This is a genomic window from Nocardia panacis (assembly GCF_003598715.1).
GTDB classification, from domain to species: domain Bacteria; phylum Actinomycetota; class Actinomycetes; order Mycobacteriales; family Mycobacteriaceae; genus Nocardia; species Nocardia panacis.
This window is the reverse complement of the sequence record NZ_QZFU01000041.1, coordinates 228,607-285,732: the sequence shown is the minus strand read 5'-3', so window position 1 is coordinate 285,732 and position 57,126 is coordinate 228,607. Positions and strand designations below refer to the sequence as shown.

At 67.5% G+C, this 57,126-nt stretch carries 56 protein-coding genes and 1 tRNA gene (2 of these 57 cut by a window edge); 23 read left to right on the top strand and 34 right to left on the bottom strand.

The window, feature by feature from the left end:
* Both D5S18_RS29385 and D5S18_RS29380 read left to right on the top strand, forming a co-directional pair.
* Positions 1 to 1,044: the 3' portion of a lipase family protein gene (locus D5S18_RS29385; protein ID WP_120044531.1), read on the top strand. 132 nt of this gene lie to the left of the window's left edge; 1,044 of the gene's 1,176 nt are visible here — the last part of the coding sequence; the start codon falls outside the window, past its left edge; it ends in the stop codon at positions 1,042 to 1,044.
* Positions 1,045 to 1,145: 101 nt separating this feature from the next.
* Positions 1,146 to 2,192 carry an NAD-dependent epimerase/dehydratase family protein gene (locus tag D5S18_RS29380; protein ID WP_120044530.1) on the top strand — a complete coding sequence of 349 codons (1,047 nt, stop codon included), beginning with the start codon at positions 1,146 to 1,148 and terminating at the stop codon, positions 2,190 to 2,192.
* On the opposite strand, the gene D5S18_RS29375 is transcribed toward D5S18_RS29380, so the two are convergent.
* The 3 genes from D5S18_RS29375 to D5S18_RS29365 are packed head-to-tail and all read right to left on the bottom strand — an operon-like array spanning position 2,193 to position 5,203.
* Positions 2,193 to 3,212: a sensor histidine kinase gene (locus D5S18_RS29375; RefSeq protein ID WP_120044349.1), complete on the bottom strand. Its 1,020-nt coding sequence runs from the start codon at positions 3,210 to 3,212 to the stop codon at positions 2,193 to 2,195.
* Between the two features lies 1 nt (position 3,213).
* Complete coding sequence (locus D5S18_RS29370) at positions 3,214 to 3,900, bottom strand: response regulator transcription factor (protein ID WP_120044348.1); 687 nt, start codon at positions 3,898 to 3,900, stop codon at positions 3,214 to 3,216.
* 7 nt (positions 3,901 to 3,907) lie between these two features.
* Positions 3,908 to 5,203: a hypothetical protein gene (locus D5S18_RS29365; RefSeq protein ID WP_439651188.1), complete on the bottom strand. Its 1,296-nt coding sequence runs from the start codon at positions 5,201 to 5,203 to the stop codon at positions 3,908 to 3,910.
* Between the two features lie 149 nt (positions 5,204 to 5,352).
* Between D5S18_RS29365 and D5S18_RS29360 the strand changes: the two genes are divergently transcribed.
* From D5S18_RS29360 to D5S18_RS29350, 3 genes are all read left to right on the top strand, one after another.
* Entirely contained in the window at positions 5,353 to 6,024 is a 672-nt protein-coding gene (locus D5S18_RS29360; protein ID WP_239004072.1) for a glycosyltransferase family 2 protein, read from the top strand.
* Positions 6,021 to 6,689, top strand: coding sequence for a TIGR04282 family arsenosugar biosynthesis glycosyltransferase (locus D5S18_RS29355; RefSeq protein WP_120044347.1), 669 nt, complete (start codon positions 6,021 to 6,023; stop codon positions 6,687 to 6,689). Before D5S18_RS29360 ends, D5S18_RS29355 begins: the two co-directional genes overlap by 4 nt.
* A gap of 147 nt (positions 6,690 to 6,836) precedes the next feature.
* Positions 6,837 to 8,366, top strand: coding sequence for an AMP-binding protein (locus tag D5S18_RS29350; RefSeq protein ID WP_120044346.1), 1,530 nt, complete (start codon positions 6,837 to 6,839; stop codon positions 8,364 to 8,366).
* A gap of 14 nt (positions 8,367 to 8,380) precedes the next feature.
* Here D5S18_RS29350 and D5S18_RS29345 read toward each other — a convergent pair whose 3' ends face one another.
* The 5 genes from D5S18_RS29345 to D5S18_RS29330 form a co-directional block, all read right to left on the bottom strand.
* Positions 8,381 to 8,791: a hypothetical protein gene (locus tag D5S18_RS29345; RefSeq protein WP_120044345.1), complete on the bottom strand. Its 411-nt coding sequence runs from the start codon at positions 8,789 to 8,791 to the stop codon at positions 8,381 to 8,383.
* Between the two features lie 209 nt (positions 8,792 to 9,000).
* On the bottom strand, positions 9,001 to 9,591 hold the full coding sequence (locus D5S18_RS29340; protein WP_147404263.1) for a hypothetical protein: 591 nt from the start codon (positions 9,589 to 9,591) through the stop codon (positions 9,001 to 9,003).
* A 162-nt stretch (positions 9,592 to 9,753) separates the two neighbouring features.
* The gene (locus D5S18_RS29335; protein ID WP_120044343.1) at positions 9,754 to 10,578 is read right to left on the bottom strand and encodes an N-acetylmuramoyl-L-alanine amidase; all 825 of its coding nucleotides are present in this window, start codon (positions 10,576 to 10,578) and stop codon (positions 9,754 to 9,756) included.
* 127 nt (positions 10,579 to 10,705) lie between these two features.
* Positions 10,706 to 10,834 carry a hypothetical protein gene (locus tag D5S18_RS36210; protein WP_282434905.1) on the bottom strand — a complete coding sequence of 43 codons (129 nt, stop codon included), beginning with the start codon at positions 10,832 to 10,834 and terminating at the stop codon, positions 10,706 to 10,708.
* 99 nt (positions 10,835 to 10,933) lie between these two features.
* A complete protein-coding gene (locus tag D5S18_RS29330; protein WP_120044342.1) occupies positions 10,934 to 11,551 on the bottom strand; it encodes a LysE/ArgO family amino acid transporter in 618 nt (205 codons plus the stop codon).
* Positions 11,552 to 11,624: 73 nt separating this feature from the next.
* On the opposite strand from D5S18_RS29330, the gene D5S18_RS29325 reads away from it, so the two are divergent.
* A complete protein-coding gene (locus D5S18_RS29325; protein WP_120044527.1) occupies positions 11,625 to 12,560 on the top strand; it encodes a LysR family transcriptional regulator ArgP in 936 nt (311 codons plus the stop codon).
* A gap of 67 nt (positions 12,561 to 12,627) precedes the next feature.
* Here the strand turns inward: D5S18_RS29325 and D5S18_RS29320 are convergent, their stop codons facing one another.
* Positions 12,628 to 13,485, bottom strand: coding sequence for an NAD(P)H-binding protein (locus D5S18_RS29320; protein ID WP_120044526.1), 858 nt, complete (start codon positions 13,483 to 13,485; stop codon positions 12,628 to 12,630).
* Positions 13,486 to 13,793: 308 nt separating this feature from the next.
* Entirely contained in the window at positions 13,794 to 13,940 is a 147-nt protein-coding gene (locus tag D5S18_RS35095) for a hypothetical protein (RefSeq protein WP_158608020.1), read from the bottom strand.
* A 1,599-nt stretch (positions 13,941 to 15,539) separates the two neighbouring features.
* Here D5S18_RS35095 and D5S18_RS34610 point away from each other — a divergent pair.
* Together D5S18_RS34610 and D5S18_RS35090 are read left to right on the top strand one after the other, a co-directional pair.
* Positions 15,540 to 16,433, top strand: a complete 894-nt coding sequence (locus D5S18_RS34610) for a hypothetical protein (RefSeq protein WP_147404262.1) — start codon at positions 15,540 to 15,542, stop codon at positions 16,431 to 16,433.
* A 148-nt stretch (positions 16,434 to 16,581) separates the two neighbouring features.
* Entirely contained in the window at positions 16,582 to 16,749 is a 168-nt protein-coding gene (locus tag D5S18_RS35090) for a hypothetical protein (RefSeq protein ID WP_158608019.1), read from the top strand.
* Between the two features lie 206 nt (positions 16,750 to 16,955).
* On the opposite strand, the gene D5S18_RS29310 is transcribed toward D5S18_RS35090, so the two are convergent.
* The gene (locus D5S18_RS29310) at positions 16,956 to 18,743 is read right to left on the bottom strand and encodes a helix-turn-helix transcriptional regulator (protein ID WP_120044340.1); all 1,788 of its coding nucleotides are present in this window, start codon (positions 18,741 to 18,743) and stop codon (positions 16,956 to 16,958) included.
* 569 nt (positions 18,744 to 19,312) lie between these two features.
* On the bottom strand, positions 19,313 to 20,287 hold the full coding sequence (locus D5S18_RS29305; protein WP_120044525.1) for a cytochrome c oxidase assembly protein: 975 nt from the start codon (positions 20,285 to 20,287) through the stop codon (positions 19,313 to 19,315).
* 188 nt (positions 20,288 to 20,475) lie between these two features.
* Between D5S18_RS29305 and D5S18_RS29300 the strand changes: the two genes are divergently transcribed.
* Complete coding sequence (locus D5S18_RS29300; RefSeq protein WP_239004071.1) at positions 20,476 to 21,828, top strand: FtsW/RodA/SpoVE family cell cycle protein; 1,353 nt, start codon at positions 20,476 to 20,478, stop codon at positions 21,826 to 21,828.
* A 5-nt stretch (positions 21,829 to 21,833) separates the two neighbouring features.
* Here D5S18_RS29300 and D5S18_RS29295 read toward each other — a convergent pair whose 3' ends face one another.
* From D5S18_RS29295 to D5S18_RS29280, 4 genes are all read right to left on the bottom strand, one after another.
* Complete coding sequence (locus D5S18_RS29295; RefSeq protein WP_147404258.1) at positions 21,834 to 22,793, bottom strand: DUF8176 domain-containing protein; 960 nt, start codon at positions 22,791 to 22,793, stop codon at positions 21,834 to 21,836.
* The gene (locus D5S18_RS29290; RefSeq protein WP_120044337.1) at positions 22,783 to 24,102 is read right to left on the bottom strand and encodes a hypothetical protein; all 1,320 of its coding nucleotides are present in this window, start codon (positions 24,100 to 24,102) and stop codon (positions 22,783 to 22,785) included. The genes D5S18_RS29295 and D5S18_RS29290 overlap by 11 nt, the downstream gene beginning before the upstream one ends.
* On the bottom strand, positions 24,099 to 24,422 hold the full coding sequence (locus D5S18_RS29285; protein WP_120044336.1) for a hypothetical protein: 324 nt from the start codon (positions 24,420 to 24,422) through the stop codon (positions 24,099 to 24,101). Before D5S18_RS29285 ends, D5S18_RS29290 begins: the two co-directional genes overlap by 4 nt.
* A gap of 202 nt (positions 24,423 to 24,624) precedes the next feature.
* Complete coding sequence (locus D5S18_RS29280) at positions 24,625 to 25,311, bottom strand: nitroreductase family protein (protein ID WP_120044335.1); 687 nt, start codon at positions 25,309 to 25,311, stop codon at positions 24,625 to 24,627.
* Between the two features lie 171 nt (positions 25,312 to 25,482).
* Between D5S18_RS29280 and D5S18_RS29275 the strand changes: the two genes are divergently transcribed.
* Positions 25,483 to 25,827, top strand: coding sequence for a histone-like nucleoid-structuring protein Lsr2 (locus tag D5S18_RS29275; RefSeq protein ID WP_120044334.1), 345 nt, complete (start codon positions 25,483 to 25,485; stop codon positions 25,825 to 25,827).
* A 119-nt stretch (positions 25,828 to 25,946) separates the two neighbouring features.
* On the opposite strand, the gene D5S18_RS29270 is transcribed toward D5S18_RS29275, so the two are convergent.
* From D5S18_RS29270 to D5S18_RS29250, 5 genes are all read right to left on the bottom strand, one after another.
* Complete coding sequence (locus D5S18_RS29270) at positions 25,947 to 26,171, bottom strand: SAM-dependent methyltransferase (RefSeq protein ID WP_120044333.1); 225 nt, start codon at positions 26,169 to 26,171, stop codon at positions 25,947 to 25,949.
* A gap of 21 nt (positions 26,172 to 26,192) precedes the next feature.
* On the bottom strand, positions 26,193 to 28,055 hold the full coding sequence (locus D5S18_RS29265) for an APC family permease (protein ID WP_239004087.1): 1,863 nt from the start codon (positions 28,053 to 28,055) through the stop codon (positions 26,193 to 26,195).
* Positions 28,056 to 28,331: 276 nt separating this feature from the next.
* Positions 28,332 to 29,636: a flavin-dependent oxidoreductase gene (locus tag D5S18_RS29260; protein ID WP_120044332.1), complete on the bottom strand. Its 1,305-nt coding sequence runs from the start codon at positions 29,634 to 29,636 to the stop codon at positions 28,332 to 28,334.
* Positions 29,637 to 29,642: 6 nt separating this feature from the next.
* Positions 29,643 to 31,187, bottom strand: coding sequence for a beta-N-acetylhexosaminidase (locus D5S18_RS29255; RefSeq protein WP_239004070.1), 1,545 nt, complete (start codon positions 31,185 to 31,187; stop codon positions 29,643 to 29,645).
* Between the two features lie 486 nt (positions 31,188 to 31,673).
* Positions 31,674 to 32,864, bottom strand: a complete 1,191-nt coding sequence (locus D5S18_RS29250; protein ID WP_120044331.1) for a cytochrome P450 — start codon at positions 32,862 to 32,864, stop codon at positions 31,674 to 31,676.
* A gap of 176 nt (positions 32,865 to 33,040) precedes the next feature.
* On the opposite strand from D5S18_RS29250, the gene D5S18_RS29245 reads away from it, so the two are divergent.
* From D5S18_RS29245 to dnaE, 3 genes are all read left to right on the top strand, one after another.
* Positions 33,041 to 33,763 carry a GbsR/MarR family transcriptional regulator gene (locus D5S18_RS29245; protein ID WP_120044522.1) on the top strand — a complete coding sequence of 241 codons (723 nt, stop codon included), beginning with the start codon at positions 33,041 to 33,043 and terminating at the stop codon, positions 33,761 to 33,763.
* Between the two features lie 402 nt (positions 33,764 to 34,165).
* Positions 34,166 to 35,467, top strand: a complete 1,302-nt coding sequence (locus D5S18_RS29240; protein ID WP_120044330.1) for a sensor domain-containing diguanylate cyclase — start codon at positions 34,166 to 34,168, stop codon at positions 35,465 to 35,467.
* A gap of 421 nt (positions 35,468 to 35,888) precedes the next feature.
* Entirely contained in the window at positions 35,889 to 39,440 is a 3,552-nt protein-coding gene (dnaE, locus tag D5S18_RS29235) for a DNA polymerase III subunit alpha (RefSeq protein WP_120044329.1), read from the top strand.
* A 21-nt stretch (positions 39,441 to 39,461) separates the two neighbouring features.
* On the opposite strand, the gene D5S18_RS29230 is transcribed toward dnaE, so the two are convergent.
* A complete protein-coding gene (locus D5S18_RS29230; RefSeq protein WP_120044521.1) occupies positions 39,462 to 40,346 on the bottom strand; it encodes an NHL repeat-containing protein in 885 nt (294 codons plus the stop codon).
* 151 nt (positions 40,347 to 40,497) lie between these two features.
* On the opposite strand from D5S18_RS29230, the gene D5S18_RS29225 reads away from it, so the two are divergent.
* Positions 40,498 to 41,760, top strand: coding sequence for a cytochrome P450 family protein (locus tag D5S18_RS29225; protein ID WP_120044328.1), 1,263 nt, complete (start codon positions 40,498 to 40,500; stop codon positions 41,758 to 41,760).
* Here D5S18_RS29225 and D5S18_RS29220 read toward each other — a convergent pair.
* The 3 genes from D5S18_RS29220 to D5S18_RS34605 are packed head-to-tail and all read right to left on the bottom strand — an operon-like array spanning position 41,750 to position 42,605.
* Complete coding sequence (locus tag D5S18_RS29220) at positions 41,750 to 41,995, bottom strand: ABC transporter permease (protein ID WP_158608018.1); 246 nt, start codon at positions 41,993 to 41,995, stop codon at positions 41,750 to 41,752. The genes D5S18_RS29225 and D5S18_RS29220 overlap by 11 nt on opposite strands.
* On the bottom strand, positions 41,980 to 42,282 hold the full coding sequence (locus tag D5S18_RS29215; RefSeq protein ID WP_345789820.1) for an ATP-binding cassette domain-containing protein: 303 nt from the start codon (positions 42,280 to 42,282) through the stop codon (positions 41,980 to 41,982). The genes D5S18_RS29220 and D5S18_RS29215 overlap by 16 nt, the downstream gene beginning before the upstream one ends.
* Before the next feature lie 17 nt (positions 42,283 to 42,299).
* Positions 42,300 to 42,605: a hypothetical protein gene (locus D5S18_RS34605; protein WP_147404257.1), complete on the bottom strand. Its 306-nt coding sequence runs from the start codon at positions 42,603 to 42,605 to the stop codon at positions 42,300 to 42,302.
* A gap of 71 nt (positions 42,606 to 42,676) precedes the next feature.
* Between D5S18_RS34605 and D5S18_RS29210 the strand changes: the two genes are divergently transcribed.
* A complete protein-coding gene (locus tag D5S18_RS29210; protein ID WP_120044325.1) occupies positions 42,677 to 43,399 on the top strand; it encodes a TetR/AcrR family transcriptional regulator in 723 nt (240 codons plus the stop codon).
* A gap of 341 nt (positions 43,400 to 43,740) precedes the next feature.
* On the opposite strand, the gene D5S18_RS29205 is transcribed toward D5S18_RS29210, so the two are convergent.
* Positions 43,741 to 43,813 (bottom strand) — tRNA-Asn (locus tag D5S18_RS29205).
* A gap of 208 nt (positions 43,814 to 44,021) precedes the next feature.
* Here D5S18_RS29205 and D5S18_RS29200 point away from each other — a divergent pair.
* Positions 44,022 to 44,267: a hypothetical protein gene (locus D5S18_RS29200; protein WP_120044324.1), complete on the top strand. Its 246-nt coding sequence runs from the start codon at positions 44,022 to 44,024 to the stop codon at positions 44,265 to 44,267.
* Positions 44,268 to 44,473: 206 nt separating this feature from the next.
* Here D5S18_RS29200 and dnaG read toward each other — a convergent pair whose 3' ends face one another.
* From dnaG to D5S18_RS29180, 3 genes are read right to left on the bottom strand one after another with little or no spacing between them, the layout of a single operon-like run.
* A complete protein-coding gene (gene dnaG, locus D5S18_RS29190; protein WP_120044322.1) occupies positions 44,474 to 46,399 on the bottom strand; it encodes a DNA primase in 1,926 nt (641 codons plus the stop codon).
* A 45-nt stretch (positions 46,400 to 46,444) separates the two neighbouring features.
* Complete coding sequence (locus tag D5S18_RS29185; RefSeq protein WP_120044321.1) at positions 46,445 to 47,686, bottom strand: deoxyguanosinetriphosphate triphosphohydrolase; 1,242 nt, start codon at positions 47,684 to 47,686, stop codon at positions 46,445 to 46,447.
* Between the two features lie 6 nt (positions 47,687 to 47,692).
* Positions 47,693 to 48,313: a YdcF family protein gene (locus D5S18_RS29180; RefSeq protein WP_120044520.1), complete on the bottom strand. Its 621-nt coding sequence runs from the start codon at positions 48,311 to 48,313 to the stop codon at positions 47,693 to 47,695.
* A 264-nt stretch (positions 48,314 to 48,577) separates the two neighbouring features.
* Here D5S18_RS29180 and D5S18_RS29175 point away from each other — a divergent pair, with 264 nt between their 5' ends.
* A complete protein-coding gene (locus D5S18_RS29175; RefSeq protein ID WP_120044320.1) occupies positions 48,578 to 49,444 on the top strand; it encodes an NAD(P)-dependent oxidoreductase in 867 nt (288 codons plus the stop codon).
* On the opposite strand, the gene D5S18_RS29170 is transcribed toward D5S18_RS29175, so the two are convergent.
* The gene (locus D5S18_RS29170; protein WP_120044319.1) at positions 49,445 to 50,122 is read right to left on the bottom strand and encodes an MBL fold metallo-hydrolase; all 678 of its coding nucleotides are present in this window, start codon (positions 50,120 to 50,122) and stop codon (positions 49,445 to 49,447) included. It lies immediately after the preceding gene.
* Between the two features lie 100 nt (positions 50,123 to 50,222).
* On the opposite strand from D5S18_RS29170, the gene D5S18_RS29165 reads away from it, so the two are divergent.
* Positions 50,223 to 50,828: a TenA family protein gene (locus D5S18_RS29165; RefSeq protein ID WP_120044519.1), complete on the top strand. Its 606-nt coding sequence runs from the start codon at positions 50,223 to 50,225 to the stop codon at positions 50,826 to 50,828.
* A gap of 75 nt (positions 50,829 to 50,903) precedes the next feature.
* Positions 50,904 to 51,314 carry a DUF1707 SHOCT-like domain-containing protein gene (locus tag D5S18_RS29160; RefSeq protein ID WP_120044318.1) on the top strand — a complete coding sequence of 137 codons (411 nt, stop codon included), beginning with the start codon at positions 50,904 to 50,906 and terminating at the stop codon, positions 51,312 to 51,314.
* A gap of 36 nt (positions 51,315 to 51,350) precedes the next feature.
* Here D5S18_RS29160 and D5S18_RS29155 read toward each other — a convergent pair whose 3' ends face one another.
* Entirely contained in the window at positions 51,351 to 52,742 is a 1,392-nt protein-coding gene (locus D5S18_RS29155; RefSeq protein ID WP_120044317.1) for a glycine--tRNA ligase, read from the bottom strand.
* A gap of 237 nt (positions 52,743 to 52,979) precedes the next feature.
* Here D5S18_RS29155 and D5S18_RS29150 point away from each other — a divergent pair, with 237 nt between their 5' ends.
* Positions 52,980 to 53,327, top strand: coding sequence for an ArsR/SmtB family transcription factor (locus D5S18_RS29150; RefSeq protein ID WP_120044518.1), 348 nt, complete (start codon positions 52,980 to 52,982; stop codon positions 53,325 to 53,327).
* A gap of 3 nt (positions 53,328 to 53,330) precedes the next feature.
* Complete coding sequence (locus D5S18_RS29145; protein WP_120044316.1) at positions 53,331 to 53,759, top strand: Fur family transcriptional regulator; 429 nt, start codon at positions 53,331 to 53,333, stop codon at positions 53,757 to 53,759.
* 57 nt (positions 53,760 to 53,816) lie between these two features.
* Here D5S18_RS29145 and D5S18_RS29140 read toward each other — a convergent pair whose 3' ends face one another.
* Positions 53,817 to 54,218: a Dabb family protein gene (locus D5S18_RS29140; protein WP_120044517.1), complete on the bottom strand. Its 402-nt coding sequence runs from the start codon at positions 54,216 to 54,218 to the stop codon at positions 53,817 to 53,819.
* Positions 54,219 to 54,324: 106 nt separating this feature from the next.
* Between D5S18_RS29140 and D5S18_RS29135 the strand changes: the two genes are divergently transcribed.
* Together D5S18_RS29135 and D5S18_RS29130 are read left to right on the top strand one after the other, a co-directional pair.
* Positions 54,325 to 54,948, top strand: a complete 624-nt coding sequence (locus tag D5S18_RS29135) for a TetR/AcrR family transcriptional regulator (RefSeq protein WP_239004069.1) — start codon at positions 54,325 to 54,327, stop codon at positions 54,946 to 54,948.
* Between the two features lie 311 nt (positions 54,949 to 55,259).
* Complete coding sequence (locus D5S18_RS29130; protein ID WP_120044314.1) at positions 55,260 to 55,859, top strand: TetR/AcrR family transcriptional regulator; 600 nt, start codon at positions 55,260 to 55,262, stop codon at positions 55,857 to 55,859.
* Positions 55,860 to 55,940: 81 nt separating this feature from the next.
* Here the strand turns inward: D5S18_RS29130 and D5S18_RS29125 are convergent, their stop codons facing one another.
* Both D5S18_RS29125 and D5S18_RS29120 read right to left on the bottom strand, forming a co-directional pair.
* Positions 55,941 to 56,546, bottom strand: coding sequence for a response regulator transcription factor (locus D5S18_RS29125; RefSeq protein WP_120044313.1), 606 nt, complete (start codon positions 56,544 to 56,546; stop codon positions 55,941 to 55,943).
* Positions 56,543 to 57,126 carry the 3' portion of a sensor histidine kinase gene (locus D5S18_RS29120; RefSeq protein WP_239004068.1) on the bottom strand. Its footprint extends 574 nt past the window's final position, so 584 of the gene's 1,158 nt are visible here — the last part of the coding sequence; its start codon lies off the right edge, out of view; it ends in the stop codon at positions 56,543 to 56,545. The genes D5S18_RS29125 and D5S18_RS29120 overlap by 4 nt, the downstream gene beginning before the upstream one ends.

Here is a 57,126-nt window from a genome sequence, read left to right as displayed (position 1 = left end):
ATCGCCGTTCGACCCATGCCACCGCTGCTCGCCTTTCCGAGCTCCACGGTCACCATGGTGAAGTTCCGCTCCACCAATTCCACCGGCGAGCCCATTGCCGCGACTACGACGGTGCTCACTCCGAACAATCACGCGCCGGATGGGCCGCTGCTGTCGTATCAGCACATCATCAACGGACTCGGCACCCAGTGCGCGGTATCACGGGTGCTCTACTCCGGCGATCCGAATCTGCAAGTGCGCGAGGCGCCCGCGCTGAACGCGCTGCTGCTGCGCGGCTGGTCGGTCGCGCTACCGGATCATCTCGGCCCGACCAGCGCCTACGGTGCGGCCAAATTGGGCGGCCAGATCACCCTCGACGGCTTGCGCGCGGTCCGTCGCGTCGGCGAACTCGCTCTCGGGAACAGCCGTATGGCCTTGCTCGGGTATTCCGGCGGCGGTATGGCCACTTCCTGGGCGGCGGCCCTGGCACCCGGCTATGCCCCGGAATTGCCGATCGTCGGCGCGGCCGAGGGCGGTGTCCCGATGAATCTGGTGAAAATGGTGGAGGGTCTCGGCTACAGCCGGCATCCGGTATTCGGACTCGCCATGGCCGCCGCTATCGGACTCGAGCGCGAATATCCCAACCAACTCCCGATCAGCGAACACCTCAACGGGCTCGGCATCAAGCTGCGCGATCAGATCGCCAACGGATGCACCAATGAGATTCTGGTCCGCGGAGCCGGACACAGCGTCATGGACGTCGCCAACGAGACCTCGCTGGCGCAGGATCCGCGCGCGCGAGCGGTGCTCGAGGAGAACAGCCTCGAATTGTTCGACGGTGTGCCGAGGGTCCCGATCTACGAATGGCGCTCCCGCGACGACGCTCTCATTCCGACCGACGCCATCGACAACACCGTGCGCCGCTACTGCACGGCGGGCACACCGGTGCAGGCCGACCAGTATCCCAGCCCGGATCATTTGACGACCGCGGTTCTCGGCACACCCATCGCCGTCGCGTGGATCGATGCGCGTTTCCGCGGCGAACCCGCACCCAGCAACTGCTGACGAAAGTGTGACGGCCGGGCCATGACTCGAGATTGCGTAGTGTCGACGAACCAGAATCACCCCATGTGGATTCCTCGAACCGTGCGGATGGACGATCGCTGATGCGGGTACTGCTGACCGGCGCGGCCGGCTTCATCGGGTCCAGCGTGCACCGGGCGTTGTCGGCGGCCGGACACGAGGTGACGGCTCTGGACGCGATGCTGCCCACCGCCCATGGTCCCGACGCGGAACCGCCGATCGGGGTACTGCGCCGCGATATTCGTGATGCCGCCGCCATCGAGCCGCTACTGGACGGCATCGATGTGGTGTGCCATCAGGCGGCGGTGGTCGGAGCCGGGGTGAGTGTGGGCGACGCCCCGGCCTACGCCGGTCACAACGATCTCGGCACCGCCGTGCTACTGGCCGCCATGGATCGGGCGGGTTGCCGCAGGCTGGTGCTGGCCTCGTCGATGGTCGTCTACGGCGAGGGGCGCTACATCGATGTCGGGGGCGCCGCGGTCGAGGTCGGAATCCGGCGCGCGACCGACCTCGCCGCAGGCAATTTCGAGCACCGCTCTCCGGCTACCGACGCACCGCTCGGTTGGGCTCCGGTCACCGAATCGGCCCCGCTGCGTCCACGCAGCCTCTACGCGGCCAGCAAGGTGGCGCAGGAGCACTACGCCGCCGCTTGGGCGGCGGCTACCGGTTCGAGCGTCACCGCGTTGCGCTACCACAATGTGTACGGTCCCGAAATGCCCAGGGATACACCGTATTCCGGCGTGGCCGCCATCTTCCGCTCCGCCCTGGAGCTGGGACGCGCACCCGAGGTCTACGAAGATGGCCGCCAGGCAAGGGATTTCATCCACGTCACCGATATCGCCGCCGCCAATCTCGCGGCGATCGAACGGCCGCTTCCCGGATTCGCGCCTTTGAATATCGCCTCGGGCCAACCCATCACCATCGGGGAGGTCGCTGCCGCGCTGGCGGCGGCACGAGGCGGACCGGAACCGGTGCTGAGCGGGCGACACCGCGCGGGCGACGTCCGGCACATCGTCGCGAGCCCGGACCGGGCGCGCTCGGTCCTCGGATTCGCGGCCCGCGTCTCCCCGACCGCGGGCCTGGCCGAATTCGCCTTCGCACCACTGCGATCGGCCCTCGGGTGCGGATGATCAGTCTGCCAAGGGCAGGCGGATCTCGAAGCGGCAGCCTGTCGGGCGGTTCTCGGCGGTGATGGCGCCGTCGTGGGCGGCGATCAGACCTGCGGCGATCGCCAAGCCCATGCCGCTGCCCGAAGGAAGGCCGTTGGCGGAGATCGGGGAGCGGGCGGCGGTGCCCCGGTAGGCGATCTCGAAGATGCGAGGCAGGTCGAGGATCGGGATGCCGGGGCCGGAGTCGTCCACTGTGGCCCAGGCGTGGGAATCGGTGCGGCCCGCGCAGAGTTCTATGCGACCGGCGGGTGGGGTGTGGGCGATGGCATTGGAGACCAGGTTGGTGAGAACCCGGACCAGGGCGCGGTCGTCGGCGGTGACCATGATTCGGGTGTCGGGTTGCCGGGCGCGCAGGTCGATGCCGGTGCGGGCGGCGGTGGGGCGGTGGGCGGCGAGGACCTCGTCGAGAAGTTCGCGCAGGTCGACCGGTTCCAGGCGCAGACGCAGCGCGCCCGCATTGATCTTCGACATCTCGAACAGGTCATCGACCATATCGGAGAGATGGTCGGTCTCGCTGACGATGCGATCGGCGTAGCGGCCCACATCGCCGCCCACGACCACGCCATCCGAGAGGGCCTCGGCCATGGCCTTGATTCCGGCCAGCGGAGTCCGCAGGTCGTGACTCACCCAGGCGACCAGCTCGCGACGCGACTGTTCGGCAGCGCGCTCCTGTTCGCGGATCTGCTTCTCCCACACGGTCTTCCGTGCCTGCTGCCGCCCGAGCAGCACCGCTGCGGGCAGGGTGACGGCGGCGACCACGGCCAGCACGATCAGCGTGCGCTCGAGTTCGTCGGTGAACATCAGCCCGCCCACCACGATCATCCCGACCAGGGCGGACAGGATCGGAATCAGCACCAGCACCGCCATGCTCAGCACCAGGGACCGATTCCTGGTGGCGCGCAACAGCAGCGCGCCCACAATGACCACCGGCACCGAACCCGCCAGCGTATAGGCGATCAAATCCACTGAGTGCCCGAACATTTCACGAATCCCCGCCGCTGCGGTCCCAGGCATATCGCCGGCCCCAGACGGTCTCGATGCGGTGAAACCCGCCGAGCTTGGCCCGCAGGCGTTTTATATGCACGGTGACCGTCGAAAGGTCGCCGAAATCCCAACCCCACACCTGTGCCAACAATTCCTCGCGACCGAAGACCCGACGCGGATTGCGCAAAAGGAAGGCGAGCAGATCGAATTCGCGCGGCGTCAGCTCGACGGGCCGTCCGTCGAGGAAGGCGAGCCGCTCGACCGGACGCACCTCGACCGGTCCGCACCGCAGCGTGGGCAGCTCGACTTCCTGCGGCCGGACGCGGCGCAGCACCGAGGACACCCGCAGCGCCAGCTCGCGCGGGCTGAACGGTTTGGTGACATAGTCGTCCGCGCCCGCCTCGAGGCCGATGACACGATCGTCCTCATCACCCAGCGCGGTGAGCAGGATGATCGGGGTATCGGGGCGGGGGCCCGAACGCACCGCGCGGCAGAGTTCGACACCGTCCGGGGCGGGCATCATCACATCGAGGATCACCAGTTCGACAGCCGGGCCGAGTGCCGCGAGCGCGGCCGAAGTGGTCGCGCCGTCACCGGTTTCGAGCACGGTGCGACCATCTCGCTCGAGGTAGCGGCGCACCACTTCGCGCACCACGGGATCGTCGTCGGCGATAACAATGGTCATGGGACGCTTACCAATTCGTGAGCAGCAGGTGGACTAGGGCGAGTGCGCCCACCGCCTGGACCGCGAGCCAGGCTCGCGCGGCGCGGCGGGGCAGGAAGCCCGCGGCGACGATAATCCAGACGGTGAAAGGCAGCCAGATCCGTTCGGTCTCCGCCTTGCTCAGGCCGCTGGCATCGGCGACCAGAATGGCGACCAGGCAGCCTGCGACCAGCAGGGCGGCCGGGTCCAACGCGCGCAACATCTTCGGTGACAGTGCGCGCGGCACCCCGCCGATCGCGGCCGCTCCGACCGCGCAGACAGCGGCCGCCAGGTTGCCCCACCACCAATACGAGAACGGGCGCTCGCTGGCGATGCCCTGGTAATACCGCTGCACCACAAGGTGATAGCCGTCGAGCCACCAGAATCCCGCCATGGTGAACACCGCCGCGACCGCCAGCGCGCCCGCGAGCATCGGCAGCAGGGGCCACACCGCCCGACGCGCGCACAGCAGGATCAGCGCCGGAATCGCCATCAGAATCAGACCGTAGTTCAGATAGACGCCGAGCCCGAAAAGCACACCCGCACCCACTGCCGTTGTGCCCCACGCCGATTCGCGGGTCGCACGGGCCAGCAGCGCGAGCGCCCAAGCGGTGACCCCGGCGAAGACGGCATCCGCCGAGACCGCGATCCAGATGGCGGCGGGGGCGAGCACCAGGTAGGGCAGTGCGGCGCGCGCCCGATGCTCGACACCGAGCGCGTGCAATGCCACGAGTATCGCGGGTACGACCGAGCAGCCGAGAAACATACAGGCCGCACCCGCCCACGCTCCGCCACCCGGGCCGACACGATCCAGCAGGACGAAGAACAGGAGCGCACCGGGCGGGTGGCCGGAGACATGGGTGGTCCACGAATCGGGTTGAAAGTCGAGAATCCGCCCGGAGAAACCGCGCAGCATGGCCGGAATGTCGGTGACACCGCCGACCTCGCGCAGATATTCATTGCGATCCAACAGCCGACCGACGAAGCCGCGCTGCCAACCGTCGACCATGGCGAGGGCGAACGTCCACCCGAGCGACGTCACATACGCCAGGCCAGGCAGACGCGACCAAGGTTGTCGCGCCGCGAATTCGGGGCCGTACCGCACGACGAGCACCGCGATCAGGATCGCAGGCCCCGTCCCCCATCCGATATGCGGCAGCCAGATGCCGAAGATCGGCGCGGACCCCGCGTACAGGGTGCGACGGAACTCCTCGCCCGCCAAGCGCGGCACCGCGAAGGCCACCGCGACCAGCACGGCGGCGGAGGCGGCGGCGAGCAGGTCCATGCGGAGCCGGGCCGGGGTTCGGGTGCTGAGCTGCACGAAAGTCACCATAGGCCGGTGCCCGCCGATATCGGCGGCGCTTCGGAGGACGTCAGCGTTTCGTCACCGTTTTTCGAGGTGGATCCGGTCCACCGGGGCCTACGGTCGAACCCGTGACCGATATCGAGAAGCTCCAGCACGGGGTGACGGTGGTGATCCCGTGCCGCGATGAGGCCGAGGCGCTGCCGGGTGTGCTCGCGGCCATTCCCGCCGACTACCGGGCGCTGGTGGTCGACAACGGATCGACGGATGCGACGGCGGCGGTGGCGCGACGCGCGGGCGCCCGCGTGGTCGTCGAGCCGCGGCCCGGCTACGGATCGGCCGTGCAGGCCGGAATAGATGCCGCCGATACCGAATTGGTCGCCGTACTCGATGGCGACGGGTCCATGAACCCGGCCGACCTGCCGGGGCTGGTCGCCTTGGTGCGCGGCGGCGCGGACCTCGCCGTCGGACGACGGCACGCGATCCGACGCGGCGTCTGGCCGTGGCACGCCCGACTCGGCAATCGACTGCTGGCCCGGCGGCTGCGGCGGCGCTACGGGATTCCCGTGCACGATATCGGGGCCATGCGGGTGGCGCGGCGCACGGCGCTGCTGTCCTTGGGACCGATGCACGACCGGTGCGGGTATCCGCTGGAGCTGCTGATTCGCGCGGGCCGGGCACGATGGGACGTCATCGAGCGGGACATCAGCTATGGACCGCGCGCGGGCGGCACATCCAAGGTCTCCGGTTCCTGGCGCGGCTCAGTGCGCGCGGTCCGCGACTTCTGGTCGGTGCTGCGATGACGACCCTGCTGGTGCTGGCCAAGGCCCCGATTCCCGGATTCGCCAAAACTCGGCTGACCCCGCCGCTGTCCCCGAACGAAGCGGCGACAGTGGCGGCGGCGGCACTGCTCGACACCCTGGACGCGGTCCGGCACACCGCCGCCGACCACCGCGTCCTCGCCTGGACCGGTGACCTCGCCGACGCCTGCCGCGCCGACGAATTGTCCAGGTCGCTGGCCGATTTCGCGCTGGTCCCGCAGCGCGGTCGCACCTTCGGCGAGCGCCTGGCCAATGCCCATGCCGACGCCGCCGCCTTCGGCACTCCGGTACTCCAAATCGGCATGGACACTCCGCAACTCACCCCCGAGGACCTGACGACCGCCGCCGACCTGCTGACCGACGCCGCCGATGCCGTCCTCGGCCCCGCCGCCGACGGCGGCTGGTGGGCACTCGGCCTGGCCACCCCACAACCCGCCCGCGCCCTGATCACCGTCCCCATGTCCACCCCGAACACCGGCGCGCTCACCCGAGAAGCCCTCCACACCTGCGGGTTACACATCCATACCCTCCCAACCCACCGCGATGTCGACACCTTCTCCGATGCCGTCCTGGTCGCCGCCCAATCCACCGGCCGCTTCACCACCACCGTCTCGACACTGCGCACCCGACACCTCGCCTTGCGGTGACAACCGCTGGTTCCCGTGCCGCGGACCAACGCCGATGTCCGCGCACCTATGCGCTGCCGCGATCGCACCGCCCCTCGGCAACTCCGCGCCCTGCGCTGACGATTTACCCGGCGCTCCATGGTGGGTCGGACGTGGCAGACTCGGGGCATGGTGGGGTCACCGATGATCGAATGCGCCGGACGGGCGCGCACGCAGGAACTGGCGAAGCGGCGAGCGGGATTGTTGGCGGCGGCGCTCACCGAGGCGGGAGTCGGCAATGGCGAGCGGGTTGCGATCCTGCTGCGCAATGACATCGAGTTCCTGGAGATTTCGCTCGCGGTCGCGGCGTGCGGGGCCAATCCGGTGCCGATCAATACGCGGTGGCAGGTGCCGGAGATCGAGCATGTGTTGCGGGACAGTGGGATCCGCGCGGTATTGACGCATACCGAATTCGTCGACCGGGTCGAGGAGGCGGTGCGGCGAGCCGGGATCGCGGCGCTGATTGTCGAGGTCGCCATGCCGAGTGAGCTTTTGGATGAGGCTCGGTTGCCGCAGTCGCTCGCCGAGCCGACGGGACGCCACCTACTCCTGGAGGAATGGCTTGCGGTGCAACGAGATCCGCTCGGGCACCGGGATGGCGCGGTCGCGGATTCAATGGGGCTGATCTACACCTCCGGCACCACTGGAAGGCCGAAAGGTGTACTGCGCGAACGGATGACGGCCGAGCAGTTGCTGTCCATCGCAGGGGCGACCGCCCAGCGCATGGGCCTGACTCCGGACGCACGGATCCTCGTGGCCGGACCCCTCTACCACACCAGCCCGAATGCCGTTGCGGTGCTTGCCCTTCGGATGGGCGCGGAGATCACCATCATGCCGCGCTGGGATGCCGAGCGCTTCCTTGAACTGGTGCAGCGGCAACGCATCACCCAGGCGAAAGTGGTCCCCACCATGCTTTCGCGGCTGCTCTCACTGCCCGCCGAGGTGCGCGAGCGCTACGACGTGAGCAGCCTGACCCATCTGATCCACTCGGCGGCGCCGTGCCCGCCCGCGATCAAGCGGGCCGCCATCGCCTGGTTCGGCTCGGCGCTGACCGAGTTCTACGGGTGCAGCGAGGCGGGCAGCATCACCTGGATCAGTGCCATGGAGTGGTCGACTCATCCCGGCAGTGTCGGACGCGGCGCCGATGGGTCGGCCGCGGTCGTGGCGAGCGCGGACGGAATCATCTTGCCTGCCGGTACGATCGGCACGGTGTTCGTGCGCGGGGCCGACTATTGGCCGCGTTTCACCTATCTGAACGAGACGGAAAAGCCCAGTCCGATACCGGGATTCATCACCGTCGGCGATACCGGATATCTCGATGCCGACGGATACCTCTATCTGACGGGACGCTGCGGCGAGATCATCATCGCGGGCGGGGTGAATATCTATCCCGCCGAGATCGAGGCCGCCATCGGTGCGCTGGACGAGGTGGAGGATGTCGCCGTCTTCGGGATCCCGCATTCCGGAGATCTCGGGGAAGCCGTTGCCGCGCATATTGTTCTGCGTCCGGGTGCCGAACTGTCCGCCGCCACGATCCGAGCGCGGCTCGGCAGTCTCATCGCCGACTACAAGATTCCCCGCGAGATTCGCCTCGTCGACGAACTCCCCCGCGACGACTCCGGCAAGGTGTACAAACGGCAACTGCGCGATCTGTACTGATGGCAGGGCCTGGATCACGGCAGCGGATCGACATCCGCGCTCGGTAGCAGGCTGATGAGGAATTCGGCGCGGTCGGTGGCGATGGGCCACCCTCGAGATACCCCCTCGATCGCGGCATGCGCCGCCGATAGGTGACCTGCCCGCTGCTCGACCGCGTCGGCCAGCAGCGCACCGCATCGGGCCGCCACCGCCTCATCCAGATCGGCTATCACCGTATTGGGCAGTGACAGCAGGACTTCCAGGATATCCGCGCTCGCCGGGGGCACCCGCGCTCTGGCCTCGTCCAAAACGGCGGCAGGCACCACCAGCACGCCGTGGGTGATCACCGTTCCCCACACCACCGACTCCGGATACGGTCTACGTCTGCACGCGCCGATCAACGCGGCGACATCCAGCACATAACCACCGACGGCGGCGCAGTTCACACGACCTCATCGCGCAACGCATCCGACCCCGGCAACCCCCCGACCGCCACCTTCGCCAACCCGGCCATATCCGCAGCCTATCGCATGTGAAACAAACCGTCCGCCCCATACCCCCGTATGAGTGGCGGACGGATTCGCTTGCCCCTCAAGGCAATCCCACAGCTACCTCCACCCCGAAAAGCGGGGGCCATTCGGACCCCCGCTTCGGTTCACTTGGCGCGCTGCGGCTCCGGGCATTTGCCGGTCTGCTCGCCGATACTGTTGATCTCGGCGTTCGAGCGCGGATCGCCCACGTAGTTGATCTTTTCGGTGCACTTCGCATTGGGCGCCGCGCTGGGCACCGGATTGCGCGGCTCGTCGCCCGCACCGGGCGCCGTCGTGGTCGGACTCGGCGCGGCCGGAGAGGTGGTGATCTGCCCCGGCTGTGCACCGGGATCACCGGGAGCCGTCGTTATCTGACCGGGCTGCGGACCGGGATCGCCGGGGGGCGTGGTGATCTGACCGGGCTGCGGACCGGAATCGCCAGGAGCCGTCGTGATCTGACCGGGCTGCGGGGCATCGACCGGCGCCGGATTCGGCTGCTGGTTACCGGGATTCGGGGCCTGCGCACCGGGATTCGACGTGGCCGTCGCACCGTGGGTCGCTGTCGCGGTGACGGCCACCTTCGCGGTGGTGGTCGGCTTGGTGCCGGAGTCGTTCGAGTCCTGGCATCCGGTCAGCAATGCCACCACCGGTCCCAGGGTCATGATCATCGTTGCCGCCGCCGTACGCAGGCGCGGACGCTCGAGCGTCTTTGTCATCCGGAAAACTCCTCCTTCTAACATCTCTCGCCACTCCGCCACCGGTTGTCACGGAATTCGATGGGGCCGTTACCGATCAACGAGCACCACGAACTATGGCACCGGCTATAGCACCGCTATAGCCGTGAGTGGGAAGGGATTACCGATATTCGGCGCGCGAGGTCAAGCGAGGTAGGCGGTGATTCCCGCCGCGATAGCGGTCGCGAGACGGGTACGCCCCTCCGGTGATTCGAGCAGCGCGGCATCGCCGGAATCGCGCATATTGCCGCATTCGATCAGCGCCGTGGGCCGCTCGGACAGATTCAGCCCCGCCAAGTCCGCGCGCGGATTCAGTCCGCCCGCACCGACATAGGTGGACGGTACGAATCCGGCACCGGACAGCGTGTCACGCAGTGTGCTCGCCAATCTGGTGGACGGTTCGCCTTGGGATTGGTTGAGCGGCGGCGCGGAATAGGCGACATGGAAGCCGTGCGCGCCCGCCGTGTCCGCACCATCGGCGTGGATCGACACCACGGCGGCCGCGACAGCGGCATTCGCGATGGCGGCGCGCTCATCGACGCACGGGCCGATACCCGAGTCATCGGCGCGGGTCAGCACCACGCGCAGGCCGCGCGCGGTGAGCAGATCCCTGACCTGGACCGCGAGCGCCCAGTTGAAAGCGTGCTCGGAATAGCCGTCCCCGGCCGAGGTCCCGGTGGTATTGCACGCCTTGGTTCTTCCGCGACCGTCGGGCACCTGCCGGTTGATCGCCGCCGATCCGCCATTGCCGCCATTGTGTCCCGGATCCAGGACAATGACTCGGCCATCGGCGATCGTCTTGGCGGTCGGGTTGCCATTCACCGGCCCGACCTGTGGCAGGACCGTGCCATTGTTCGACGGCACGGTCGCGGACGACACGCCGGCCCGCGACGAGTCTTCCGCACATCCGCCGAGCAGCAGCGCGCAGCCCGCGAGCGCCGCACCGAACCGCCATCCCGGATGTCCCATCGTTCCACCGTGCCATACCGGACGGCACATTTCATCGCGGCACTTGGTCGGAGTCACCGTGCGCGAGAGTGTGGGCGTTGTCGTGGCGGTCGGGTTCGGCACCGCGGGCGGCGTCGGATCGAAGCCGCTAACGCCCGAGCAGCAGTTCGACGCCGAGAGCACTCGGGTCGAGTTCGGTTGCCGCGCGCCTGCGTATCGCCCAACCGAGCGCAGGCAGCAGCGCTATCCACCCCACTACACCGATCCAACGTTTCACCGCTGCTCCCCCCGCGCCGAAAATTGCTTCTCCCACTGCGATTTCACGCCCGCGAGCATAGTTGCGGCTACCAGCGCCGAATCATGCGACACGCGAACCTCATTGCGCGAACACCAATCCGAATGCCAACGCCACCATGGTCACCGCGATGAGAATGTCCAGAATCCGCCAGGCCATCGGGCGGGCGAACAGCGGCCCGAGCCGCCGCGCCCCGAAGCCGAGACCGGTGAACCACAGCACACTCGAGGCCATGGCGCCGAGGCCGAGGAACCAGCGATCCGCACCCGCATAGGTATTGGCGAAAGATCCGAGCAGCAGCACGGTATCGAGGTAGACGTGCGGATTGAGCCAGGTCAGCGCCAGTGCGGTGGCCACGGTCGCGCCGAGGGCGACGGTGCTGCCGGGTTCGGCGACCAGAGTCGCGCTGCTCAGCGCCCGCCGCGCCGCCAGCAGTCCATAGCAGAACAGGAAGGCCGCTCCGGCGTATCGAATGGCAGTGATCAGAGCGGGTGCGGCGGCCAACGCGGCGCCGAGACCACTGATACCTACGAGGATCAGCACGATATCCGAGATCGCGCACACCGCGACCACCGCGAAAACGTGCTCCCCGCGCAAACCCTGCCGCAGCACGAAGGCGTTCTGCGCGCCGATCGCCACGATCAGCGCGAATCCGAAGCCGAGACCCGACGCGGCCGCGAGCACCGCCGATAACTCCATCGCACCGAGGCTAGGGGCGTAGGTAATCGGCAGACAAACTAAAGATTCTTACCCATCATTAGAGTTGCTTCACATGGACCTGCGCTTCGACCAACTCGGCGCGCTCAATGCGGCGCTCACCGAGGGCACCTTCGAGGCCGCCGCACGACGGCTGCGCATCACACCGTCCGCCATCAGCCAGCGCATCAAGGCATTGGAATCGGCGACGGGCCGCGTCCTGGTGCAGCGCACCAAACCGGTGCGCGCCACCGAATCCGGACGCGCCCTGCTGCGCTTGGCCCGTCAACTCGACCTGCTCACCGCCGACGCCGCGCGCGAACTCGGCGGCGACTACACCGGGGCAGGCACGGTGACGCCGCACGAGTCGCACACACCGACGCCCGTGCGGCTGCCGATCGCGGTCAACGCGGATTCGCTCGATACCTGGGTGCTGCCCGCGCTGGCCGCCGTCCCCGACCGCAACTGCTTCGACCTTTACCGCGAGGACGAGACGCGGACCACCGAACTCCTGCGCGACGGCACGGTCATGGCGGCCATCACCGCGACCGCCGCGCCAGTTCCCGGCTGCCGGGTGACGCGGCTCGGCGTCATGCGCTATCGACCGATGGCGAGCCCCGAATTCGCCGCCACCTGGTTCGCCGACCGACCCGCCACCAAGGCGTTCGCCGTCGCGCCCGTCGTCCAGTTCGATCGCAGCGACGTACTACAGAACCGCCATCTGCGCAGGCGCACACGACATCCGGCGGATCCACCGTGCCACTACGTACCGTCCTCGGCCGGCTTCGCGAGCGCGGTGCGACTCGGACTCGGGTGGGGCATGCTCCCGGATATCCAGGTCGCGGGCGATCCCGGATTCGTCGCCATCGATGGCGACGCGCACATCGATGTGCCGCTGTACTGGCAACAGTGGCGGCTGGACTCTCCCGCGCTGAACGCGGCGGCCGAAGCCATCGCGGCCGCGGCCGCCGCGGCGCTGCCGCCGCCCGCCCGGAGATCACCCACCGAATGACGCGCTCACCACGCCGCCATCGCTATCAGCACTACGAGCTCAGGGGGGGTGACCGCAGCAGCCCAGTTCAGGTGAACGCGGCGAGGTTTCGATCGACCCACTGACCGAAGGTTCTCGGTTTCGTGCCGGTGATGCGGGCGACAGTGTCGCGCACCGCGCTCAGTTCCGCGTTCACGTCGCCACCGGTCACCTCGAGTATCGCGTCGGCGGCCTCGGGCGGCAGGAATTGGAGCATCCCGGCCCGCGCCTCGGCTCGGGTGATCTCGATGATCGGGATGGTGCGGCCGATGGCCTCGGCAATGGTCGAGACCTGGTCGCGGGCGGTGATCGCCGCCGGTCCGGTGAGCGGGTAGATCTGTCCGCGATGTCCGGGCTCGGTCAGCGCCGCGTGCGCGACGGCGGCGATATCGGCGGGATCAATGGTGGGCACCCCGATGTCCGGGAAGGGGAGATGAACGCCCGCTCCGCGAATCTCCTCCGCCCACAGCATCGCGTTGGAGGCGAATTGGGTTGGGCGCAGGATGGTCCAATCCATACCGCTCTCGCGCAAGAGGCTTTCAACAGCGGCGTTCTCCTGTGCGGGTCCGAGGTGTGGGTGGGTTTGCACGGTGATCGAGGAGACCAACACGACGTGCCGGATCCCCGAGCGGCGGGCCAGGTCGAGCAGGTCGGCGTCCGGACCGACCCGTGATACCAGGAACATCGCGTCGACGCCCGCCATGGCGGAAGCCAGAGTTTCCGGACGGCTCAGATCCCCGGCGATCGTGCCGATATTCGGCGGCACGATCGCCGCGTCAGGACGGCGAGTGACGGCACGGACCCGAATATTCGGCGTATCGGCCAACCGGATGACGAGTTGGCCGCCGATATTGCCGGTCGCACCGGTCACCAGGATGGTGCGTTTGACTTGGTTCGCTGTAGACATGGCCGCCACGCTAGAACCTGAATAAATGTTCAGGTCAAGCGCCACCGAACAGGGCTCGAGAAGCGGGCGGCGCGGGCACCCCGCCACGCAACGCCCACGCACACCAGCCGAATCTCGAACCGACCCGAATGCCCCTGGAGTACTTTCGCGTACCGGACACCCACGGTCGCCGCGACCGAATCGGACTCTGCGACTTCGCATTCGCGGCTATGCTCAACTCGCGCCGACCGGCCGGAATGGTAATGCTGGTTGGCGTGCGCGAGCTCGGAGATACGACGATGACGGTGGAACGCCGCCTCCTGCTGACCCTATCCGGACAATTGGATCAACCCGGATTGGATGAGCTGCGCCAACGTCTCGGCCTGCACGGCCTCGGCCAGATCACCGACCCCGCCGACGGCACGCTCGGCTCCAGAGCGGTCCCGGATCTCGGCAGCCCGGAACGCAATATCCACTCCATGTCGCTGAAGCTTTGGCGGCACGGCGAATTCGGCTGGGCCTTCAGCATCGACGTCCCCGCGGGGATGCGCATCGCAGGCACCGAGGTCACCTGGTGGGGCGACCGCGCCGCCTCCGCCGCCGCCGCCGTCGGCTTGAACGTAGTAGCGCGTCGCACTCGCCCCGACACGCTCACAACCGATCCCGCCCCCGAGTCCGCGCTCGCACACCACCGCGCCACCCCCTCGATCGGCAGCGAATCGGCAAACGCACACACCTTCACCGAACCGGCACGCGCACAACCCACCACCCATGCCGAATCCGCACGCTTGCAGGCCGCCCCCAACTCGACCAACCCCAATGTCACCCGCACCCAGCCGGGCGCTGATCCCCTTGCCGATGCCCATGATTCGTCGATGACGGGGCAGGGTGCCACCATCTCTGGGCTCGTTCCGCAGCACACCACCGACCCGAACCCGACCGATTCATCGCTGAATACGCAAATCTGGCATCAGTCCTCGCAAACCGACGCCACCGGCAACCCCGCCGCGCCATGGCCGACTTCCCCGCAGCCAGACCCGACCTATCGATCGCCGAATGCCCAACCCTGGCAACAGGCTTCCGCAATAGATTCGGCTCGCAACCCAGCCGCGCCATGGCCAACAGCCGCGCAACCGGACGCGACCAATTCACCGCTGAATCCCCAACCCTGGCACCAGCCCTCATCAATCGACTCCGCCGGCAGACCAATCGACTCCGCCGGCAGGCCGCGCCGGCCGGGTGCCGCAGAGCGCGAACCAGCCAATCCATCGCCGATTCCACAACCATGGAACCAGTCCTCTCCAACTGGTTCCGCCCACAACCCGGCCGCGTCGCGACGCCAGGGAACAACGCAGCCGGAGCCGACAGATTCAGCGCTGGATCCACATCCCCTGGACCAGCCGTCGCCAACCGATTCCGCTTACATCCCGCCCGCGTCGGAACGACATTGGGCTACCCCGCAGCAGACCACCAACACGGCATCGATGCCCCCGGAGTCCACTTGGGCGGCACTCGCGCCGATCTGGGCGACCCAGCAGCCGACTGAGCCGGAGACGAGTTGGACCCAGCCGAAACCCGCCGGCCCAGAGGTAGAGCCGACCGCACCCACTCCAAACCCGAGTCGGCCGGTCGAATCGACAGTCGCACCGGGATCGCACCTGCCGTCCGTCGACTCGGCCGCATTCGGACAGGATTGGACCGCATTCCGATCGAAGGAACCGGCGCACGAGGTGATCCCGCCGGTCCGGGACGCAATCGCGGCGGATCTCGAGCCGAAATCCACTGGATCCGAGAGAGAATCGCCCCCACCCGCATTGGGTCCGGGATGGGCACCGGAGTCGGGAACGCCGCCACCCATAGACCGGGCAGCCCATGGACGGAGCAACTCTTGGGCCGCATTCCACTCGGCCGAATCGGCGGCGCCCGAAGCGGCGTGGGCCGCACCGGAACCGAACTTCGCGGCCTTCAATCCGACTCAGGCACCTCTGGTGCCGACCTCGACAGAACCCATCCGTCCGCAAGCCGATGCGCGAAGGGACGGATCGACGTGGGCGGCACAGGAATCGGCTCAGAAGTTGCCGGAATCGGAAGCACCCGTTCCGGCCGAGTTCTCCGAGACGACAACACCCTCGGCGGAGCACCGGACAGCAGACCGGTCGAATGGGTCGGGTTGGGCCGACTTCGGACCGCCGATCCTGCCCGAATCGAGATACCCGATAGACCCGAACGAAGCCGAACTATCGACGCCCCTTCCCGATTGGGACACCTTCCACCAGGGGAACTCCGCCGACACACCCGCCTACTCCCGATTCATCTCCGCGACATTCAGTCCGGAACCGGAACAGATCTCTCCCGAAGAGGACGAGGAACTTCCGGTGGCTCGCTCGAGCCGCGAAGCCAGGGTCTTCATGGATATGACGGCCTGCGACTGCGGCGAGACGCGTTTCGAGCGAACCGAAGTGGTGGTGGCGCGCTCGGATGGCAGGCTCGCGCGGCACCACAGCGGCTGCTGTGAATATTGCGGCGAGGACCGGGAGTTCGTTTTTCTGGTGCCTGCGGCGGGCGAGATTCCCGATGACGATCCGAGGTTCGGGGCGGAGCGGGCGTCGGAGTTGATCGATGCGGGTGGGTGGCTGTGGGTTTCGGATGAGTACGCCGAGGCCGCAGGCGAGGATGCGGCGGATCCGGCGCAGGGGGTGGTGTGGTTGACGTGCGCGGCGGCGGCGATCGATGAGGTGGTGAAGTTCATTCCGGCGGGTCGCGGCGCGGTGCCGCCGACCGCGCTGTGGTCGCGGATCGGCCTGGATATGTACGCGCAGGATCCCGACCGCTTCCGTGCGGATCTGCTGGGCGCGCAGCGGGATTCCTACCTCGACCGGCTCAGTGGGCTGCGGCGGACGGATGCGTCGCAGAACTACGGGCCGCTATCGGATGACAACTTGGCCGACGATTCGCGCTTCGCGCTCTGAACGAACCGTACCGATCCCCAGCGCACCGTCGGGTACGGCAACGTACACAATGGCTCGATGACCACGTACGTCACCGCCCCGGCCTGGGCGTCTCGACACCGCACGCGGGCCGCACCTTCAAGGATTTCGCGAACGATATGGCGACGCTGTGCGCGCAAAGGAGTGTCGACGCACCTCTGATGGTCGCCAATTCCAGGGCGCGCCTTTCGCACTGGCCTGCGCACAGGCCGGAGTGGTCGATGCCCTGGCCATGGGCCGCTGGTCGATCGACCTGAGCGCCATCGAAATCCCAGTGGACCTCTGGTACGGCGCGTGAAGATACGACTCACTCCCCCGACCTCGGAATCGGCCTCGCCCAACGCATCCCGAACGCGGAACACCACCTCGTCCCCGATATCGGCGGCGCGATCCTGTGGACCCACCCCGATCAGTTCCTGCGCACCTTGCTCGACCGCGCACCGAAACCCGCCTGACCACACCCGCTTCCGGCGCGCGCACCCTGGCGTCGGCACCGAGCGCCCGTCAGTGGGCGCCCCGCTCGGCGCTCTGCGGCAATGCGAAGGGAAGTTCACTGCGGCGCGATACGGCCAGCTTTCGATAGACGCGCGTGAGGTGCTGTTCGACCGTGCTGGGGGTGATAGCCAGGGTGGCGGCGATCTCCCGGTTGCGCCTGCCCACCGCGGCCAGTTCGGCTACCCGGCGTTCGGCCGGGGTGAGCGTGTCGACCGCGTGCGCGGGCGGACGCGCGGGCGGTCGGTCCGGCTCACCGCCCAGGTCGCGCAGCAGGGTGGCGGCGCCGCAGGTTTCGGCCAGGGCGGTGGCCTCGCGCAGCAGCGCCCACGCCTTCTCGTGATCGCCGATGGCGCGGTGCGCGCGCCCCAGTTCGCCGAGGACGGTGGCCAATTCGTGATCGCTGCCGCCGGTGCGGGCGATGGCGGCGGCGCGGCGCAGCAGCGCGATGCGACGGCAGCGGTCCGCGGTCGCGGCGAGCAGGCGCAGCGAGACACCGCCGCTGGGGTGGTCCTCGGCGGTGCCGAGCTGCTTGAGATGCAATGTCGCGAAGGTGCGCACCTGGGTGGGATTCCCGGCGCTGAGATAGGCGGCGGCCAGATCGTTGCGCCAGGGCACCAGCCACGGAAAGTCCATGTGCCAGCGCCGCATCAGCTGTCCGCAGCGCCGGAAGGCGCGCAGCGCCTCGGAGACCCGACCCACCGCGAGACTGTGTTGTCCGCGCGCCCGCAGATACGGCAGCGCGAAGCGGGAGTCGAACATGGCGCGCGGCACCGGCCTGCGCAACTGCGCCTCGGCTTCGGAATACTTGCCGAGCAGGGTTTGTGCCCGGACCAGCGCGGCCACCGGCGTGCCGATCCAGACGCCGAGATGTTCGGCGGGGACCTGATTCAGCGCCAGCGTCGCGTAGCGGGCCGCGGCCACCGGATCACCCTTGCGCACCAGGATCTCCGCGCGCAGACCGGTGAAGATGGCCCGCCAGGTCGGCGCGCGCCTGGCCTGTGCCTGCGCCGCCAGTGCCTCGCACCACGCCTCCGCGCGATCGAGCCTGCCGCCGTAGCCGAGGCAATAGATCGCCGCGACAAGCGGTTCCACCGTGGCCTCGGTGAGTCGGTGGCCGGTGAGCACGCGCTGCGCCAATGCGGCCGACCGGTCCGGTGCGCCGCCGCTGAACAACTCGGCCAGCATGCCCGCGGACTCCCGATGCACCGAACCGCTGCCCGCGCGGACCGGCAGCGCGCACATCCGATCGTGTCGCTCCGCATGGACCGGATGCGTGTATTTCAGCCATTGACAAAGGAATTCGAGCCGATCGATACTGTCGGATCGGTCGCCGTCGAACCCGGTGGCGTCGGTGACGCAGGCCGGGCCGCGCTCCAACTGGTCGAGCGCCTGCTCGGCATCGTCGTCGAAGCCGTGCCACAGCAGGTGCGGAATCACCGACGGCAGTTCGTCATTCGGGATTCGACCGGCGTACAGGGCGGTCTTGAGTCTGGCGAAGTTCCTGGTGCGGGTGGAGGGGTTGGTCCGCCACTCGAGCGAGACCAGTCGGGTGGAGATCGCGGCCCGTCCGCCCGCTCGTCCGCTGGCGCGGAAGGCGCGTTCCAGCAGTTCCACCGCGCGGTCCACCTCGTCGTGGGCCGCCGCGGCGGCGGCGTCGGCGAGCAGCGCCGCCGCGGCGGGCGAGCGCGCGGGCTCGAGTGCGTCGGGTCCGAAGACGCCCTCGGTGGAGAACATCGCGTCGTCGGGCAGGACGACGCGCTCCGCGGAGGCGGTTTGCTCCCCGCGCGCCAAATCCATCACTATGGCTCGTTTCGGGGGAATTACGTTGTGCTGCAACATGCTCGGTCCCTTCATCGATCGGGTGCGCCGACTGGGTACGAGCCACCCCCGAAGGGAGAGCATGGGTGCGGGGAGCGCGGCATCGTCGCAGCACGGGCCTCGATGCCCGCTGAATCCAGCCGGTGCGCAACAGGTTCGGGCGGCCGCCGGGTGCGTCCACACTACCGGGCGGAGGGCGAACCGCGCATTCGATCGGTGCGCCATTGACACATCGAGCACCCCTACTACCCCCCTATTCGATCCCCCGGCCGCGGCGTCGATGCCGCCCCGACCAGGGGAGCAATGCGAAACACTAACCGCAACAGCACGATTCGCAATCACCGCAAACTCTTCGGTGGACGGTGCGGCTCGGCGAAGGTTGGCGTGTGAAGACCATCGTGCGCACCGCCGCGCCACCGCGCTTCGGCGCGTCGAACCTCCGGCCGTGTCGCCGAAGGCCGCCCCGAACCCCACGAGTCCTGCAAAGCGAACCTTCTACGCGGCGGTGACGCGAAAATCGAACCGACCCGGTCGGTTTCGAATCGGCGCTAGCGCCGGAAGCGGTCCCGCAGTTGCGGATCGTTCTCCCACCAGAGTCCGGAGGTCGCGCAGTGCCCCGACTCCTCGACGGCCGGGGCGGTCCGCGTCGTCGGGGCGGCGCGTCGCGACTCGGCCTCGGCCGCATCCAGTTCCGCGTCCACCGTGCGCGCCTTGCGTCGCTCGTCGGCGGCGAACGAACGCATGAGCACCAGCAGGAAGGGCAACCCGAGCACATCGCCGAGCAGCCAGATGACACCCGCGCCGATGATCTGATCCATTCGCGGATCCGGCCCCCAGGTGCGTCCGACCTGCTCGTAGTAGTCCGAAGCCAGCAGCGGCCCCAGCCACAGCACCAGTCCGAGCACACCGTCGGCCAGTGATTCGAACACCGTGATCAGCAGCGAGATCGACTGGGTGTAGCGGCGCGGCACCGGATCGGCCTGCAAACGCGCGTAGAAGTAGATGAAGCCGATGACCACCATGAGCAATCGGGACACGATGTCCACCCAGCCCGCGCGCAGCAGCGCGGGCAGCCACGGCGAGAGGTACAGCAGCCACGGTGTCACGAGAATGAGCAGCGAGCCGACGGCGGGAAAGGTGAGCGCACGGGCGAATCCGCTGCCGAGTATCCGATCCAGCCGGGACCGACCGGCCGGTCCGAGCGCGTCGCGCAGCACCGTCACCGGTTTTCCGGAGGCCAGTCCGAATGGGACGACATAGAGCAGCAGCAGCATCTGGAGCGCCCGCATCCAGAACAGCGTGTTCGAATACACCCCGATGACGCTGATCCCGGTGAGCAGCCACACGCCGAGCCCTGCCGCGAGGAAGGTGACGACCCGACCGGTCGGCACCGCCGTGCCGCGCCTGCGGGCCGCCGACCACGCGGTCAGGTAGCCCGCGCCGAGCGCGGCCGTGACCAGCACGGTCGAGGTATCCCAGCGCCAGGAACCCAGCGCCGCGCCCACGGTCAATGGCGTATCGATCCAACTCACGCGAGCCAGTATGCGCCGCCGGAATGTCGGGACCGCCCGCCGCCCGGATGCTCGCACGCTAGGGTCGACGGGTGATATTCGGCGCAGGGCCGTGTCCGCGGCCACACCAGTCCCCGGCAGGCTCGTGAACGATGCGGCCGGAGAGCATCTTTCGTGGACGCGTACCCGACAGATCCGGTATGCCCAGGCCGCGCCGGGCCGAACTGCTGCTCTGTCTGGCCGCGGTGGGGATCACGGCCTTCGCCGGTTTGGCGTTGACGGCGAGTATCGGCGCGGGTCCGCTGGCCTCCTCGCTCGGGGTCTTCGCGGTGATCGCGCTGCTGGCCCACCTGGCGGTCCGGGTCTGGGCGCCCCGCGCCGATCCGGTGCTGCTGCCGTGCGCGGTGGCGCTCAATGGGCTCGGTCTGGTGCTCATCGAGCGGCTCGATCGCGCGGACGCGCTGCTCGGGGAGCCCGCCTCGGATGCCGCGCACCAGTTGATCTGGACCGGGATCGGCGTGGGCCTGTTCGCGACGGTGCTGATCCTGATTCGCGATCATGCCGTGCCCGCCCGCTACGGCTACACCTGCGGACTGGCCGGGGTGGTCCTGCTGCTGCTTCCTGCCGTGCTGCCGTCGAGTATCAGCGAGGTCAATGGCGGCAAGAGTTGGATTCGGCTGAGCGGGTTCTCGATTCAGCCCGGTGAATTCGCCAAGGTGCTGCTGCTGATCTTCGTCGCCTCCTTCCTCGTCGCCAATCGGGAGCTGTTCACGACGGCGGGCAAGCGGGTGCTGTGGATGACGGTGCCGCGACTGCGCGACCTCGGCCCGCTGCTGGTGGTCACCTTCGTCGCGGTGCTGGTGCTGGTCTACGAGAAGAATCTGGGCTTCTCGCTGCTCATCTTCGGCACCGTGCTGGCCATGCTCTATATCGGGACCGGGCGCGGGTCGTGGCTGATCATCGGGGTCGGTATGTTCGCGGTCGGCGCGGTGATCGCCTACAACCTGTACGGGCATGTGCGGGTGCGGGTGCAGGTGTGGCAGGACCCGTTCGCCAGCTACGACACCACCGGCTATCAGATCGCGCAGGCGTTGTTCGGCCTGGCCACCGGCGGGATGCCGGGCACCGGAATCGGTGCGGGGCATCCGCAGAACGTGCCGTTCGCCAAGACGGATTTCATCATCTCCACCATCGGCGAGGAGATGGGCCTGATCGGGTTGACGGCGATCATCGCGCTTTTCCTGGTGCTCACGGTGCGCGGCTTCTCGGCAGCGCTCAGCACTCGCGACGCCTTCGGCAAACTGCTGGGCGGCGGCCTGGCCTTCACCCTGGCCTGGCAACTGTTCGTGGTGGTCGGTGGCGTCACCAAACTCATTCCGCTGACGGGGTTGACCACGCCGTTCATGTCCTACGGCGGCTCCTCGCTGCTGGCCAACTACATCATCGTGGCGCTGCTGATCCGCATCTCGCACGATGCCCGCAGCACCGCGCCGCCGCCACCGCGCCCGCCCGGCAATCTCGCCGAGGCACAGACCGAACACATTCGGCGCTGAAGCCTTCAGCCTGCCGCGATGCCGGTGAGCAGGGTCCGGGTCGAGGAGGTGCGGGTGGTGATGTACTGGGTGAAGGTCTGCGGATCGCCGCCCGGCTCCTGCTGGGTTAACTGCACCTCCCAGCGCGTCTCCTCCGGCGGCCCATTGGGTGCGCGGGTGATGCGCACGCAGTAGCGGGTTCCGTTGGCGAGCTGATTGATTCCGCGCTGAATCTGGTCGGCGGCGGGGATCGCCGAATCGGGAGCCACCACGGCGCGCGCGGCATAACCCGAGCGCTGCACGTAATAGGCGCGCTCGAAGGCGAGGATGGCCGAGGGACCATCGGTGGTGCCCCCCGGATCGGTGCCGGAAACAACGTCTGTGGAACGCGACTGGACACAACCGGGGGTGGCGACGGCCGTCACCGGTTCGGTCGTCGTGGTGGGCGCGCTGGAAGGCGCCGCACCGGACGCGGCGGGCGGCGGGGGCGCGAGCGGATGCTTCGTCTTCCCGGAGGCCCGGAAGGCCAGCAGCACAACCGAAACCACCAGCACCGTCACGCCGAGAACGATGAGCACGGGCAGCAACCGATTGGCGCCGCTGGCCTGCACCTCGGGTCGGCGGGCGCGGCGCAGCCCGAGTCCGCGATTGCCGCCGGTGCGATCGATGATGGCGGGCACCAGATCCCGCTTCTCCTCGCGGGCCGGTGCCTCCGGTCGCGGCTCGCGGTAGCGGACCTTCTCCGGCTCCGGTTTGGGCGCGGGCCGCTGCGGCGCGTAATCCAGCCAGCGCTGCCACTCCTCCTGACTGCCGACCGGACTGGGCACGCCCGGATCCGCTGCGGTGTGCGGCACGTGCGGCGCGCGCCGACCTATACCGCGCCGCTTGCGCTTCTGCGGCTGCTTGGCGGGCAGCCGCAGCATGGGCAGGCCGGAATCGAAGGGGTTGGCGCGCTGGGGATCCGGCGACTGAGAATCAGAGGGCATCGTCACCGAAGTCGCCGATGACGGCGACCGGCACCGTCTCGTGCGCGGCGGGCGTCGTCACGCCGAGCTGCCCGTCGCGCGGCTTGTGCTCGGAATCGCCGCCGCCGGACGCGGCCGGGGGCACCAGCATGCCATTGTTCGGGGCGGGTTCGGCTCTGGTCTCGGCGCCACCGGAGCGCGGGGCGGGCGCGGGCTCCGGCTTGATGACCGGAGGCGGCGGGGCGCCTTGGAAAGGAGCCTCGGGCGCGGCGGGTTTGGATTCGGGTCGCGCGCCGGTGAAGGGCGGACCGGACGGCGAATTGGCCGAGGGCGAGCTCGTGCCGCCGCCGGTGCCGCCACCGAAATCGAAGAGTTTGGCGGAATTTCCGGAACCCTGGCCGCCCGCGCCGTTCTGCTGGGTGGATCCGGGATGGATGAGTTCCGGGATCGCCTTGTCCATCACCTTGTCGGCGGAGGTGGCGACGGTATCCATGGCGTGCGTGCCGATTTCGACGATCTTGTCGATGAGGTGGGTGCCGATATTCACCCCGGCATCGATGGCGGCGGTGCCCACCTGCACGCCCGCCGAGATGAGCTGCTGCTGCACCTGGAGCTGGGCCGCCTGCACCGGATCGACCTGCGCCGCACCCGCGACACCGGGCACGGTGGCCACACCGGGAGTGGCGCCCGGCACGTACTGGGTGCTGTAGCCGCCCGCGACCCCTGCGGGCTGCGTGACGGTGAGCGGACCCATGGCGTCCAAACGCTGGGTGTGGCTGTCCATCTCGGTGCGTGCGGTCTGCACCGTGCTCACCGCGTCGCGCAGGGCCTGGGTGGCCCGCGCGATCACCGCGTCCGTCTCCGGGGAGGAACTGGCATTGCCGAGGATCTGTTTGGCATCGCGCCGGAAATCGGCGATGATCTGGTCCACCTTTTGCGCGGCGCGCGAAGTGGTGCCCTGCGCGTCGGACAGCACCGACAGGTAGGCCGGGCCGCGATCGGAGATATCACCGAGTTGGGTCTGGGTGGTGCGCAGCGCGGGCACCGCCGCGTCGGCCGCCTTGGACTCCCAGGTGGATTCGAGCGCGTGCAGACCCGCGCGATGCGGGGCCTCGGCATCGGCGGCGCGGGCCGACGCGGTGGACAGCGCCCTGGTGATGCCCTCGTCGGGTGCGGACGCACCGCTGCCCAGCGAGGCGCGCAGGCGCAGCATCGGCTGGATCAGCGCGGCCACGATGGCGGGATCGCCGCCGGATTCGGTGGGCTGGGTGCGTGAGTCGCGGGCGGGCGCGGTCGCGGGCCTGCGCCGCAGGGTGGCCAATCTCCTCATGCCAGTGTCTCTTTCGTCCGGGCGAGCGCGGCGGCGGTCTCGGAATCGGAATCGCCCATTTCGGTGGTGTGGCCGCGCAGCACGTCACCGTAGGCGCCGACGAGGCGGCCCGCGGTGGACAGCGCCTGCTGATGTTCGGTGACCGCGGCGGTGAACCGCTGCGCGAACTGCGCGCCGACGAGCCCCAGATCGACGGCGAGCCGCTCGGGCGCGACCGCGCCGCCCGCGACCTCGGCCGCCGAGGTCAACTGCGCCGACACCGCGTCCGCGATCCTGGTGTAGGCGGCCATTGCCGCCGGGTCGAGCTTCAGCGTGTCCACTGTTCCCCCTCACGGAAACCAATACTTCGCTGTCGCGGCATGATTCGACACGCCGAGCCTCTCTCGCGCCGGAGGGCGCACCCCGATCCGGCACTTCGGCCCGCACGGGGAAACGACAAGCATCCGACGTGGGAGATTGTAGAGCCAGGCCACCGCGCCGGGCCAGAGTACGCACGCGGAAACGCCGGACCCGATGACACACTCACCGCGGGAAGAACTCCAATGCCTGCGCCAGCGGCTTGCGGGTGAGCGCGGGCACCTCGCAGTCGGCGGCAGGATAGCCGATCGGAAAGAGAATATAGGGGCGCTCCGAACCGGGACGGCCGAGGATCTCGGAGAGGAAGGCCATCGGATTGGGTGTGTGGGTCAGCGTGGCCAGGCCCATGGAATGCAGTGCGGCGATGAACATTCCGCACGCGATACCGACGCTCTCGTTCACGTAGTAGTTCTTGCGCGGCGCGCCATCGGCGCCGAGACCGCTCTTCTGCGCGAAGACCACCACGATCCAGGGCACCACATCCAGGTAGGACTTGTCCGAGGTGGTCTCCAAGGGGGCCAACGCCTCTCGCCACGCCTGCGGCAGCCGACCGCCCTCGTAGTTGATGCGCTCCTCGTGTTCGGCCGCCACTCTGATCCGATGTTTGACCTCCGGATCGGCAATGGCGACGAACTTCCACGGCTGGTGATGCGCGCCCGACGGCGCGGTATTCGCCGCGGCCACGGCGAGTTCGATCATCCGGCGCGGCACCGGATCGCCTGCGAAGAAGCGGACGCTGCGGCGGGTTTCGAGGAATTCGTGGAACTGTTCGCCGCGTTCGAGACCCGTCGACTCATCCGGACGGGGCGGGCAATAGGATACGAAGGGATGGTTGTGCTCGCGGGTTCCCATGGTGCCAGGGTATGGCCGCGCCGCGAAGCGCGGGGCGGCAACGAAAGAATCGCCGCGATTGCAAAATCCACAACGGACGATAGCGAACTCGAGTGAATGGGGATTTGGTCGAGTCGCGAATGAGCATTAGCATCCAATGGAAATACCCGCACCTACCCTAAGGACTGCCGCATGGCCAAGAAAGTAACCGTCACCATGGTCGACGACTTCGATGGCACTTCGAAGGCGGACGAGACCGTTCATTTTTCCATCGACGGCGTGGCCTACGAGATCGATCTGTCGACCAAGAACGCGGGCAAGCTGCGTGCCGCACTCGAGCCGTGGGCGGAAAACGCCCGTCGCACCGGCAGGCTGAAGACCAAGACCCGTGGCGCGGGCAAGGATTTCCGCTCGACCGTCGATCGCGACCAGTCGCTGGCGATCCGCGAATGGGCTCGCAAGAACGGCCACAAGGTTTCCGCACGCGGCCGTATCTCCGCCGATGTGGTCGCCGCCTACAACAGCGCCCAGAAGTAGCAAATCCGCGCGACGCGTCCCCGGGGTGTCCACCACCCGAGGGGGCGCGATTTTTTGTGTTTCCACAATGCCCGGATGGTCCGCATGGTCGGTTCGTCTCCGATCATGCGGACGATCGATCAAATGCGGCCGATGCCCTCCCAGCCGTCGAAATCCCGGATCTCGACGATATCGCCCGGATCGGGCCGCCATTGCGACAGATACGTCAGCCCCGGCTCGACCGGCTCGAATCCGTCCAGGAATGCCGCGATTTCGTCCCGTGCGCGCAGCACCACCGGGGTCGGGGTGCGCGACGGTCGGAATTCCCGAGCCCAGATCCAGGAACTGGGTAATGCCGCCAACAATCGCCGGACCCGACCGCGCGGTCAGCTATCGACGTGCACGTGCGGACGATCGGCCGGATTCGGCACCGCACGGCGAATGATCTCCCGCGTCACCGGCGCGACCTCACCCTCGCCGACGAAGAGGAATTTCAGCAGGTTGACCAGCGGATTGCCCTCGGTCCATTCGAAATAGACGTGCGGTTCGAGTCCGGTGCGATCGCGGATGGCCAGCAGGATGGCGGCGATGGAGTTGGGGATGGCGGTGGCCTCCACGCTCAGAATGCGGTAGCCCTCCACCTCGATCCCGGTGACCCGCAGATCGGTGCTGAAATCCGAGGCGTCGCCGACGACCACCTCCAGGAACATGATCGGTGCGTCATCGGGAATGTGACTCTCGAGCCGCTGTTCGGCCGCCTTCTCCCGATATTCCTGCGGCTGACGCTGATCCACGTCGTGGGTGACGATCCGGATCATGCCCTCGGCGGCGGCCTGATCGATCATGGCGGCGGCCGCCGCGTCGAAACTCACCTCGAGCGCGCGCAATTCGAACGAGCGGCGCGCGCGGGACAGGAACGACACCACGATGATGGCCAGAATGAACAGCGAGGCCAACTGCACGCCCTCGGGCCGCTCGAAGATATTCGCGATGGTCGTGTAGACGAAGACGGCCGAGACCGCGCCGAAGCCCACCACCTTGTGCCGCTCGCCTTTTCGCGCGGCCGACAGTGTCACCGCGACCGCCGCCGAGGTGATGAGCACCAGGACGCCGGTGGCGTAGGCGCCGCCCTGCGCGTCGACATTCGCGTCGAAGTACCAGGTGATCCCGAAGGCAATGAGCGCGAACACCAGCACCAGCGGGCGCACCGCGCGCGCCCACTCCGGAGCCATGCCGTAACGCGGGAGATAGCGCGGCACCAGATTGAGCAGACCCGCCATGGCCGACGCACCCGCGAACCACAGGATGGCGATGGTGCTGATGTCGTAGACGGTGCCGAACACGTCGCCGAGATACTGGTGCGCGAGGTAGGCCAGCGCTCGGCCGTTCGCCGCACCGCCCGGTTTGAACTCCTTTTCCGGAATGAGCACCGCCGTCATGAAACTCGTGACGACCAGGAAGCTGCTCATGATGATCGCCGCGGTGGTGAGCAGTTTGCGCGCACCGGCGATCCTGGTGACCGGATTGTCCTCCGGCTCACCCGGCGCGCTCTTGATCTGCGGCATCACCGCCACACCGGTCTCGAATCCGGACAGGCCCAACGCGAGTTTCGGGAAAACCAGCAGCGAGACCCCGATCATCGCGGCGATATTGCCGTGTTCGGCGGTGAGCGCGTGCGACCAGTCGACGACCAGATCACCGGCCTTGAACACCTGGTAGAGCCCGACCACCGCGACCACCAGATTCAGCGCCAGATAGCTGCCGACCAGTGTCACCGCCACCCCGATGGCCTCGGCGAAACCCTTCAGGAAGATGGCCGCCAAAAGGGCGAGCAGAACGAGTGTGATGAGCACACTGTGCTGTCCGAGCGCCTTGGGCACATACGGGTTCTCCACGATGTGGGCCGCGCCGTCGGCGGCCGAGAGCGTCATCGTGATGACGAAATCGGTCGCCGCGAAACCGAGCAGCACCAGGATGAAGAATTTCCCGGTCCAGCGGGGCAGCACATGGCTGAACATGGCCAGCGAGCCGCCGCCGTGCGGACTCTCCTTGGCCACCCGGCGATACACCGGGAGCGCACCGAACAGGGTCAGTGCCACCAGCACCAGCGTGGCCATCGGCGAGAGCACTCCCGCGGCCAGCGCCGCGATACCTGGCTGATAGCCGAGGGTGGAGAAATAGTCGACTCCGGTGAGGCACATAACCTTCCACCAGGAGTGTTCGTGTTCGGCGTCGCCGGGTTTGCGCATCGGGCCGGGATGCTGCGAATAGCGTTCGTCGGCGGTGCCTTCCAGCAGCCAGCCCCGGAAGGCCGAGGCCCGCCGGTCCGCGGATGTTGTCACCGTCTACCTCTCGGAACATCCCCGATACCCCAGAGCTGCGGTACGGGCGCGTGCACAGTTTCGGGTGCACATTAACGGAGCCTTAGCGGGGACGGCATTCATGGGAGGTCTCCCAAGGCGGGGGCTGTGCCGAACGAAGCCGAGGTTGTGCCGCGGGGGCTGTGCCGGATCGAGGGCCGGGGCCTATGCCGATTCGGTGGGCGAGGTCTGCCGGTAGGCGTCCGTGATCGCGGCCAACTCGGCCGGGGTCAGCACCTGAGCGATATCGGTGAAGCCTTCGGGTGCACGTTCGGCGACGGTGCGAAGGATGCGGTCGGCGGGCATATCGTGGCAGGCCGTCACAATGGCATTGGCCGTCTCGCGGCGGGCCGCGTCGTAGCGGGCCAATGCCTTGGGTACGTCGAGACCGTCGGTATTGAATGAGCTGTCAGCGCCGTCGGTATTGAATGGGACGTCCGCGCCGTCGGTATTGAATGAGACGTCAGCGCCGTCGGTGGCGAACGCGGCGGCCAGTGCGGCGGCGTCGAGGATCGCCTGGGTGCCGCCGTTCGAGCCGAGCGGATACATGGGGTGCGCGGCGTCGCCGAGGAGTGTCACCCGGCCGCTGGTCCACGCGGGCAGCGGATCCCGGTCGACCATCGGGTATTCCAGGATGCGGGTCGAGGAGGCGAGCAGGGCGGGCACATCGAGCCAGTCGAAATGCCAATCCGCGTAGTGCGGAAGGACATCCGCGAGTCGCCCGGTGCGGTCCCAGTCGGCGGTGCCGGGTTCGGCGCCGGGATCGGCCACCTCGCACACCCAGTTGATCAGCGCGCGGCCCTGCTCGTCCAACTCCTCGGCGATCGGGTAGGCGACCACCTTCGCGGTGGCATTGTCGCCCGCGATGGCCACGGTGCGACCGGTGTGAAAGGGTGCGGCCCGGCCGACGCCGCGCCAGATCCGCTGGCCGTACCAGATCGGCGCGCCCTCTTCGGGATACAGCCGTGCGCGCACCGCCGAATGCAGTCCGTCCGCGCCGATCAAGGCGTCGGCGCGCAGTTCGAATTCCGAATCGGCTACCGCCACACGAATATTCACCGCGTCGGCGGTTTGGTCGAAGTCTCGGACGGCCGCGCCGGTGCGCACCGCATCGGGGCCGAGGCGCTCGCGCACCGTCTCGTACAGCAACTGTTGCAACCAACCCCGGTGCACGGAGTACTGCGGCCACTGCTCGCCTGCCGCGCGCCCGCGCGGCTGACTCCAGATGAGATTTCCGTGCCGGTCGAAATGCGCCATCTGCGCGGTCGCCACCGCGATGCGGGCCAGCGCGGGCTCGAGTCCGAGCCCGGCCAACTCGCGCACGGCGGGCGGCAGCAGATTGATTCCGACGCCGAGCGGTAGCAGCCGCGCGGCCGAATCCAGCACGCGCACCGCCACACCCAGTTCGTGCAGTGCCAGGGCGGCGGTGAGACCGCCGATGCCCGCACCGGCGATCACCACGGAAGTCATTGCCGCCTATCGAAATTGGGGAACCGCTCGCGCAGGCCAGTCGACCTTCGGTGAACGGTAGTAGGGAATACCGCCGGTTTCCCAGAATCGCGCATGCTCGGCGAGCCGCCGCTTGAATCCTTCCCAATCATGGGTAGCCGCAGGTGACCAGCCCAACTCCGCCGTGGCGGTGAGCCTGGGAAAGGCCATGTAGCGGACATCCGTCAGCGAGGTCATGCTCTCGGAGAACTGCGGCGCGGCGACGCCGAGGATCGCCTTCTCGTCCACACCCTTCAGGTAGGTGCCCGGATCCCAGTCGTAGGCCGCATCGATCTCGATATAGGCCGCCCACATCAGGCCGCGTTTGGTCTGCGGGGTGTACTTCATATCGAGGTAGGACCGATTGGCGGGCGAGAGGATGACCGGAACACCCTTCTTCGCGGCCTCGATCATGCGGGCCGCTTCCTGCGCCGCGTCGCCCGTGCCACTGGGATCGCCTGTGGTGCCCCAGTATTGGGCGATGGTGGGCGCGGAGAGCTTGTCGCTCTTGGTGATCTCGTGCCAACCGATCGGAATCTTGTGGTACTTGGTCACGATCGGCAGCACCCGGTCCACGTAGGTTCGATAGTCCTGCGGGGTGGTGGCCCGCGCTTCGTCGCCACCGATGTGGATGTACGGGCCGGGGGTCATGGCGGCCACCTCGGCGATCACGTCGTCGAGGAAGGCGTAGGTGGCCTCGCTGTGCACGCAGAACGACGAGTAGCCCACGCTGATATCGTTGCGCGCCGGAACCGCTTTGCCGTCGCAGTTGAGTTCCGGGTACACCGACTGCGCCGCGTTGGTATGTCCGGGACCATCGATCTCCGGGATGATGGTGATCCCGCGACCTGCCGCGTAGGCGATGATCTCGGCGTAGTCGGCTTTGGTGTAGTAGCCGCCGGGACCGCCGCCCACCTCGTACTTCGAGCCGATATCGGTGAGCAGCGGCCACTTGTCGATGCGCAGCCGCCAGCCCTGGTCGTCGGTCAGGTGCAGTTGCAGATAGTTCATCTTGTAGCGGGCGAGATCGTCGAGGTAGCGCAGCACCTCGGTCTTGGGGCGGAAGCGCCGCGACACGTCCAGCATCGCGCCGCGATAGGCGAAGCGCGGATAGTCCACGATGGTACCGCCCGCGACCTTCCACGGGCCGGGTTCCCTTGTGTCGGTCTCTATTTCGTGGCCGAAGAGTTGGCGCAGCGTGGCGACGCCATTGAACAGCCCGGCCGCACCGTTGGCCGCTATCGTGATGCCCTTCCCGACCGTCATCCGGTAGCCCTGCTCACCCAGGGCACTGTCGGCATTCTTGTTGAGTGTCAACGCGATTCCCGAAGCGATCGACCCCTGTGCGGGCACCACCGGCAATCGGAATCCGGTAGGTGTCCGCAGCAGGTCCGCCAGCAGTCCGGCGGGCAGCTCCGCACCGGGATCGGCCGCGATCGAATCGTCCTCGCTCAGTGTGTAGTCGGCATTGGAGTCGGGGTGCACCTGCGCCGGTATGGGGAGCACATCGCCCAGCGCCACCCCCGAAGCCACTGTGTCACTTTTCTTTTCATCCGAACATGCGAGCATCGCACCGACCAGGGCGAGTACGAACGCGCCCCCGGCCAGCCGCCTCATATTTTTGAACATCGGGTCTCCGTAATGGTTTTCACTTCATCCCGCCTGCGACCATCACGATCATCTCCTAATCGCCTTGCCACCGAGGCGAATTCGTCGAATGAAATGTCAACTACCTTGGCGCATATCGAAAATATTTCGTCCCCGATTTGACGCAGACCCGAGGACGCGCCGAGTCATACCGCCTTGCAGGCGATTTGTAGTCCCGTGACCAGAATTGGTGTCCGTGGTCGTAGCACTCGACGCGTCGGCGTAGATGTAGTACGAATTGCTCGGCGTGATGGGCACGACATTCACCTGCCGGGTTATCGAGAACGCGGTGTCGGCGTTGTACCGGTGCATCCGGCATCCACACCCACGACGAAGGGGCCGGAGATTCTCCGGCCCCCTTCATGTCCGCCACTACCAGGTGACCGGCAGCGAGATCACCCCCGCGATCTCGTAGACGCCTCGCAGCGGCACATCCCCCGACGGCACGGCCAACCGGAGTCCTGGAAAGCGGGCCAGCAGTTCGCGCCACACCACCCGCATCTCCGTGCGCGCCAACTGTTGTCCCAAGCACTGGTGCACACCGTGACCGAAAGCCAGGTGCCCCACCGCGCCGCGCCGCAGGTCCAACTCGTCGGGATTGTCGAACCGGCGCGCGTCCCGATTGCCCGCCTGGATCGAAAGTGCCACCGTCTCACCGGATTTCACTTGAGCGCCCGCGATATCGACATCGCGGGCCGCCGTGCGGATCAGCAGGTGGGCGATGCTGAGATAGCGCAGCATCTCCTCGATCGCACCGTCGATCAGATCCGGATCGGCTTGCAACGACGCCAGTTGATCGGGATTGCTCAGCAGCGCGAAGGTGCCCAGGGCGAGCATATTCGCGGTGGTGTCGAGGCCCGCCGCGAGCAGCAGACCGCCGACGCCCACCAATTCCTCATCGGTGAGGTCGGTGGCGGTCAGATCGGTGAGCAGATCATCGGTCGGGTGCGCGCGCTTGGCGAGGATCAACGCCCGAATGTAGTCGAACAACTCGTCCAATCGGGCCTGCGTATTCGCCCGAGCTTCCGCCGGTGTGGCCGCGGGATTGTTCATGCGGCGGAAGCGGTCGTGATCGGCTTGCGGCACGCCCAGCAGCGTGCAGATCATCAACTCGGGAACCGGGCGGGCCAGTGCGGTCACCAAGTCGACCGGACCGCCCGCGCGAGCCATCTCGTCCAGGCACTCGGTGGTGAATTCCGCTACGCGGTCGGCTAGTTGACGCATCCGACGCACCGTGAACCGGCCTGCGAGCAGCTTTCGGAATCGGGTGTGCTCGGGCGGATCGGTATTGAGGAACTCCCCCGGCGGCACTCGCAGCGGCGCGGCGTCGGAAAGCACCGGTTGATGGTGTCGTCGCAGCTCATTGCTGAAATCCGGATGGGCGAGCACGGTGCGGATGGTCGCGTGGTCGGTGGCCAGCCAGCCGAGGTGGCCATCCGGGAAGCGCAAGCGGACCAAGGGTTCTCGCGCGCACAATTCGGTGAGCTCCGCGGGTGGGTCGAAAGGGCGTCCGGTCGGCCGCCGGATCGGCAGGGCCGCTAGTACAGTCCTCGTTTCGGTCATCGCAACTCCTCAACATCGGATGCCGGAACGGTAGGCCGTGTTCGGCAGTATGCGATACGGAAATACCAGGACGCCCAGGTGAATTCGCGCAAAGAACGGCAATAGTCGCGCTCCGCGAAGAGGCATCGTTGCGGTGAGTCCCGGATGAACGCATACTTGCCCCGGAGGTGGGTTTCGTGGCGAGCAGACTGACCGATACGGACCGGATCTGCATTGCCACCGGCCTGGCCGAGGGGCACGGATACGCCGAAATAGCCAGGCAATTGGAGCGCCCGACCTCCACCATCAGCCGGGAGGTCGGCCGAAATGGCGGACCGGGCCGCTACAGCGCCGAATTGGCGCATCTGGCCGCCCGACGGCGCGCGCGGCGCGATCGACGCCGCCCCGCCGATGCCGAAACCTTCGATATCCCCTCCGAATCCGGGCGCGATCCGGAGGTCGTGCGCGCCCTCGCCGAACGCATCGCCGCACTGCTCAACCGCGACAATCGCACCCCGAGGACCGCGGCGCGCACACTGGCCTGCCTGCTGCTCACCGATACCGGCAGCCTGACCGCCGCCGAGCTGACCGCACGCCTGCGTGTCAGTCCCGGCGCGCTCAGCCCCGCACTGAAATACCTGATCGCGCGCGGCTTCGTCCGCCGCGTACCGGGTCCCGGCCGCCGCGCCCAGTACGTCCTGGAGACCGAATCCTGGTTCCGCTCAACACTGCTCGCCTGCCAAGGCGCCGCCACGCTCGCGGCGGCCACCCGCGAGGGTGGCGATCTACTCGGCCCGGCCACCCCGGCGGGCGCGCGCCTGCATGATGTCGCCGTCTTCATCGATCATGTCCGCGAAGAATTGCTGCGGATGACCGAACAGTTGCGAGCCATCCTGCTGCCCGAGGATCTCGGTCGTTGAGAATGTTGGCGCGCAGGCGATCCGCGATGCCGGTGCGGAGTTTTGCGATTCGTCCGATTTGCCGGGAAGTACCTCGGATCCGCGGATTTCGATCTGATACCGGTTTCCCTTCTGTACGGCGTCGCCGATGCTGCTCGCGGGCGGCGCGAGCTCCCCGGCGAACCGCCGCGGCGCTGCTAAATAACACCTTGTCACAAGCAGTTTCTCCCTGACGTCCCGCCGCCGCGTCCGACCCGAACCCACTGCGGCACAACGCCATATCCGTAGGTCCTGACCAGCGCATCACCCGCATCGGCCATTTCCGAAACTCACCCGGTGCGGTAGCTTTTCATGATCGCTAGCCAGACACACACGTCACCGCGAACAGGGGGTTGTTCGCGGCGACAACGATGAGGGGGCGCGGTGAACGAGTTCGAACGTACGGCACTGGTTTCCGCGTGGCGACAAGTGCTGACAGCTGAGGACGGGTCGGCACATCGACTCGCCGAGTGGATCGACGCGCTTGCCGACGCGCTGGCCGCCGATCCCTTCGACGCGAGCGTGGGCGCGGCGGTCGGCGGCGCGCTCGCGCGCGCCCATCGCAGCGGCTGCGCCGCCTCGGCACGGATACTGTATCGCCTCGGCGCGCACTGTCCGCGCCCCGACGCACCCGAGCGGGTGGCCGCCATTCTGGCGGAATTCGGCCGGGGCTACCAGGCCCAGATCGACCGAACGCCTTGCGCGAGAGCGGGATCGGAACCCACACGCCGGGCAGTCGGATCGCAGCCGATGGTGCGGTCCGAGCCCACACAGTGGGTGGAATCGGATCCGATGCAGTGGGCAGGTGATGCCCGCTTCCGCATCGTCTTCGACAACGCGGCACTGGCCATCGCGATCAGCGACACCAACGGCGTTCTGCTGGAAGCCAATCGCGGCTTGGCCGAGATGATCGGCGTCCCAGTGGAATCCCTGCGCGGGATCTCCGTCTACGAATTCGCCCACCCCGACGACAGGGCGGAGATCCGCGCCCTGGTCTACGACAAACTGGTGCCGCGCGGACAGGGCACGCTGAAGCTGGATCGGCGAATGGTGCGGGCCGACGGCAGCGTCGGTTGGACCTCCTTCGCCATCACCTTCGTCAAGGGTGTCGACGGCAGGCGCGACTATCTGCTCGCGGTGGGCGAGGACGTCACCGAACGCCGCCGCCTCCAGGACGAACTGCACCGCCAAGCCAGACACGACCCGCTCACCGGCCTGCCCAACCGCCGCCACCTGCTCGAACGTATCGCCACCACCATCGACACCGCGCGCGGCGACGACCAGATCGGCCTTTGCTTCGCCGATCTGGACCGTTTCAAGCAGGTCAACGATCATTTCGGCCACGGCGTCGGCGACCGGGTCCTCACCGCGGTCGCCACCCGCCTGCACGAGAGCGTGCGCGGACACGACTGCCTCGTCGCCCGGATCGGCGGCGACGAATTCGTCGCGCTCATCCCGCCGCCCGCCGACGACCACCGCGTCACCACCATCGCCCACCGCCTGCGCGCCGCCCTCACCGATCCGATAGTCATCGGCGAGCACCATTTACGCGTCTCCGCCAGTATCGGCACCGTGCGCACCGAGGTCTCGGGCGCACACGCCGAATCCCTGCTCGACGCCGCCGACACCGAGCTATATCGGGCCAAGGCCCACACCCACACCCACCTCCTGTCCAACCACCGCTGATCCCACCGCGCGGGAGTGGGGTGTCGAATATTGAGACCGGTGCCAGTGGGGCGGGGCGACACGCCGATTGGTTGCTCGATCGACGTGCCGAGCGAAACGTTGTCGTTCGCCGATGCGACATCATCCAGCGGGACGGTGTCTTTCCGGGCACCGGCGGTTCTCCCACCTGGTGCGCCGACCCGAAACGTGAGAGGGGACGGGTCGGCGCATCGCTGTGGGGCGGCACAATGGGTGGTTGTTGAGGTAGTCGACAGGTAGCGCCGATACACGCCATCGATCCGCGCCATCGCCCTCGGCGGGAGTGGTTCCGTAGCGGCGGTTCGCAGCCGCGTATTGCTGACCAAGCACCTGCGGCAACAACTTTCGGTTGTGTCGCATGGGCGCGTCGATTGTTTGACCCCTTCCCGGTCGGTCGGCTCGAATGACGCCAGCCGAGCAAGGAGGGCCGCCCGTGTCGTCATTCGTCCATCTGCATGTCCACACCGAGTACTCGATGCTCGACGGCGCGGCCAAGATCGAGCCGTTGTTCGACGAGGCATCGCGGCTCGGTATGTCCGCGGTCGGGATGACCGATCACGGCAATATGTTCGGTGCGGACGAGTTCTATCGGGTCGCCACCGAGAAGGGCGTCAAACCGATCATCGGGATAGAGGCGTACGTCGCACCGGGCAGTCGGTTCCACAAGAAGCCGGTGCTCTGGGGGCAGGCGGGGCAGCGCGGCGGTGACGATGTGTCCGGCGGCGGCGCGTACACGCATATGACCATGCTGGCCCGCGACGCGCGCGGACTGCGCAATCTGTTCGCGCTGTCCTCGCTGGCGAGTATCGAAGGCTACTACCGCAAACCGCGCATGGATCGGGACCTGATCGCCGAGCACGCGGCGGGCGTCATCGCCACCACCGGCTGCCCGTCCGGCGAGGTGCAGACCCGGCTGCGACTCGGTCAGCGGGACGAAGCGCTGCGGGCCGCCGCCGACTACCGCGATATCTTCGGCGCGGAGAACTTCTTCGTCGAACTGATGGATCACGGCCTGACCATCGAACGCTCGGTGCGCGAAGGGCTGCTGGAGATCGGCGCGAAACTGCGGCTCGCGCCCTTGGCCACCAACGACTCCCACTATGTCGCGCGCGCACAGGCCGAGGCACACGCGGCGCTGCTGTGTGTGCAGGCGGGCAAGACGCTCGGTGATCCGACGCGATTCAAATTCGACGGCGACGGCTACTATTTGCGCTCGCCCGAGGAGATGCGCGCCTACTGGGATGTCGAGGTGCCCGGCGCGGCCGACAGCACGCTGCGCATCGCGGAGCGAGTCGAATCCTATGCCGAGGTCTGGGCGCACGCCGACCGGATGCCGGTCTACGACGCGCCCGACGGCTACGACGCGCCGGGCTGGTTCCGGGAGCAGGTGCTGCGCGGCCTGGACCGCCGCCTACCCGGCGGGGTGCCCGAGCAGTACCGGCGCCGCGCCGAGTTCGAACTCGACATCATCGTGCGCAAGGGCTTCTCGGCCTACTTCCTGATCACCGCCGACCTGATGAATTACGCACGGGAGCAAGGTATCCGGGTGGGACCGGGCCGAGGTTCCGCCGCCGGGTCGCTGGTCGCCTACGCGATGGGCATCACCAACCTCGACCCGATCGAGCACGGTCTGCTGTTCGAACGGTTCCTGAATCCGGAACGTGTCTCCATGCCCGATATCGATATGGATTTCGACGACCGCCGCCGCACCGAGATGATCCACTACGCCACCGCCAAATACGGTGCGGACCGGGTGGCGCAGGTGATCACCTTCGGCAAGATCAAGACCAAGGCCGCGATCAAGGATGCGGCGCGGGTCCATTTCGGGCAGGCGGGATTCGCCCTGGCCGACCGCGTCTCCAAAACGCTGCCGCCACCGGTCGCGGCGAAGGATATTCCGCTGTCGGGAATTATCGACCCGGCCCACGAACGCTATCCGGAGGCCGCCGAGATCCGCGCGCTGCTCGAATCCGACCGCGATGTCGCCACCCTGTTCGAGACCGCGCGCGGATTGGAGGGGCTGATTCGCAATGCGGGTGTGCACGCGTGCGCGGTGATCATGTCCGCGCAGCCGCTGCGCGAGGTGATTCCGCTGTGGCGACGCGAGGACGGCGCGATCATCACCGGCTGGGACTATCCGTCCTGCGAGGCCATCGGCCTGCTGAAAATGGATTTCCTCGGCCTGCGCAATCTCACGGTGATCGGTGACGCGATCGACAATATCGTCGCCAACCGCAGCGAGACCATAGACCTGGACACGTTGGGCACCGACGACCCGAAAACCTATGAGCTGCTCGGCCGAGGCGAAAGTCTCGGCGTCTTCCAGCTCGACGGCGCGGCCATGCGCGAACTGCTGCGCCGCATGGCGCCGACCGGTTTTCCGGACATCATCGCGGTGAACGCGCTCTATCGTCCCGGTCCGATGGCGATGAACACCCACAACAACTACGCCGACCGCAAGAACGACCGGCAGGCCATCGAGCCGATTCATCCGGAACTGGCCGAACCGCTGCGCGATATTCTCGCCGAAACCTTCGGCCTGGTCGTGTATCAGGAGCAGATCATGCAGATCGCCCAGCGGGTGGCCGGATTCTCGATGGGTCGCGCCGATGTGCTGCGCCGCGCCATGGGCAAGAAGAAACCCGAGGTGCTGGCCAAGGAGTTCGAGGGTTTCCGGGCGGGTATGCGGGACAGCGGCTTCTCCGACGACGCGGTGCGGGCGCTCTGGGATACCGTGCTGCCCTTCGCCGGATACGCGTTCAACAAATCGCATGCGGCGGGCTACGCGCTGGTCGGCTACTGGACCGCGTACCTCAAGGCCAATTATCGGGCCGAATATATGGCGGCACTGCTCACCTCGGTGGCCGACAACAAGGATAAATCCGCCATCTACCTCGCCGAATGCCGCCAACTCGGCATCAGGGTGCTCCCACCGGATGTCAATGAATCCTCGCTGCGCTTCGCCGCCGTCGGGGACGATATCCGGTTCGGACTCGGCGGGGTCCGCAACGTGGGTGCCAACGTGGTCGACTCGATCATCGAAACCCGCACGCACAAAGGCGACTACACCTCGTTCACCGACTTCCTGGAGAAGTCCGAACTCCTCTGCTGCAACAAGCGGGTCCTCGAATCCCTCATCAAGGCAGGCGCGTTCGACTCTTTCGGACAACCACGCCGAGCACTGCTCGATATCCATGAGGATGCCGTGGACGCCATCACCGGACTCAAACGCAGCCGGGCACTCGGCCAATTCGACCTGTTCGACCTCGGCGCGGCCGAAACAGCCCGCGACGCTTCACCGCTCGCACATCTGCGGATCGGCGACCAGGAGTGGCCGCGCGACGAGCTGCTCGGACTCGAGCGGGAGATGCTGGGGCTCTATGTATCCGGGCATCCACTCGACGGCGCGAACCACCTGCTGCGGCGACACGCGCCGAAACCCATTGCGGCGCTGCTGGCCAACCCACCGCGCGAAGGCAACGTCGCCATCGCGGGAATGATCTCCGCGCTGGAACGCCGGGTCAACAAGAAAGGCGAGAGCTGGGCCATCGCGCAGGTCGAGGATCTGGACGCCGCCGTCGAGGTGCTGTTCTTCCCGAAGTCCTACGCGCTGTTCGCCACCGAACTCGCCCTCGACGCGGTGGTCGCCGTGGCGGGGCGAGTCAACTGGCGGGAGGAGCGGATGGCGATCTTCGGCGCTCACCTCGCCACCCTCGAGGCGGGTGCGGAGGAACCGCCGCTGACCCTGGAACTCGCCGCGGTGCATACCGATCGCGAGACCGTCCGCGAACTCAAATCCGCGCTCGACGCGCATCGCGGGGCGACACCGGTCCGGCTGGTCGTCTGCTACGGCAAGCGGCGCACCACCGTCGCGGTCGACCGGTATCCGGTGACGGTGTCCTCGGCGCTGCTGGGTGAGCTGCGGGCGATTCGCGGTGTCAAAGTTCTTGTATGAGTACCGGATCGCCGCGTCTGCTCATCCCGCAATCCCCGCCATCCCGGTGAACGCGCGATCGTCGCATCGTGCCACCACTCGCTCACTCGAACCGTCCGCCGCGACCGCGCGCACCGTGCCGCCCAGGTCGCAGACGTACACCGTGTCCTCGGCGATGTCCACGGTCAAGCCGATGGCCTCGTGGAAGCCGCCGGCCAGGATCCGCGGTGGCGCACCGGATTCACCCCGCGCCGGGATGGGGGCGCGGTTGAGGGTATTGCCGTTCGGTTTCGCGCCGCGATCGGTCCAGTACAGGTAGCCGTTCACCAGGTCGGCCCACAGGTCGATCGGCTCGGGCAGGTCCCGCCACAGAGTTTCGATATCCGTGCGGGATGCGGCCGACTCCCCCGCCGGAATCTCGCGCCCCGCGCGCAGGATGCGCCCCTTGCCGCCCTTGGCCGGACCCTTCTGCGTCCAGTACAGGTCTGTCGCGGTGATCGCGATACCGACGCACTGCGCCATTTTGCCCAGTGGCCGGTTCACGATCAGATCGGTGACCGGTCCGCCGCCGACCTCGACCGTGCTCACCTTGCACCCCTCCCGATCCGCCCAGTAGAGCCGTCCCGCATTCAGCGCCAGCTGCTTCCCCGTCGTCAGCGCACCCTCCGGAAGTACGGTCTCGCGCGTGCCGCTGTGCAACGTCACGGATTCGATCGAACCGTTGGGCGCGGAGAAATCCTTGACCGCACCCTTCGAGGTCGGCTTGCCCATGGTGGTCCAGTACAGGCGATCAGCCGTCGGGTCGTACACCAACCCGTCCGGGAAATGCCCGGCATCCGCCACCGCGACCGTCACCGACCCGGCTCTCGGATCAATCCGGACAATCGCATCATTGCGAATATCGAGTACCACAAGCGCATCGAACACTGGGTTCTCCTCTCGGCGCTGCTCCAACTCCAACGCTAGATCGTTGATCTCGTGAACACCGACATCCGAGCGCGCCCGAGCGCCGAAACACGATCGAGCGGGGCGGGCGCGGAGTAGGTTGGATCGAGGGGTCGCGGCGGCAGGGGTGCACATGGTCGACGAAATCGAAGCACTTGGGCCGGAGTTCTTCGCGGACCCACACGGACACTATCGGCGCTGGCGCGAGCAGGGGCCGGTGCACCGGGTGCGGCTGCCGAGGGGAACGCCGCGGTGGGTCATCCTCGGCTATGCGCAAGCCCGTGCGGCACTGACGGATTCCCGCCTGCGGAAAGATATCGACGGCATGATCGCGGCGACGCGGCAGCAGAATCCGCACACCGCCTTCAATCCGGAATCGCTGAATCTCGGCCCGCACCCGCTCAATAGCGATCCACCCGACCACACGCGCCTGCGCCGACTCATCGGCCCGGCCTTCACCCCGCGCAGCGCCGAAGCCATGCGGCCGCGCATCCAACAGATCACCGACGAACTCCTCGACAGTCTGGCCGACCACGAAACCGTCGATCTCATAGCCGCATTCGCCATGCCGCTGCCGGTCATGGTGATCTGCGAACTGCTCGGCGTCCCCTACACCGACCGCCCCCGCTTCCGCGCCTGGTCCCAATTGCTCGTCACCTCCACGGGCACCGCCGAACAACGCCACGCCGCTTCCCGCGAAATGTCCGCCTACCTAACGGATCTGATCGAAGCCAAGAAATCCGCCCCCGGCGCCGACCTGCTGTCCGACCTCGTCCGAGCCCACACCGCATCCCACCTGACCGCCGACGAACTACTCGCCACCGCCTACCTGCTGCTCATCGCGGGCCACGAAACGACAGTCAACCTGATAAGTTCCGGCGTCAACACCCTGCTGCACCACCCCGATCTGCGGCGCACCCTCCAGCAGGACCCGACCCGAATCCCCTCCGCCATCGAAGAATTCCTCCGCCTCGACGGCCCCGTCGACTTCACCACACCCCGCTACACCGCCGCTCCGCTCCCCGTCGGCCCCATCGAGATCCCCGAGGGCGAATTGGTCTCCATCAGCCTCGCCGCCGCCAACCGCGACCCGGCCCACTACCCCCCCCCCCACACCATCACCCTCCCCACCCCAACCCCCCACCTCGCCTTCGGCCACGGCATCCACCACTGCCCCGGCGCCCCCTTGGCCCGCCTCGAAGCCGAGATAGCCCTGACCTCCCTGCTTCACCGCTACCCCACCCTCGCCCCCGCCGCACCCACCCCAACCCACCATTACAGCCTCGTCATCCAGGGCCTCACCACCCTCCCCATCCACCCCACCACCCCCTACCGGCCCGGAACGGACTGCCACACCGTGTCGCCCTGGGCCGTCGACCAAACACCTAACGAGTAGACCGCCGGAACAGGACGCCCGCGAGAAGGCAAGCGACGCTGCTGATCCCGCCGAATTCGAGCACCGCGAGCCACAGATGATCTCCCATGGGCGCGCCGAGGAGGAGCCCGCGTAGCGCATCCACCGCATGGGTCATGGGCTGATCGGTGGTGATGATCCGCAGCCAACCCGGCATCGTCTCCGTGGGCACGAGCGCACTGCTGAAGAACACCGGGATGATCAACAGCGCGGCCAATTGCTGTGTGACTTCCTCCGCAGATTCTCCGGCCCGGACAGTTTGGCGTCCACGGCGACCGATTGACCGGTCATCCCGATGCGGGCCTGCACCCGTTCGGGTTCGCGCCGCACATCGTGACCGGCGACCCGCACCGTGCCGGAATCGGGTCGCAGCAGGGTGGTCAGGATACGCACCATCGTCGTCTTGCCCGCGCCGTTGGGACCGAGCAGCGCGGTCACGGTCGCGGCCGGGACCGCGAGGTCGACGCCGTGCAGTCCGGTGCCGCCGTCGAATACCTTGGTCACGCCCTCCGCCGAGATCATCACCGGCCTCGACCCAGCCGGTCGCCGATCCAGGTCTGCCAGCCCACTAATACGCGGGGCGGGCGCGCGTGCACCCGTTCGGCGACGGCGTTGGAATTCCACCGTGCCGCCCGGACGCAGGCGGACTCGTTGACTGTGTGATTCCAGCGCGCGGCCCGGTCCCGCCCGGCAGAGTTCCAGCGCAGGGCACGAACCCGGCCCGCCCTATTGGAGTTTCGGTCGGGTGCGCGCTCGTGATCAGGCATGCCGGGGAGGCGATGCATGGCGAGGTGGAGGCGGTCGATGATGGATTCGCTACGGCTCATGGCCAGACCTTTTCGTATTTCATACGCCTTGTTCGTATGCGATACGAATACGGTATTCGTATGCTGTACGCATGTCAACGGCAGACACCGGACCGATCTGGACCCGACCCGAACCGGCAGGGCGCAAACCGCGCTTCACCAGGGATCAGATCGCCGCCGCCGCCCTGCGCGTCGCCGACACCGATGGCTTCGACGCGGTCACCATGAAACGCATCGCGGCGGAACTGGGGTCAGGCACCATGACGCTGTACTACTACGTGCGCAACAAGGCCGATGTGGTGGCATTGATGCAGGACGCCATCCTGGCCGACCTCCTGGTGCCCGACGCCGAATTGCGCGCGGGTTGGCGCGCGGCCACCGCCACCATCGCCCGCCGCACCCGCACCGTCCTCATCGCACACCCCTGGGCGGCGCTATCACTCACCGACGCCGCGTTCGGCCCGAATGCCATGCGGCACATGGAACAGAACCTGACAACCCTGGCCGCGACCGAACTGGGCATCACCGAGAAATTCGCGCTCATCGCCGCCGTCGACGCCTACGTACTCGGCACCGCCCTACAGGCCATCGAATTGGCCTCCCGCGCCGACTCGACCACCGAATCCGTCGCCGCGGCAATCCAATTCGGCGAGGCACTACTCGAGACCGGCGAGTTCCCCGAACTCGACGCGGCCTATCGGGAACAGCGCGACGCGACCGCCCCACCGATGACCGATCCGGCCCTGCGCGAGCAGTTCGAGCAAGGGCTTGCCGCACTTCTCGACGGGTTCGCCGCCCGCCTGTCACTCAGTTGAGATATCCAGCGCACACCTCGGTTTATTGAGCAGGGCGAGCGGACCCTCTCCGGTAACGCAAGCAAACGGCGACCCGAGCCGCTGTGTGCGAATTCGACACGCCGCTGCCGTTCGCTCAGTATGTTGCGCGGCTATGCGCCCGTGGTGCATCAGTTCTCGACGCAATGCGCTCGACTATCGAACAGCACTATGTCGACAGGACGTTCGGCAAGTGCTCGACCAGTACACTTCCGGGAAGTACGGGAATGAACATCAGGGGAAAGTACAGAAGATTCCGCACGCACACCCCAGAACGAAAGCAACCCTCTACCTATTTGCACAGGTAGAGGGTTGCTTATACGCTCCCCCATCTGGACTCGAACCAGAAACCTGCCGATTAACAGTCGGCTGCTCTGCCAATTGAGCTATAGGGGATTGTTCCCGGCTCTCCCTCTCGGGCGGGCCGAGAACAAACTCTAGCGTATTGGTGTGAGCGTTCCCAAATCGCGCTTCTACCTGGGGGCATGCGGAGAACCGGGCGCTGTGGGGGTGGGGTGGGGACAGGGGGATCCGGATCGACACCCGTTGGGGGCGTCGGGCAGGATGGGAGCCGCGAATTGGCAACTGGGAGGAGCAGATCGAGATGTTGCGGTTGATGATCGGCATAGCGGCGGGCTATGTGCTCGGTACCAAGGCCGGGCGGGTCCGCTATGAGCAGATCAGCGCCGCGACCCGAGCCGTCACCGAGAGTCCGGTCACACGCAGGTTGGTGCTCATCGGCAGGCAGCGACTGTCGGACAAATTGAGCACGCGCCCGAAACTGGAGCCCATGCGGCCACTGGACGAGCGCACCACCCTGCTGGTCCCGCAGGACCAGCTGCGCCGCTAGCCGGCCAGGGCGACCACCTGAGCCGCGTCGGCCTGCAGCTCCTCCGGGGCGCGCAGGCCGGTCGCGGCGAGGGAGGCGTACCTCCGCCTTCGCTTCGGCCATGATGCGCCGACAGCGCCCATTGGGCGTCCACGAGCCTGCCGCGTATCCGGCATCGCAGCGATAGGGTCACCGCGGACGCAGGCGGCGAAGTTCTCCACACCCCACTATTTGCTGGGCGCGAAATCGTCCGAATTCCCCATGGCCTGGGTGAGCAGACTCTTTCGATACTGTTCGAGCGCCACCAGATCGCCGAACAGCGCCATATAGGCATCGGATTCCTCGGTGGAGGAGATGCGTTGCAGTTTGGATTTCAGCTCGGCAATCTGCCGCCCCACCCAGGATTCCTGCGCCCGCGCCAACACTCCGGTGACGAATCTCGGAATATCGCCCGCGGACTTCACCGGTAGCTGCTCGCCCGCCAATTCGGAGATCAGGGCGCGCACGGTGAGGTCCTCGGCCCGATCCGCGACCGCGTTGACCCACTCCGCGCCGCCGAGCCCGGCCGCGGTGCCGCCCGCCTCGGCGATGAGACCGCGCACCGTGACATACACCGGATGGGTGAACGCCTCCGGCTCCAGAGCATCGAATACCGCGCCCGCGATGGCCGGGTATTGCAGTGCGGCGCACAGGACTTGGCGCTGCGGCAGCAGCGCGGGATCGCCGGGGTTGGGTCGTCCGGCATCGCGCTCGACCTGCGAGGCGACCGCCGCACCGTTGGCAGCGGGCCGGGACCCATTGGGAGCGGTGCCATTTCGCGTTCGACGCGCCTCGTCGCCGACCCGGCGGACCACGGTCTGGATATCGTCCCAGCCGACCCAGCCCGCCAGTTTGGTCGCGTAGGCCTTGCGCAGGGCGTTGTCCTTGATCTGGGCCACCACCGGCACCGCGCGCCGCAGCGACTCCACCTGCCCCTCGGCGGTATCCAGGTTGTTCTCGGCGAGCAGACCACGAATCACGAACTCGTACAGCGGCGTTCGACGCGCCACCAGGTCGCGCAGCGCGCCGTCGCCGGAATGCTGGCGCAGTTCGCACGGGTCCTGTCCGTCCGGGGCCACCGCGATGTAGGTCTGCCCGGCCAGGCGCTGGTCGCCCGCGAAGGCTTTCAGCGCCGCCGCCTGGCCTGCCGCGTCGCCGTCGAAGGTGTAGATGATCTCCCCGCGCCAGAAATTGTCGTCCATCAGCAGGCGTCGCAGGATCGCCAGGTGATCCTCGCCGAAGGCGGTGCCGCAGGAGGCGACGGCCGTCTTGACCCCGGCCAGATGCATGGCCATCACATCGGTGTAGCCCTCGACCACCACCGCCTGATGGCCCTTGGCGATGTCCCGCTTGGCGTGGTCGAGTCCGAACAGCACCTGAGACTTCTTGTACAGCACCGTTTCCGGGGTGTTGATGTATTTGCCCGGCATGGTGTCGTCCTCGAACAGCTTGCGCGCGCCGAATCCGATGACCTCGCCGCCGAGGTTGCGGATCGGCCACAGCAGCCGCCGGTGGAACCGGTCGATCGGGCCGCGCTTGCCCTGTTTGGACAGGCCTGCCGCCTCCAGTTCCTTGAATTCGAAACCCTTGCGCAGCAGATGTTTGGTGAGGGTGTCCCAGCCGTCGGGCGCGTAGCCGCAGCCGAACTGTTGGGCCGCCGCGCCGTCGAAGCTGCGGTCGGTGAGGTATTTGCGGGCCGCCTCCGCCGCGGGTTCGCGCAGCTGGGACATGTAGAACTCGTGCGCGGCGGCGTTGGCCGCGACCAGACGGGAGCGGGTGCCCCTGTCACGCTGCACGGAGGGGCCGCCGCCCTCGTAGTTGATCTGGTAGCCGATCCGGTCGGCCATCTGCTCCACGGACTCGACGAATCCGATGTGCTCGATCTTGCGCAGGAATTCGTAGACGTCGCCGCCCTCACCGCAGCCGAAGCAGTGGAACAGGCCGTGGTTGGGCCGCACGTGGAAGGAGGGCGATTTCTCGTCGTGGAACGGGCACAGACCGCGCATGGTATCCACGCCCGCGCGCTTCAGGGCGACGTACTCCCCCACCACGTCCTCGATTCGGACGCGGTCGCGAATCGCCGCGATATCGCGGTCGGAGAGTCGTCCTGCCACGCAGCGAGTCTAGGCCGGCACGCGGAAAGTTCGCCGGGCGGCCGGTCAGGGCACCGCGGCGGCGATCCGCTCCAACCTGCTCTCGGTGTAGGAGGCGATCTGGTCGACGATGACCCGCACCCGCGCCCGGTCGTCGGCGGCGGCGTGCCACCACGGCAGCAGCACCGGGTCCAGTTCGCGCGGCGCGGTGTGGAGCAGTCGGGCCGCCACCGCGTGGATGCGGGCGCGCTGTTCGGCCTGCTGCTGTCGGTGTCGCTCATCCGACATGACGTAGCGCAGTGCCACCGTTTTGAGAACGGCCACCTCGGCGGCCACGATGGGCGGTATCTCGAGATCGGCGGCGTATCTCGTGAGCGGACCGGCGCCCGCGACGCGCCGGGTGGCGGTGATGGCCGCGATGGCGAAGCGGCCGACGAGTTCGCTGGTCAATTGCTTGAGCCCGACCGAGCCCGCGAAGGTGCCGTCGTAGGGCGCCACCGCCGCCACCACGGGCAGTTCCGACAGGCGCTGGGCGGCCGCGATCAACTCCGCTGCGGTCAGCTCCGGATGCTGCCGATGGCCGAGGGCCGCCAGCTCGGCCTGTTCGGTGCGATCGGCCAAGGCGCGCAGGTCGATTCGGCCCGCGATCACCCCGTCCTCCACATCGTGCACCGAATAGGCGACGTCATCGGACCAGTCCATGATCTGGCATTCCAGGCTGCGCCTGCGCTCGGGTGCGCCGCGCCGGATCCATGCCAGTCGGTCGGCATCGATATCGTAGGCGCCGAATTTGGTGCCGGAACCCGTTCTGCCCCAGGGATATTTGAGGGTGGCGTCCAGTGCGGCGCGGGTCAGGTCCAGGCCCGCGCTCGCGCCGTCGGGGGTGCGGATCTTGGGTTCGAGGCGGGTGAGGATGCGCAGATTCTGGGCATTGCCCTCGAATCCGCCGTGGGCGTCGGCGAATTCGTCGAGCGCTTTCTCACCATTGTGGCCGTAGGGCGGGTGCCCGATATCGTGGGCGAGTCCGGCCAGGTCCACCAGGTCGGGGTCGCAGCCCAGGCCGTCGGCGATGCTGCGGCCGATCTGGGCCACCTCCAGCGAATGGGTGAGCCGGGTGCGCGGGGTGTCGCCCTCGCGCGGACCCATCACCTGGGTTTTATCCGCGAGTCGGCGCAGCGCCGCCGAATGCAGGACGCGCGCCCTGTCCCTGGAGAATTCGCTGCGATGACCGGCTTCCGAGCCGCCGAGACCCGCGGTCTTCGGTGCTTCGGTGACCATCCGCTCGGTGTCGAATTCGGTATAACCCATCGAATATCACTGTCCCGCCGTGTATTTGAAGTCCGCCGAGAAGTGGGTCAACCGGTACCACAGCAGCGCGCCGGTCTCGCGGGCGATGCCGTGCGCCTGGGATTCCCTGGTGTACACCGCGGGTCCGGTGCGGGTGGGCGCGGTCCAGGCCCGCAGACCCTCGTCACGCGCCATGGTCCTGGTGCGCATGGAATGCCACGGATCACTGACCAGCACGGCCGACCCCATATCCCGCGCCGCCATGGCCACCGCCACCGCCTCGATGCTGCGCAGCGTATTCGAGCCGGTCTCCACCGCCAGGATGCGGTCGGCGGGGATGCCGCGCGATTGCAGATAGTTCTTGCCCGAGGCCGCCTCGGTGTAGAGGTCGCCCTCCTGCTTGCCGCCGACGGTGATCACCTTGGGCGCCACACCCGCGCGAAACAGCTTGTACGCCTGGTCGAGTCGCGCCTCGAATACCGTCGAGGGCGTACCCGAGTACTGAGCCGCGCCGAGCACCACGATGGCGTCGGCCTTCGTGTAGTCGTCGATGCGCGCGACCTGCCAGACGCGCAACGCCGTGCCGCCGACCAGGACCAGCGCCAGCAACACCCCACCGGCGACCAACCGGCGCGACCACCGCGCCATCGCGGGACCGGGGCCGCGCGACAGACCGGATTCGCGAACCGAAGCGCCGCCCAGTGCCGATTTCACTCCCCAAGTCTGCCAGGTCGCCGCACACCCGACGCACCGACACCTATGACCCCCGCCACAGCGGATCGAGGATACCGGCAAAACTTACCGATAGGTGAGTACTGAACAAATTAGTGAGTACTTGTCGGATCATGCGGTGTGGGATCAGGATTTGCAGGGCGCGCCGGGGGATTCGGAAATTCGATAGAGGAGTGAACAATGGCGGATTCGCCGCGTATTTCGGTGCTCGGACTCGGGGCAATGGGCCGCGCCCTGGCCGAAACCTTTGTGAAGGGCGGATATTCGACGACCGTGTGGAATCGCAGTTCCGGCAAGGACGCCGAACTGATCGCGCTCGGCGCGCAGAGCCCCGGCGCCCTGGCGGCAGCGCTCACGGCGGGCGAGGTGATCGTGGCATGCCTGCTCGATCACGCCTCGGTGCACGAAACGTTGGATCCGGTGGTCGAATCGCTGCGCGGGCGAATCCTGGTGAACCTCACCAGCACTCGCCCGGATCAGGCCCGCGAACTGGCCGAGTGGGCCGGGCGGCACGACATCGAGTATCTCGACGGCGGCATCATGGCCACCCCGCACCTCATCGGCGGACCCGCCGCCGCGATCTACTACAGCGGCTCGCGGCGGGCCTTCGACGAATACCGCCCTGTCCTCGAAACACTGGGCGGGGCCGAGTATTTCGGCGCGGACGCCGGAAATGCCGCGGCGGTCGACTTCGCGCTGCTCGCCGCGATGTACACCATGTTCGCCGGTGTGCTGCACGGTGCGGCGGTGGTGCGCTCGGTCGGCATGTCGGCCGAGGATTTCGGGCAGCGGGCCGCGAATTTCCTGTCCGCCATGACCTTCTCGCTGCCCACGGTGGGCAAGCGGGTCGACAGCGGCGACTATTCCGATCCGGAACAGGATCTGTACTTCACCAAGTCCGCGGTGGACGCGATCGTGGCGACCAGCCGCGCCGCCGGTGTCGACCTCGACATCATCGGCGCGGTGCGCGACCTCATCGATCGCCAGATCGCGTCCGGGCACGGCCGCGAGGGTTGGGAACGGATCTTCGAGAGCCTGCGTCCCTGACTACCAGCCGCGTTCGCGCCACTCATCGAGGTGCGGCCGGTCCACCCCCAGGGTGGTGTCATCGCCGTGGCCGGGATAGACGGCCGTGTCGTCCGGGTAGCGGTCGAACAGTTTGGCGGTGACATCACCGAGGAGCGAAGCGAAATCCTCGGGATTGAGAGTGCGACCGACACCGCCGGGGAACAGCGAATCACCGGTGAACAGATGGACCCGACCGGCGCCGTCGGTGAGGGCGAGCGCGACCGAACCCGGCGTGTGCCCGCTCAGGTGGATCACCTCGAAACGCAGGTCGCCGATCTCGAGGACATCGCCCTCGTCGAGCAGGCGGTCCGGGCGAACCGGCAGCGGGTCGGCGTCGAGCGGGTGCGCGGCCGTCGGCGCGGCGGTGACGGCGGCCGTCTCCCGCAGCGCGGCCCAGTGGTCGCCGTGCTGATGGGTGGTGACGATCAGGCGAACCTGCCCCGGCGCTTCCTGCGCGAGCAGTTCGGCCAGACGCTCGGCCTCGTTGGCGGCATCGATGAGCAGCGCGGCGCCGGAGGCAGTGTCCTGGATGAGGTAGCAGTTATTGTCCATCGGTCCGACGGACAACTTCACGATCCTGGCTCCGGGCAGGTCGCGCTGCTGCGGATTCGCACCGGGCGCGACATGACCGGTGTACTGGCGGTCGATGGTGATCACCCGACGATGCTATCGCCGGGTTCGACTCGGACGCCGTGCGAGCCCTTTGGGCGACCGCGCCGGCAACCGCCGCGAGCACCGCATCCTGCACTATTGGGGCATGAGTCTCGCGGCACACCTGGAGCGAATCGGCAGACCCCTCATCGAGGAGCAGTTGGCGCACCCGACCGTGGCGGGTATCGCCCGAGGCGACCTGCCCGACCCGGTCTTCCGCTCCTGGCTCGAACAGGACTACCTGTACCTGCTCGACTATGTTCGCGTCTTCAGCAAGCTCGCGGCCCAGGCCCCGGACACCCATCTCGGCTACCTGGTCGACCTGGCCCACGCCACCTTTCACGATGAACTCGCCCTACATCGCGCACTGGCAGCCGAATTCGACGCCGACCTGGACAACGCCACCAAAGGCCCGGCGTGCCAGGCATATACGACATTCCTCCTGGCCGCCGCCGCGGACTATGCCGAAGGACTGGCCGCTCTCTACCCCTGCATGTGGGGCTACACCACCATCGGCGCCGCCCTGGCCGAGAACCCACCCGCCGATCCGCGCTACCGCCGCTGGATCGACACCTACACCGATCCGACATTCCTTTCGCTGACCACCCGGTGCGCCCGACTCCTCGACGAATCCGCGCCGCCCCGCGCCCGCGCCGAATCCCTGTTCATGGCGGCCATGCGCCACGAACTCGCCTTCTGGAGCGTGCCGTAGCGCGAATAATCCGGCGCCGAACGCTTTTTCGCGCTCGATAACGCCATTTCGACGTGAACGCCCTACGCTGGCAACGTGGTTGAGGATAATCTGCGCGCTTCGGACGGCGATCGGGAGAAGATTGTCGAACAACTGCGGCTGGCCATGAATGAGGGCAGGCTGACAGTGCACGAATTCGACGACCGATTGCAGAAGGTATACGCGGCGCGCACCTATGGCGAACTGAGTCCGGTATTGGCGGATCTGCCGGTGCCGAAGGAGTTGCGCGCGATAAAGAAGAACGCACCGGCGCTGTCGGTTGCCGCCGTGCCGCAGTGGGTGATCATCATGTGGATCCCGTGGGTGGCGATCAACGCGCTGCTGCTCACCATCTGGGTGGCCACGGGCGCGGGCTACTTCTGGCCGTTCTGGGCGGCGGCGCCGACGGCGGCGGCGCTGCTCATCCCGACCGGAATCGGCGTGCTGATCCACAAACCCAAGCAGTGAGAGTTCTCGGCCCCGCCCGAAGCGGGGCCGAGAAACCTATGCGCCGATGAGGTGCTGGGCCAGGTAGGACTCGACCTGGTCGAGCGAGATCCGTTCCTGCGCCATGGAATCCCGCTCGCGCACGGTGACGGCATGATCGTCCAGGGAATCGAAATCGACCGTGATGCAGAACGGGGTGCCGATCTCGTCCTGGCGACGGTAGCGGCGACCGATCGCGCCCGCGTCGTCGAATTCCACATTCCAGTTGCGACGCAGTCGCGCGGCCAGATCCTTCGCCTTCGGGGTCAGGTCGGCATTGCGCGAGAGCGGCAGCACCGCCGCCTTCACCGGCGCGAGCCGCCGATCCAGGCGCAGCACGGTGCGGGTGTCGACACCGCCCTTGGTGTTGGGGGCCTCGTCCTCGGCGTAGGCGTCGACCAGGAACGCCATCAGCGAGCGGGTCAGGCCTGCCGCCGGTTCGATGACGTAGGGGATGTAGCGCTCCTTGGTATTCGGGTCGTGGAAGGCGAGGTCCGCGCCGGAATGTTCGGAGTGGGTCTTCAGGTCGTAGTCGGTGCGGTTGGCCAACCCCTCGAGCTCACCCCATTCGCTGCCCTGGAAGCGGAAGCGGTACTCGATATCGACGGTGCGGGTCGAGTAGTGCGACAGCTTCTCTTTCGGATGTTCGAACAGGCGCAGGTTCTCCGGGTCGATGCCGAGGTCGGTGTACCAGGCGAAGCGGGTGTCGATCCAGTACTGGTGCCACTGCTCGTCCTCGCCGGGTTTGACGAAGAACTCCATCTCCATCTGCTCGAACTCGCGGGTGCGGAAGATGAAGTTGCCAGGGGTGATCTCGTTGCGGAAGCTCTTGCCGATCTGCGCGATACCGAACGGCGGCTTTTTGCGCGCCGTGGTCATCACGTTGGCGAAGTTGACGAAGATGCCCTGGGCGGTCTCGGGACGCAGGTAGTGCAGGCCCTCCTCGGATTCGACGGGGCCGAGGTAGGTCTTGAGCATCATGTTGAAGTCGCGCGGTTCGGTCCAGCGGCCGACGGTGCCGCAGTCCGGGCAGGCCACCAGTTCCATGGCGACCGAGTCGGGATCGTCGACCTTGTTCTTCTGCGCGTACGCCTCCTGCAGGTGGTCCTGCCGGTGGCGGTGGTGGCAGTTGAGGCATTCGACCAGCGGGTCGTTGAAGACACCGACGTGGCCGGAGGCCACCCAGACCTGGCGCGGCAGGATCACCGAGGAGTCGAGTCCGACCACATCCTCGCGGCTGGTGACCATGGCGCGCCACCACTGCTTCTTGATGTTCTCCTTGAGTTCGACGCCCAGCGGCCCGTAGTCCCATGCCGACTTGGTGCCGCCGTAGATCTCACCGCACGGGTACACCAGACCCCGGCGCTTGGCGAGGTTGGCAACGGTGTCCACCTTCGACTTGGGTGCCACGCGAGATTTCTCCATCCACTGCGAATCGGATTCGTTCGGCCCGGAGTCGGGCCGCGTACCCCATAGCGTATCCATCGGCCCGAGGATGGCTCGCACCCGCTCCTTACCATTCGGGCATTCCACCCGGTACGGTTGGAGCAACCCCCTGATCTTCGACCACTACCCGGCGTGCCGAGTTTGACATGCGCACCTGTGCATATCAAAATGGGATCGCTTTCCAATAAGGAGTTGGTCCCCATGCCCACCGAGGCCGCCGCCCACCCGCACAACCCGTACCGCTCGCCCGCCCCCGCGCCGGTTCCCGCGCGCACGGTGCTCGAGGACGCGGGCGAACTACTCCGGGCGCTGGCCGCACCGGTCCGCATCGCCATCGTGCTGCAACTGCGCGAGTCGCCGCGCTGCGTCCACGAACTCGTCGATGCGCTGGGAGTGACACAACCGCTGGTCAGCCAGCATCTGCGCATACTCAAATCCGCGGGCGTCGTGCACGGGGAGCGGTCCGGTCGCGAGGTGCTCTACGAACTCGTCGACGACCACCTGGCCCATATCGTGGTCGACGCCGTCGCGCACGCCGAGGAAGGGTGATCCGTGCCAGACAAAACGATCGCGCAGGCCAAACCGGTCGGGGTCCGCAGCACCAGGCAGCGCAGCGCCATCGCCGCGCTGCTCGGTGATATCGACGAATTCCGATCCGCCCAGGAACTGCACGACGAACTGCGCCGCCGCGGCGAGGGCATCGGCCTGACCACCGTCTACCGCACCCTGCAATCGCTGGCCGACGCCGGACTGGTCGACGTGCTGCGCACCGATTCCGGCGAGTCGGTGTACCGGCAGTGCTCCAGCGGCCACCACCACCATCTGGTGTGCCGCCACTGCGGCCACACCGTCGAGGTGGAGGGTCCCACCGTGGAGGCGTGGGCCGAATCCATCGCGGGCGAACACGGTTTCACCGAGGTGAGCCACACCATGGAGGTGTTCGGCACCTGCAAGGCGTGCGGCAAGGCGCGCCGTTCCTAACGCATATTCCGCCCCTTCGCTCGAATAATCCTGAGCGAAGGGGTTTTTCGTCTCTTCTCAAGCCACCGAGACCTCCGGAATCGTCGCCATCCGGGCGGCCCATTCCGGATACATCCGCATCTTCCGCTGGTGCAGCGCGAGGATTTTCGCGCCGAGGTCGGGATCGAGATCGTCGGAGACATCGGGGCCGATGGCCAGTTTCGCCAGATGCGGAATGATCTGCGGATCGCCCGCCAGATGCACCGGGTCGTGCATGTAGCGCTCGAGCGCGGCGAGATCATCGATCCCGACGCAATAGGCGTGGGTGAAGCCTGCGGCCGGATCGCCGAGACATTGGCCGACCGTGCCGAAGCGGGCCGATGCCACTGCGGACGTGCGCCGCATGAGGTCGAGCACCTCGGCCTGCTCCGCCGCTGTCGTCTCGTCCCTGAAGCGGAACCGGAGCGTGTGGATGATCATCAGTACCTCCATTTTGAACTTGCTGGTTCAAAGTAGTGAATCAATCCGTCTAATGCAAGGAACCATCAGGTTAAAATGGGCGATGCGGTGCGCTACGATGCCGAATGTGGCGGAGACGAAAACCCGACGGGGACGGGCGGATAAGCGGCAGGCGATCCTCGATGTCGCCTTCACGGTGTTCGCCGAGCGCGGCTACCGACAGACCTGCGTCCAGGAAATCGCCGATGCGGCGGGCGTGGCCAAACCCACCGTCTACAACCACCTGGCCGATAAGGAAACCCTGTTCCGGGAGGCCATGCTGGCCGCGGCCGACGCCGCGGCCGCCGAATACACCGCCGCCGTCGACCGACTGCGCGATCCGGGTCCGGATCTGCGCGCCGCCCTCACCGACACCGCCGCGCGCCTGCTGCGCGGCGGTTCGGGCGAGCGCGGCCGCGCCCTGCACCGCCTCGCCAGCGCGCATTCCGCCGAATATCCGGCGCTGGTCGATGAGGTCATGCGGCGCACCATGATTCACCTGCGCGAAGCCCTGGCGGACCGCCTGGCCCGCCTCGCGCTGGCGGGCACGCTGCGCCCCTGCGATCCGGATGTGGCGGCCGAACAGTTCCTCGCCCTGCTCACCGCCCCGCTGGAAACCCGAACCCGCCTGGGCACCCGCACACCCACCGCCGCCGAACTGCGCGCCATCGCCGATTCCGCCACGGACACCTTCGTGCGCGCCTATACCTAGCGAAAGCGCCCGTGCACCAGTTCAATTCGCGACGGCAGCACAACCCGACCCGCGTCACCGGGTAGCCGAGCGAAGGTCGGATCGTTTCCTCGGCGAATGCCGGAATCCTTTTCGAGCCCAACATCTTTGGGTGGGTACACATCGAGTGATGCTGCGCTCGAGCGGATTCCGGTATTCGCCCAGGCGGCGATCCGGTCGACCCCGCGCGGTCGGATCTGTCCATAAATCGAATGTTCGTTCTTTTAGACATCTCCACGGTCCCACCGCGCCCGCCGGCTTGTCAAGAACGAACATTCGTTTTATTTTGAATCATGCCGCGAGTCAGCCAGGAACACCTGGACCGCCGCCGACAGCAGATCCTCGACGCGGCGCAACTGTGCTTCACCCGCAAGGGATTCCACGAGACCTCCATGCAGGACGTCTTCGCCGAATCCGGCCTGTCCGCCGGGGCCGTCTACCGCTATTTCAAGAGCAAGGACGACCTGATCGCCGCCATAGCCGCCGAAACCATCGGCACGCTGGGGACCACGATCGCGACCCTCATCGACCGACATCCACTGCCGACACCGGACGAACTCGTCGCCACCATGGCGGAGGTGGTGGTGGCCAACAGCGAACCCACCGGACGCATCCGCCTGGCCCCGCAGGCGTGGGCGCTGGCCATGGTGCGTCCCGAGGTCGCCGACTTCGTCGGCGAGGGTATTCGCAAGCTGCGCGCCAGTTGGCGCACCTACGCCGAACGCATGCGCGCGGAAGGCTGGCTCGCACCCGACGCCGACCTCGACGCGGTCGCCGCCGCCATCCTCGGCGTCCTGCCCGGCTTCCTGCTCCAGCATCTGATCCTGCGCGACGTCGACCCGCAGACCATGGCCCGCGGCATCCGCGCCCTGCTCCCCTACGGACCCCGCTGATCCCTTTCGGACCTCACTGATCCCTTGCGGACCTCACTGATATCCCCTACGGACCTCACTGATCCCTACGGACCTCACTGACTACAGCCAGCCGAGCCGCTCGGCCTGACGCACCGCCTCGGCCCTGGTCGACGTGCCGGTTTTACCGATCGCCGCGGAAAGATGGTTCCGCACCGTCCCCTCCGACAGATGCAGACGGCGTGCCAGCACCGCGACCGTCGCGCCGCCCGCCGCGGCGGCGAGCACCTCGCGTTCGCGGGCGGTGAGCGGCGAGGCGCCGGTGGTCAACGATTCGGTGGCCAGGGCCGGATCGATGACACGCAACCCCAGATGCACCCGACGCACCGCGTCCGCGAGTTCCCGCGCGGGCGTGTCCTTGACGACGAACCCGCTCGCCCCGGCATCGATCGCGCGCCGCAGATAACCGGGCCGACCGAAGGTGGTGACCATCAGCACCCGCACCTCGGGATGGGCCGCGCGCAAGCGTTCGGCCACCGAAATCCCGTCCAGCCCCGGCATTTCCACATCGAGCAGCACCACATCCGGCCGGGCCGCGCCCACCGCGTCCACCACCTCGTCGCCGCGACCGACCTCGGCCACCACCTCCAAATCGCGCTCCAAACCCAGCAGGGCCGCGAGCGCGCCGCGCACCAGCGCCTGATCGTCGGCGAGCAGCAACCGGATCATCGCCCCGCCCCCACCGTCGCCGCCACGCGGACGCCCCCGCCCTCGGTGGACGAGACGGTCAGCGTGCCGCCCGCCGCCCGCACCCGCTCGCGCAGCCCGGACAGACCCGAACCGGAGGCGGTGCGATCCATCCCGCGACCGTCGTCGAGCACCTCGATGGAGGTGCTCGTCACCGTGACCGCGCAATGCCGGGCCGCGCTGTGCCGCACCACATTCGTGATCGCCTCGCGCAGCACCCAACCGAACAGCTCCGCCTCCCCCGCAGGCAAACCGTCCGGCTCCGGCAACACGGCCTCGATCCCGGCCGCCGCCAAAGCCGAGCGCGCATTGGCCAACTCACCCCGCAGCGACACCTCCCGCAACCCGCCGACCGTATCGCGCACCCCCGCCAGCGCCTCGCGCGCCAACCGCTCGATATCGGCCAACTCCGTCCTGGCCCTGGCCAGATCGACATCCATCAGCCGCTGCGCCAGTTCGGATTTCACCGTGATGACGGTCAGCGAATGCCCGAGGATATCGTGCACGTCGCGCGCCACCCGGTTGCGCTCGGCCACGATCGCCAACTCCGCCCGCTGCCGCC

Coding starts and splice junctions, on each gene's coding strand:
- D5S18_RS29275 (WP_120044334.1), top strand. CDS start 25,483: ATGGCCAAGAAAGTAACCGTCACCATGGTCGACGACTTCGATGGCACT.
- D5S18_RS29335 (WP_120044343.1), bottom strand. CDS start 10,578: ATGGGACATCCGGGATGGCGGTTCGGTGCGGCGCTCGCGGGCTGCGCG.
- D5S18_RS29200 (WP_120044324.1), top strand. CDS start 44,022: ATGTTGCGGTTGATGATCGGCATAGCGGCGGGCTATGTGCTCGGTACC.
- D5S18_RS29380 (WP_120044530.1), top strand. CDS start 1,146: ATGCGGGTACTGCTGACCGGCGCGGCCGGCTTCATCGGGTCCAGCGTG.
- D5S18_RS29310 (WP_120044340.1), bottom strand. CDS start 18,743: ATGGATTTGGCGCGCGGGGAGCAAACCGCCTCCGCGGAGCGCGTCGTC.
- D5S18_RS29325 (WP_120044527.1), top strand. CDS start 11,625: ATGGACCTGCGCTTCGACCAACTCGGCGCGCTCAATGCGGCGCTCACC.
- D5S18_RS29365 (WP_439651188.1), bottom strand. CDS start 5,203: ATGGACCTGCTCGCCGCCGCCTCCGCCGCCGTGCTGGTCGCGGTGGCC.
- D5S18_RS29185 (WP_120044321.1), bottom strand. CDS start 47,686: ATGGGTTATACCGAATTCGACACCGAGCGGATGGTCACCGAAGCACCG.
- D5S18_RS29300 (WP_239004071.1), top strand. CDS start 20,476: ATGCCCAGGCCGCGCCGGGCCGAACTGCTGCTCTGTCTGGCCGCGGTG.
- D5S18_RS29210 (WP_120044325.1), top strand. CDS start 42,677: ATGTCAACGGCAGACACCGGACCGATCTGGACCCGACCCGAACCGGCA.
- D5S18_RS29125 (WP_120044313.1), bottom strand. CDS start 56,546: ATGATCCGGTTGCTGCTCGCCGACGATCAGGCGCTGGTGCGCGGCGCG.
- D5S18_RS34605 (WP_147404257.1), bottom strand. CDS start 42,605: ATGAGCCGTAGCGAATCCATCATCGACCGCCTCCACCTCGCCATGCAT.
- dnaE (WP_120044329.1), top strand. CDS start 35,889: ATGACGCCAGCCGAGCAAGGAGGGCCGCCCGTGTCGTCATTCGTCCAT.
- D5S18_RS29130 (WP_120044314.1), top strand. CDS start 55,260: ATGCCGCGAGTCAGCCAGGAACACCTGGACCGCCGCCGACAGCAGATC.
- D5S18_RS29280 (WP_120044335.1), bottom strand. CDS start 25,311: ATGGGAACCCGCGAGCACAACCATCCCTTCGTATCCTATTGCCCGCCC.
- D5S18_RS29165 (WP_120044519.1), top strand. CDS start 50,223: ATGAGTCTCGCGGCACACCTGGAGCGAATCGGCAGACCCCTCATCGAG.
- D5S18_RS29290 (WP_120044337.1), bottom strand. CDS start 24,102: ATGAGGAGATTGGCCACCCTGCGGCGCAGGCCCGCGACCGCGCCCGCC.
- D5S18_RS29180 (WP_120044520.1), bottom strand. CDS start 48,313: ATGGCGCGGTGGTCGCGCCGGTTGGTCGCCGGTGGGGTGTTGCTGGCG.
- D5S18_RS29375 (WP_120044349.1), bottom strand. CDS start 3,212: ATGTTCGGGCACTCAGTGGATTTGATCGCCTATACGCTGGCGGGTTCG.
- D5S18_RS29350 (WP_120044346.1), top strand. CDS start 6,837: ATGGTGGGGTCACCGATGATCGAATGCGCCGGACGGGCGCGCACGCAG.
- D5S18_RS29140 (WP_120044517.1), bottom strand. CDS start 54,218: ATGATCATCCACACGCTCCGGTTCCGCTTCAGGGACGAGACGACAGCG.
- D5S18_RS29320 (WP_120044526.1), bottom strand. CDS start 13,485: ATGTCTACAGCGAACCAAGTCAAACGCACCATCCTGGTGACCGGTGCG.
- D5S18_RS29340 (WP_147404263.1), bottom strand. CDS start 9,591: ATGACAAAGACGCTCGAGCGTCCGCGCCTGCGTACGGCGGCGGCAACG.
- D5S18_RS29370 (WP_120044348.1), bottom strand. CDS start 3,900: ATGACCATTGTTATCGCCGACGACGATCCCGTGGTGCGCGAAGTGGTG.
- D5S18_RS29150 (WP_120044518.1), top strand. CDS start 52,980: ATGCCCACCGAGGCCGCCGCCCACCCGCACAACCCGTACCGCTCGCCC.
- D5S18_RS29295 (WP_147404258.1), bottom strand. CDS start 22,793: ATGCCCTCTGATTCTCAGTCGCCGGATCCCCAGCGCGCCAACCCCTTC.
- D5S18_RS29250 (WP_120044331.1), bottom strand. CDS start 32,864: ATGACCGAAACGAGGACTGTACTAGCGGCCCTGCCGATCCGGCGGCCG.
- D5S18_RS29265 (WP_239004087.1), bottom strand. CDS start 28,055: ATGCGCAAACCCGGCGACGCCGAACACGAACACTCCTGGTGGAAGGTT.
- D5S18_RS29225 (WP_120044328.1), top strand. CDS start 40,498: ATGGTCGACGAAATCGAAGCACTTGGGCCGGAGTTCTTCGCGGACCCA.
- D5S18_RS29175 (WP_120044320.1), top strand. CDS start 48,578: ATGGCGGATTCGCCGCGTATTTCGGTGCTCGGACTCGGGGCAATGGGC.
- D5S18_RS29260 (WP_120044332.1), bottom strand. CDS start 29,636: ATGACTTCCGTGGTGATCGCCGGTGCGGGCATCGGCGGTCTCACCGCC.
- D5S18_RS29330 (WP_120044342.1), bottom strand. CDS start 11,551: ATGGAGTTATCGGCGGTGCTCGCGGCCGCGTCGGGTCTCGGCTTCGGA.
- D5S18_RS29355 (WP_120044347.1), top strand. CDS start 6,021: ATGACGACCCTGCTGGTGCTGGCCAAGGCCCCGATTCCCGGATTCGCC.